The sequence below is a fragment of the Arcanobacterium wilhelmae genome (assembly GCF_029632765.1).
Classification (GTDB): domain Bacteria; phylum Actinomycetota; class Actinomycetes; order Actinomycetales; family Actinomycetaceae; genus Arcanobacterium; species Arcanobacterium wilhelmae.
Window position 1 is genome coordinate 1,263,918 of sequence record NZ_CP121247.1, and the last position, 57,671, is coordinate 1,321,588.

The 57,671-nt window shown below is 60.9% G+C and carries 56 protein-coding genes (2 of these 56 cut by a window edge); 15 read left to right on the top strand and 41 right to left on the bottom strand.

Features of this window, described 5'->3' with window-relative positions; genetic code table 11:
- Positions 1–186 carry the beginning of a DNA polymerase IV gene (dinB, locus tag P8A24_RS05685; RefSeq protein ID WP_278057657.1) on the bottom strand. The gene continues 1,041 nt to the left of window position 1, outside the view, so 186 of the gene's 1,227 nt are visible here — the first part of the coding sequence; the start codon lies at positions 184–186; the stop codon falls past the left edge of the window.
- A 25-nt stretch (positions 187–211) separates the two neighbouring features.
- Here dinB and P8A24_RS05690 point away from each other — a divergent pair, with 25 nt between their 5' ends.
- Positions 212–1,012 carry a spermidine synthase gene (locus P8A24_RS05690; RefSeq protein WP_278057658.1) on the top strand — a complete coding sequence of 267 codons (801 nt, stop codon included), beginning with the start codon at positions 212–214 and terminating at the stop codon, positions 1,010–1,012.
- Here P8A24_RS05690 and P8A24_RS05695 read toward each other — a convergent pair.
- Positions 978–2,399, bottom strand: a complete 1,422-nt coding sequence (locus tag P8A24_RS05695; RefSeq protein WP_278057659.1) for an MFS transporter — start codon at positions 2,397–2,399, stop codon at positions 978–980. The two genes, P8A24_RS05690 and P8A24_RS05695, sit on opposite strands and share 35 nt — an antisense overlap.
- Before the next feature lie 165 nt (positions 2,400–2,564).
- Complete coding sequence (locus tag P8A24_RS05700; RefSeq protein ID WP_278057660.1) at positions 2,565–3,614, bottom strand: PAC2 family protein; 1,050 nt, start codon at positions 3,612–3,614, stop codon at positions 2,565–2,567.
- 129 nt (positions 3,615–3,743) lie between these two features.
- Between P8A24_RS05700 and P8A24_RS05705 the strand changes: the two genes are divergently transcribed.
- Positions 3,744–5,915 (top strand): HelD family protein, encoded by a 2,172-nt coding sequence (locus P8A24_RS05705; RefSeq protein ID WP_278057661.1) that lies wholly within the window; start codon positions 3,744–3,746, stop codon positions 5,913–5,915.
- A 32-nt stretch (positions 5,916–5,947) separates the two neighbouring features.
- Here the strand turns inward: P8A24_RS05705 and nrdR are convergent, their stop codons facing one another.
- Together nrdR and P8A24_RS05715 are read right to left on the bottom strand one after the other, a co-directional pair.
- Complete coding sequence (gene nrdR / locus P8A24_RS05710) at positions 5,948–6,385, bottom strand: transcriptional regulator NrdR (protein ID WP_278057662.1); 438 nt, start codon at positions 6,383–6,385, stop codon at positions 5,948–5,950.
- Positions 6,386–6,569: 184 nt separating this feature from the next.
- Positions 6,570–7,184: a LysM peptidoglycan-binding domain-containing protein gene (locus tag P8A24_RS05715; protein WP_278057663.1), complete on the bottom strand. Its 615-nt coding sequence runs from the start codon at positions 7,182–7,184 to the stop codon at positions 6,570–6,572.
- A gap of 189 nt (positions 7,185–7,373) precedes the next feature.
- On the opposite strand from P8A24_RS05715, the gene lexA reads away from it, so the two are divergent.
- Positions 7,374–8,069 carry a transcriptional repressor LexA gene (gene lexA, locus P8A24_RS05720; RefSeq protein ID WP_278057664.1) on the top strand — a complete coding sequence of 232 codons (696 nt, stop codon included), beginning with the start codon at positions 7,374–7,376 and terminating at the stop codon, positions 8,067–8,069.
- A 77-nt stretch (positions 8,070–8,146) separates the two neighbouring features.
- Here lexA and P8A24_RS05725 read toward each other — a convergent pair whose 3' ends face one another.
- Positions 8,147–10,129 carry an ATP-dependent DNA helicase gene (locus P8A24_RS05725; protein WP_278057665.1) on the bottom strand — a complete coding sequence of 661 codons (1,983 nt, stop codon included), beginning with the start codon at positions 10,127–10,129 and terminating at the stop codon, positions 8,147–8,149.
- Positions 10,122–11,594, bottom strand: a complete 1,473-nt coding sequence (gene hflX / locus P8A24_RS05730; protein WP_370870607.1) for a GTPase HflX — start codon at positions 11,592–11,594, stop codon at positions 10,122–10,124. The genes P8A24_RS05725 and hflX overlap by 8 nt, the downstream gene beginning before the upstream one ends.
- A gap of 93 nt (positions 11,595–11,687) precedes the next feature.
- Here hflX and P8A24_RS05735 point away from each other — a divergent pair, with 93 nt between their 5' ends.
- A complete protein-coding gene (locus tag P8A24_RS05735; RefSeq protein WP_278057666.1) occupies positions 11,688–12,299 on the top strand; it encodes a class I SAM-dependent methyltransferase in 612 nt (203 codons plus the stop codon).
- Positions 12,300–12,358: 59 nt separating this feature from the next.
- Here P8A24_RS05735 and miaA read toward each other — a convergent pair whose 3' ends face one another.
- From miaA to pgsA, 8 genes are all read right to left on the bottom strand, one after another.
- Positions 12,359–13,327: a tRNA (adenosine(37)-N6)-dimethylallyltransferase MiaA gene (gene miaA / locus P8A24_RS05740; RefSeq protein WP_278057667.1), complete on the bottom strand. Its 969-nt coding sequence runs from the start codon at positions 13,325–13,327 to the stop codon at positions 12,359–12,361.
- A complete protein-coding gene (gene miaB / locus P8A24_RS05745) occupies positions 13,327–14,856 on the bottom strand; it encodes a tRNA (N6-isopentenyl adenosine(37)-C2)-methylthiotransferase MiaB (RefSeq protein WP_370870580.1) in 1,530 nt (509 codons plus the stop codon). The genes miaA and miaB overlap by 1 nt, the downstream gene beginning before the upstream one ends.
- A gap of 24 nt (positions 14,857–14,880) precedes the next feature.
- The gene (locus P8A24_RS05750) at positions 14,881–15,471 is read right to left on the bottom strand and encodes a regulatory protein RecX (protein ID WP_278057669.1); all 591 of its coding nucleotides are present in this window, start codon (positions 15,469–15,471) and stop codon (positions 14,881–14,883) included.
- A complete protein-coding gene (recA, locus tag P8A24_RS05755; RefSeq protein ID WP_278057670.1) occupies positions 15,471–16,544 on the bottom strand; it encodes a recombinase RecA in 1,074 nt (357 codons plus the stop codon). The genes P8A24_RS05750 and recA overlap by 1 nt, the downstream gene beginning before the upstream one ends.
- 345 nt (positions 16,545–16,889) lie before the next feature.
- Positions 16,890–17,120, bottom strand: coding sequence for a DUF3046 domain-containing protein (locus tag P8A24_RS05760; protein WP_278057671.1), 231 nt, complete (start codon positions 17,118–17,120; stop codon positions 16,890–16,892).
- Entirely contained in the window at positions 17,117–17,482 is a 366-nt protein-coding gene (locus P8A24_RS05765) for a helix-turn-helix domain-containing protein (RefSeq protein ID WP_278057672.1), read from the bottom strand. Before P8A24_RS05765 ends, P8A24_RS05760 begins: the two co-directional genes overlap by 4 nt.
- 59 nt (positions 17,483–17,541) lie before the next feature.
- Complete coding sequence (locus P8A24_RS05770) at positions 17,542–18,108, bottom strand: CinA family protein (RefSeq protein WP_278060221.1); 567 nt, start codon at positions 18,106–18,108, stop codon at positions 17,542–17,544.
- 35 nt (positions 18,109–18,143) lie between these two features.
- Positions 18,144–18,707, bottom strand: coding sequence for a CDP-diacylglycerol--glycerol-3-phosphate 3-phosphatidyltransferase (pgsA, locus tag P8A24_RS05775; protein ID WP_278057673.1), 564 nt, complete (start codon positions 18,705–18,707; stop codon positions 18,144–18,146).
- Between the two features lie 59 nt (positions 18,708–18,766).
- On the opposite strand from pgsA, the gene P8A24_RS05780 reads away from it, so the two are divergent.
- Together P8A24_RS05780 and P8A24_RS05785 are read left to right on the top strand one after the other, a co-directional pair.
- Positions 18,767–19,834 (top strand): CapA family protein, encoded by a 1,068-nt coding sequence (locus P8A24_RS05780; protein ID WP_278057674.1) that lies wholly within the window; start codon positions 18,767–18,769, stop codon positions 19,832–19,834.
- Positions 19,815–20,084, top strand: a complete 270-nt coding sequence (locus tag P8A24_RS05785; RefSeq protein WP_278057675.1) for a hypothetical protein — start codon at positions 19,815–19,817, stop codon at positions 20,082–20,084. Before P8A24_RS05780 ends, P8A24_RS05785 begins: the two co-directional genes overlap by 20 nt.
- A gap of 83 nt (positions 20,085–20,167) precedes the next feature.
- Here the strand turns inward: P8A24_RS05785 and P8A24_RS05790 are convergent, their stop codons facing one another.
- On the bottom strand, positions 20,168–22,852 hold the full coding sequence (locus tag P8A24_RS05790; RefSeq protein ID WP_278057676.1) for an FtsK/SpoIIIE family DNA translocase: 2,685 nt from the start codon (positions 22,850–22,852) through the stop codon (positions 20,168–20,170).
- Between the two features lie 136 nt (positions 22,853–22,988).
- Here P8A24_RS05790 and P8A24_RS05795 point away from each other — a divergent pair, with 136 nt between their 5' ends.
- From P8A24_RS05795 to P8A24_RS05815, 5 genes are all read left to right on the top strand, one after another.
- Positions 22,989–23,837 carry a sensor histidine kinase gene (locus tag P8A24_RS05795; protein ID WP_278057677.1) on the top strand — a complete coding sequence of 283 codons (849 nt, stop codon included), beginning with the start codon at positions 22,989–22,991 and terminating at the stop codon, positions 23,835–23,837.
- Positions 23,834–24,520, top strand: a complete 687-nt coding sequence (locus P8A24_RS05800; RefSeq protein ID WP_278057678.1) for a response regulator — start codon at positions 23,834–23,836, stop codon at positions 24,518–24,520. Before P8A24_RS05795 ends, P8A24_RS05800 begins: the two co-directional genes overlap by 4 nt.
- A gap of 89 nt (positions 24,521–24,609) precedes the next feature.
- On the top strand, positions 24,610–25,659 hold the full coding sequence (locus P8A24_RS05805; protein ID WP_278057679.1) for an ABC transporter substrate-binding protein: 1,050 nt from the start codon (positions 24,610–24,612) through the stop codon (positions 25,657–25,659).
- 24 nt (positions 25,660–25,683) lie between these two features.
- Positions 25,684–27,456, top strand: a complete 1,773-nt coding sequence (locus P8A24_RS05810) for an ABC transporter permease (RefSeq protein WP_278057680.1) — start codon at positions 25,684–25,686, stop codon at positions 27,454–27,456.
- 28 nt (positions 27,457–27,484) lie between these two features.
- Positions 27,485–28,600: an ABC transporter ATP-binding protein gene (locus P8A24_RS05815; protein ID WP_278057681.1), complete on the top strand. Its 1,116-nt coding sequence runs from the start codon at positions 27,485–27,487 to the stop codon at positions 28,598–28,600.
- 89 nt (positions 28,601–28,689) lie between these two features.
- Here P8A24_RS05815 and P8A24_RS05820 read toward each other — a convergent pair whose 3' ends face one another.
- A complete protein-coding gene (locus P8A24_RS05820; RefSeq protein WP_278057682.1) occupies positions 28,690–30,366 on the bottom strand; it encodes a ribonuclease J in 1,677 nt (558 codons plus the stop codon).
- A 69-nt stretch (positions 30,367–30,435) separates the two neighbouring features.
- Here P8A24_RS05820 and P8A24_RS05825 point away from each other — a divergent pair, with 69 nt between their 5' ends.
- Positions 30,436–31,035 carry a GNAT family N-acetyltransferase gene (locus P8A24_RS05825; RefSeq protein WP_278057683.1) on the top strand — a complete coding sequence of 200 codons (600 nt, stop codon included), beginning with the start codon at positions 30,436–30,438 and terminating at the stop codon, positions 31,033–31,035.
- A gap of 114 nt (positions 31,036–31,149) precedes the next feature.
- Here P8A24_RS05825 and P8A24_RS05830 read toward each other — a convergent pair whose 3' ends face one another.
- The 3 genes from P8A24_RS05830 to rpsO all read right to left on the bottom strand — a co-directional run bounded on the left by P8A24_RS05830 (position 31,150) and on the right by rpsO (position 35,303).
- The gene (locus tag P8A24_RS05830; RefSeq protein WP_278057684.1) at positions 31,150–32,454 is read right to left on the bottom strand and encodes a M16 family metallopeptidase; all 1,305 of its coding nucleotides are present in this window, start codon (positions 32,452–32,454) and stop codon (positions 31,150–31,152) included.
- A gap of 65 nt (positions 32,455–32,519) precedes the next feature.
- Entirely contained in the window at positions 32,520–34,820 is a 2,301-nt protein-coding gene (locus tag P8A24_RS05835) for a polyribonucleotide nucleotidyltransferase (protein ID WP_278057685.1), read from the bottom strand.
- Positions 34,821–35,033: 213 nt separating this feature from the next.
- On the bottom strand, positions 35,034–35,303 hold the full coding sequence (rpsO, locus tag P8A24_RS05840; RefSeq protein WP_278057686.1) for a 30S ribosomal protein S15: 270 nt from the start codon (positions 35,301–35,303) through the stop codon (positions 35,034–35,036).
- Between the two features lie 286 nt (positions 35,304–35,589).
- On the opposite strand from rpsO, the gene P8A24_RS05845 reads away from it, so the two are divergent.
- Together P8A24_RS05845 and P8A24_RS05850 are read left to right on the top strand one after the other, a co-directional pair.
- A complete protein-coding gene (locus P8A24_RS05845) occupies positions 35,590–35,940 on the top strand; it encodes an ArsR/SmtB family transcription factor (RefSeq protein WP_278057687.1) in 351 nt (116 codons plus the stop codon).
- A 10-nt stretch (positions 35,941–35,950) separates the two neighbouring features.
- Complete coding sequence (locus P8A24_RS05850) at positions 35,951–36,250, top strand: hypothetical protein (protein WP_278057688.1); 300 nt, start codon at positions 35,951–35,953, stop codon at positions 36,248–36,250.
- A 145-nt stretch (positions 36,251–36,395) separates the two neighbouring features.
- On the opposite strand, the gene P8A24_RS05855 is transcribed toward P8A24_RS05850, so the two are convergent.
- The 10 genes from P8A24_RS05855 to P8A24_RS05900 form a co-directional block, all read right to left on the bottom strand.
- Entirely contained in the window at positions 36,396–37,382 is a 987-nt protein-coding gene (locus P8A24_RS05855) for a bifunctional riboflavin kinase/FAD synthetase (protein ID WP_278057689.1), read from the bottom strand.
- Complete coding sequence (locus P8A24_RS05860) at positions 37,379–37,606, bottom strand: hypothetical protein (RefSeq protein WP_278057690.1); 228 nt, start codon at positions 37,604–37,606, stop codon at positions 37,379–37,381. Before P8A24_RS05860 ends, P8A24_RS05855 begins: the two co-directional genes overlap by 4 nt.
- 111 nt (positions 37,607–37,717) lie before the next feature.
- Positions 37,718–38,386, bottom strand: a complete 669-nt coding sequence (locus P8A24_RS05865; protein WP_278057691.1) for an HAD family acid phosphatase — start codon at positions 38,384–38,386, stop codon at positions 37,718–37,720.
- Positions 38,374–39,660 (bottom strand): HAD family acid phosphatase, encoded by a 1,287-nt coding sequence (locus tag P8A24_RS05870; protein ID WP_278057692.1) that lies wholly within the window; start codon positions 39,658–39,660, stop codon positions 38,374–38,376. Before P8A24_RS05870 ends, P8A24_RS05865 begins: the two co-directional genes overlap by 13 nt.
- A gap of 252 nt (positions 39,661–39,912) precedes the next feature.
- Positions 39,913–40,890: a tRNA pseudouridine(55) synthase TruB gene (gene truB / locus P8A24_RS05875; protein WP_278057693.1), complete on the bottom strand. Its 978-nt coding sequence runs from the start codon at positions 40,888–40,890 to the stop codon at positions 39,913–39,915.
- Complete coding sequence (rbfA, locus tag P8A24_RS05880) at positions 40,890–41,351, bottom strand: 30S ribosome-binding factor RbfA (protein ID WP_278057694.1); 462 nt, start codon at positions 41,349–41,351, stop codon at positions 40,890–40,892. Before rbfA ends, truB begins: the two co-directional genes overlap by 1 nt.
- Positions 41,352–41,410: 59 nt before the next feature.
- Positions 41,411–44,206, bottom strand: coding sequence for a translation initiation factor IF-2 (infB, locus tag P8A24_RS05885; RefSeq protein ID WP_278057695.1), 2,796 nt, complete (start codon positions 44,204–44,206; stop codon positions 41,411–41,413).
- 84 nt (positions 44,207–44,290) lie between these two features.
- Positions 44,291–44,596 carry a YlxR family protein gene (locus P8A24_RS05890; RefSeq protein ID WP_278057696.1) on the bottom strand — a complete coding sequence of 102 codons (306 nt, stop codon included), beginning with the start codon at positions 44,594–44,596 and terminating at the stop codon, positions 44,291–44,293.
- 90 nt (positions 44,597–44,686) lie between these two features.
- Positions 44,687–45,676 carry a transcription termination factor NusA gene (nusA, locus tag P8A24_RS05895; RefSeq protein WP_278057697.1) on the bottom strand — a complete coding sequence of 330 codons (990 nt, stop codon included), beginning with the start codon at positions 45,674–45,676 and terminating at the stop codon, positions 44,687–44,689.
- A gap of 2 nt (positions 45,677–45,678) precedes the next feature.
- Entirely contained in the window at positions 45,679–46,158 is a 480-nt protein-coding gene (locus tag P8A24_RS05900) for a ribosome maturation factor RimP (RefSeq protein ID WP_278057698.1), read from the bottom strand.
- 56 nt (positions 46,159–46,214) lie between these two features.
- Between P8A24_RS05900 and P8A24_RS05905 the strand changes: the two genes are divergently transcribed.
- Positions 46,215–47,012 carry a hypothetical protein gene (locus tag P8A24_RS05905; RefSeq protein WP_278057699.1) on the top strand — a complete coding sequence of 266 codons (798 nt, stop codon included), beginning with the start codon at positions 46,215–46,217 and terminating at the stop codon, positions 47,010–47,012.
- Between the two features lie 150 nt (positions 47,013–47,162).
- Here P8A24_RS05905 and P8A24_RS05910 read toward each other — a convergent pair whose 3' ends face one another.
- The 11 genes from P8A24_RS05910 to P8A24_RS05960 form a co-directional block, all read right to left on the bottom strand.
- Positions 47,163–48,941: a proline--tRNA ligase gene (locus P8A24_RS05910; RefSeq protein WP_278060223.1), complete on the bottom strand. Its 1,779-nt coding sequence runs from the start codon at positions 48,939–48,941 to the stop codon at positions 47,163–47,165.
- A 40-nt stretch (positions 48,942–48,981) separates the two neighbouring features.
- Entirely contained in the window at positions 48,982–49,818 is an 837-nt protein-coding gene (locus tag P8A24_RS05915) for a GNAT family N-acetyltransferase (protein ID WP_278057700.1), read from the bottom strand.
- Between the two features lies 1 nt (position 49,819).
- Entirely contained in the window at positions 49,820–50,980 is a 1,161-nt protein-coding gene (gene ispG, locus P8A24_RS05920) for a flavodoxin-dependent (E)-4-hydroxy-3-methylbut-2-enyl-diphosphate synthase (RefSeq protein WP_278057701.1), read from the bottom strand.
- A gap of 39 nt (positions 50,981–51,019) precedes the next feature.
- On the bottom strand, positions 51,020–52,246 hold the full coding sequence (locus tag P8A24_RS05925) for a M50 family metallopeptidase (RefSeq protein ID WP_278057702.1): 1,227 nt from the start codon (positions 52,244–52,246) through the stop codon (positions 51,020–51,022).
- Positions 52,243–53,436 carry a 1-deoxy-D-xylulose-5-phosphate reductoisomerase gene (dxr, locus tag P8A24_RS05930; RefSeq protein ID WP_278057703.1) on the bottom strand — a complete coding sequence of 398 codons (1,194 nt, stop codon included), beginning with the start codon at positions 53,434–53,436 and terminating at the stop codon, positions 52,243–52,245. Before dxr ends, P8A24_RS05925 begins: the two co-directional genes overlap by 4 nt.
- A gap of 1 nt (position 53,437) precedes the next feature.
- Positions 53,438–53,986 carry a cell division protein DivIVA gene (locus P8A24_RS05935; RefSeq protein WP_278057704.1) on the bottom strand — a complete coding sequence of 183 codons (549 nt, stop codon included), beginning with the start codon at positions 53,984–53,986 and terminating at the stop codon, positions 53,438–53,440.
- Complete coding sequence (gene rlmN, locus P8A24_RS05940) at positions 53,979–55,235, bottom strand: dual-specificity RNA methyltransferase RlmN (protein ID WP_278060225.1); 1,257 nt, start codon at positions 55,233–55,235, stop codon at positions 53,979–53,981. Before rlmN ends, P8A24_RS05935 begins: the two co-directional genes overlap by 8 nt.
- Before the next feature lie 29 nt (positions 55,236–55,264).
- Positions 55,265–56,134 (bottom strand): phosphatidate cytidylyltransferase, encoded by an 870-nt coding sequence (locus P8A24_RS05945; RefSeq protein WP_278057705.1) that lies wholly within the window; start codon positions 56,132–56,134, stop codon positions 55,265–55,267.
- A 2-nt stretch (positions 56,135–56,136) separates the two neighbouring features.
- Positions 56,137–56,694, bottom strand: coding sequence for a ribosome recycling factor (gene frr, locus P8A24_RS05950; protein WP_278057706.1), 558 nt, complete (start codon positions 56,692–56,694; stop codon positions 56,137–56,139).
- Positions 56,694–57,446: a UMP kinase gene (gene pyrH / locus P8A24_RS05955; RefSeq protein ID WP_278057707.1), complete on the bottom strand. Its 753-nt coding sequence runs from the start codon at positions 57,444–57,446 to the stop codon at positions 56,694–56,696. Before pyrH ends, frr begins: the two co-directional genes overlap by 1 nt.
- 189 nt (positions 57,447–57,635) lie before the next feature.
- On the bottom strand, positions 57,636–57,671 hold the 3' end of the coding sequence (locus P8A24_RS05960) for an RNA-binding S4 domain-containing protein (protein WP_278057708.1). It continues 345 nt past the right edge of the window; only the last 36 of its 381 coding nucleotides appear in the window; its start codon lies off the right edge, out of view — the gene reads right to left on this strand; its stop codon occupies positions 57,636–57,638.

Sequence of the window (57,671 nt, forward strand, 5' to 3'; positions counted from 1 at the left end):
GGATGCCGCCGAGATCACCCCGCGTTCCATACCTCCCACTGCCACCGGTGTCCCGCGTAACTGCGGCCGTTCCAACAGCTCCACCGATACGAAAAACGCGTCCATATCCACGTGCATGATGTTCGTGAGGGAATCATCGCTCCCCCAGTCGCGCTTCGCCGCGCCCGACCTCGGTGCCCGTGACATCCTCACCTCCGATACAATCTGCGCCATGGAAACGATCACCGCTACCACTGCCATGTCCGAGCTGAGAGTGGAGCCTGTACCAGGCACCTCGCTGGTGACCCTCTACATCGATGACGCCGAATCCTCTGCGCTCGACCTCGCAGACCCCACTCACCTCGAGTTCGAGTATATGCAACAGATGCGGGTCGCGATCGATACCACCTTCGACGCCGGCGCCCCGCTTCGTATTCTCCACCTCGGCGGCGCCGGCTGCGCGTTCGCCCGGGCGCTCGACGCGGAGCGCAAAAACTCGCGCCAGCTTGCCATTGAGATCGATCCGCAACTCGCCACGCTCGCTCGCGAATGGTTCGATCTGCCATCCTCGCCCCGCCTGCGCATCCGCAGTGAAGATGCACGCCGCACCCTCGACACCAACAAGGGCTCCTGGCACGTGATCGTGCGCGACGCGTTCCGCCGTGCCCGTGTGCCGATGCAGCTTGCGACCGTCGAATCGTACGCCGCTGCCTCGCGCCTCCTCGCCGACGGCGGGCTCTACCTCGTCAACGTCGCCGGCGGCTCGCTCACCGACGTCTACCGAGAGGTCGCCGCCGCGCTGGAGAGCTTCGAGTACATTGTGGGAATCACCGATCCGGCAATCGCGCGCGGCAAGCGCCACGGAAACGTTGTCCTCGTCACCTCCAACGCTGCGCTCGACGTCGCCGAGATCGACAGGCTCGTGCGCAGGCTGTCGTTGCCTACCACCGTCGTCGGGCAAAAAGTGCTCGAAAAAGCGGCTCGGAGCGCTTCGCCACTCACCGACGGTGCCGTCGGCTGGCCATTTGAGTGAGCCGACGCAACTTGCGCCGCTCCACGCGAGCCTTTCCCGCCAAGTGCCGGCGCCGACGTCGATCCCACCGCTCCTGGTAACGGTGGAAAACGTCTGCAAGAGGCGGAACCTTCGGCCCGCCGGCCGCCTCGCGCTGGGCGCGCACCTTGCGCTTGTAGTACTCAACGGCACCGAGGGAGGCCAGGAGAACGAACTGCGCCGCCATCGCGAGGGAGAAACTGCCGGGAGTGTACTGCCCGGCAGGCGATGTCACATCCAACGTGACACCAATGATCAGCGCCGCAGTGAGCCCCGAAACGAACCCACCCATGTTGATCAGGCCGTTCGCTGTGCCTAGCCGGCGCGGGTGCACACTCGTGCGCGCGAAATCGAACGCCACGTTTGAAGCGACCCCGGACAGCGCCGTCGTCACCAGCAACGCAACGCTCAGCAGGAACGGCGACGGAGACGGCCCCACGATCACCACGGCGAACGCCACGGTGGTGATCGCCGACGTCACGTAAATAATCCACGAGCGGCGCAGCGGATGCGCCGCCACTAGCCGCCCCACGATCGGCCCCAAGACGATCCCGAACACCGTGTTGAAAATCAGCATCGCACTGGCGGCGGCCTTCGGCATTGCATCATGCACCTGGAAAAACGGAACACCCCACAGCAACAGAAACGACATTGAGGGAAAACACGTCGCGAAATGTACCCAGAATCCGAGCAAAGCTCCCGGATTCTTCAGCGTCTCCCACACACCGGGCGCGGCCGAATTCACCTCAACAGCGTTCGTTACCGACGCGAGCCGCTTACGGTCTTTTTCCGCACCGTGGCTGAAGTTCGCCGGAGTGTTACGGATCAGCGCAAGACCGACGACGGCAACGAGCGCCCCGAGGGCCGCAAGCGACGTAAACCCCGTTGTCCACCCTAGCCCCGCGACAACAGCCGCGAACGGCACCGACGAAATCACCTGGCCAAGCTGGCCAATAATCGAGGTGAGCTGTGTCATCACCGGCACCTGCAGTGGAGCGAACCAGGCCGGAATGATACGCAGAACCGCAGTGAAGGCCGTGGCATCACCCATGCCAATCAGTGCGCGCACCGCGAGCGCCGCGGGAACCGACGTCGCGAAAGCGAGCCCCACCTGGCCAACCGCCATCGCCAGGCCGCCGACCACCATCACGCGGCGGGTACCCCAGCGGTCGAGCGCGATCCCCACAGGGATCTGGGCGAGCGCATATACCCCCAGCTGAACCACCGTGAAGAGCGAGAGCACCGATGCAGACATGTGGAAACGTGCCATCGCTTCCAAACCCACCACTCCAAGCGAGGTTCGCCCGGCCATCGCCACGATATAGATCGCCATCGCCGCTAGCCACACGCGCAGAGCTCCGCGTCTCATAATCTCCCCTTGCCGGTTGTTGTGCTTCAACATTTTTACACCGGCTCAACGGCGCGCGCGAACGCGTTCTGGCATGTGAAATGCCCCGCACACGTGCGGGGCATTTCACATATTCAGTTCGTGACGACGGCGAGCGCTACGCGGGGCGTGAACAGGGCTCACCGATTATTCGGTTGCGCCCTCCGACGCCGGCGGCTCGGCGTCCGTATGAGGCTCGGCCGAGCCCGGCTCCGCCGACGACTCTTCCTCGCCCGACGTCGGGGCGCGCCAGGCGTGGCGTCCGCGACGAACTGGCGGGTTCTTCGCTTTCGACTTCTTGACGGCCTCTTCCAGTGGCTTCTCCTCGCGCATCTCCAAAAAGCGCTCCACAGCCTCACCGATCTCGTCCGAGGTAGGGATTTCCGGATCGCCGTTGCGGACAAAACCCACGCCTTCGGGCAGGCGATCGTAATCGGCCTCCAGCTTGGCGACCAGCTCCGCGAGCTCAGGGTTCGATTCGACGGCAGCCGCGAGGAAGCCCATCTGCTCATCCACCCGTTGCTCCAGATCTCCCACAGGGATCACCGGGCCTCCGAGAGAGGCAAGCATTTTCGCCACTGCGAGCGCCGCCGAGAAGAATGGATGATCACCGCGCGCCAGATACCCCGGCACACGGGTCCGGATCGACGTAGCCGCGAGCCCACGCTTTGCGGCTTCGTTCTCCACCATGTCCGCAAGCGTCCCATAGTGCTCCACATACGCATGCAGGATCTCGTTGTCGCGCGGCTGGGTGGAGCGCACCACCATATCTGCCGGACGCGTGTGCGGAACCGGCGCTGGCATACCACCAAATGAATACAGGTGTGAAATGTTGTAGTGGGTCGCGATCTCCACAATATCCTTTGCCAGAACCGGCCAATGGAAATCCGGCTCCTGGCCAGAGATGTACAAGAACGTGTGCCCCTGAACATCGGTGACAAGCTTCAGATCCATCCCCGGAGCAGAGACCTCCGCAAGGCGACCATCCGCATACGTCGCAATCGGCCTTTGGGCACGGAAATCGTAGAGCGGATCGGAATCAAAAGTAGCGATCCCCACATAGTCCAGGTCGGAGATCACCGCTTCCATCGTGGCTGCCACTTCACCGGCGTCCACTAGCCTGTCCACCAAATTCAGTACGAGAGTATCGACCTCAATGTTGGTCAGGCTCGGATCGATATGAATGTACGTGGGCATAGGACCTCCTTCTCACCACATTCTACCTGGGCGGCTTCGGCACCCGGTACGCGAACAGAATAATCATTCGCGTACCTGAACGTTTTCCGGAATAATAATGTTCCTGGTTTTTCATGTTGAGGAGGACACGTGAGCACAAAAGAGGCGATCACCCAGGAGCAGGAGTTCGTTGACCAGGCATACTCCGCCCTCGATTCCGAACGTTCGAGATATGAGACGCAACTCGCTCGTGTCCGTCACCAAGGTGGCGGTGGTACTCCGGGTGCACGCCGCGAACGTGATTCGTTCGCCACGCATTACGAAGACAACCTGATCCGTCTGCGCAACCTGGAAAATCGTCTGGTTCTTGGCCGGCTCGACCTTGCCGACGGCAGCACCCACCATATCGGACGCCTCACCCTACGCGACGACGCCGGTGAAGTACTCCTTGTCGATTGGCGCGCACCTCAGTCGGAGCCGTTCTATCAGGCCACCGCACTCGAACCAGGAAACGTTGTCCGACGTCGACATATCCAAACTCGTTTCCGCAAGGTCACTGGGGTGGAGGACGAACTGCTCACGAACGGGGAGGCGAACGACTTCAACCTCACCGGCGAGGGAGCGTTGTTCGCTGCAATGAACAAGGCCCGCGACGGCAAGATGGGCGACATCGTCGCCACGATCCAGGCAGAGCAAGACCGCATCATTCGCGCTGATTCTCGCGGGATCCTCGTCGTGCAGGGAGGTCCAGGAACCGGAAAAACCGCCGTCGCACTCCACCGCGCAGCTTATCTGTTGTACGCTCAGCGCGAGCGACTTGCTCGATCGGGCGTTCTCATCATCGGCCCCTCGGACGCGTTCTTGCACTACATTGACGCCGTGCTCCCCTCCCTGGGCGAGACCGATGTCGTCTCCTCCACTATCGACCGCCTCCTACCCGGAGTCGTCCCAACGATCACCGAGCCTGAATCCGTGGCGCTTCTCAAGGGTCGTATCGAGTGGGCAGATATCGCCAAGCGCGCAGTGGCCCGCATGCTCGAAAAGCCTGCGACCGCCGACGTCGCCGTCATGGTCGGCTCTCATCGCCTCATGCTGACCCGCAAGCTCGTCGCGCGCGCCCAGGCAAAAGCCCGGGCAACCGAACTCCCCCACAATGAAGCGCGCGAAACGTACGCGAAGTATCTCGTCAAGGAGCTCGCCAAGCAGCTCGCCGAGCTCCAAGAAATTGTCTTCGAGGACAACCAGTGGCTTATGGCCGACGTCGCCGAATCTGCAGACGCCCGTCGCGAGATCAATCGGCACTGGCTCCCCTCCTCACCTCAGCAGTTGCTCGAGCGCCTCCTCGCCTTCCCTGAGCACCTCGCGAATGTGGCCATCGAGTTCACCGACGCCGAACGCGCCTCTCTCCTTCGCCCCAAGGGCTCAGGATTCGCGCCCGCCGACATTGCGATCATGGACGAGATGGCCGAGCACCTCGGAGCGTTCGAATCCGATTCTGCGCGCCACGCACGCAAGGCGAAGGAAGCCGAGGCACGCGAACTTGGCGAATACGCATCCGCCACGATGAAGGCGATGAATCTCGGCGGCGGGATCGTTAACTCGGCGAAACTGGTAGATTTCCTTTCGGAAGAGCACTCCGGGATGACTCTCGCCGAACGCGCCGGGGCTGACCGCACGTGGACGTACGGCCATGTCGTTGTTGACGAAGCGCAAGAGCTCTCGCCCATGCAGTGGCGGATGATCGCACGCCGCAACCCGCAGCGTTCGATGACGGTGGTGGGCGACCTGGACCAATACCCTGCCGGCCCGCCCGCTGGTGGCTGGGCCGAGGTTCTCGGTTCGATGGCGCAGTTTACGCGCGAGGAAGTGCTCACCGTCTCGTATCGCACGCCCGCTGAAATCCTCGATCGGGCACAGCGGGCCATGGCTGACGTCGGCTACCCCGTTCGCCTGGTACTGGCGGCTCGGAGTGTACCGGATTCGTATGACGCGCACGTGGTTTCTCCCGAATCTCTCACCCGCGAGGTCAATGAGCTTGTCGGCAGCGAGTTGGAACTCCTCAACGGGCTGTACGGTGAAGGGTACGGAACCATCGCTGTGATCACACAGATCGGCGTACACCTCGCCGTTGACGCGTCCGATTCTCGTGTGAGTGTGATGAGTGCACGTGAGGCGAAGGGGTTAGAGTTCGATGCGGTGATCGTGGTGGAGCCGTCCGCGATTTTGGCGGATGGGCCGGGAGATCTGTATGTTGCGCTCACCCGTGCCACACAACATTTAACAGTTGTGGCGAGCGAAGGTTTGCCCGGAGCGCTTCAGTAGCACGGTGGGGCCTCAGCCGCCCACCACAAGCGTCATTTCAGAGCAGCGATCGCCTTTTCGAAATCCTCCAGGGAAGAAAAATCGAGGTAGACGGAGGCGAAACGCAGGTAAGCGACCTTGTCCAAATCTTTAAGCGGGCCGAGCACAGCTTTCCCAATATCGTCTGTGGTGATGTGCGAAGACCCCTTGAGACGAACCAGATCCTCAACCTCCTGCGCAAGGACAGCAAGCTGGGCAGCTGTCACAGGGCGCCCCTTGCATGCCTTGCCAACTCCGGCGATGATCTTTTCTCTCGAGAACAGCTCCATCACTCCCGAGTGCTTCGTGACCATGAGGGCAGCAGTTTCCGTGGTGGTGTAGCGCCGGTGGCAGTGGAGGCACTCGCGCCGACGGCGAATCGAGAGCCCATCTTCTGACGGGCGTGTATCAATCACCTTCGAATCGCTGTAACGACAAAATGGGCAGTGCATGCCAACAAACTATATGGTTTGGACGCGGCGCGCCACCGATGTACCAGCTGATTGTCACCAAACGCCACCATGAGTAAAGTAAAGCCCGCGCCACACGGTTTGGTTCAGATGTGTGTGGCGCGGGCGGTTTTGGCAACGACGCATTGGACACGGGAAGCACGATGCCAAAGCTTCAGATGGCTATTCAGCGCGTGGGCAATAGGAGTTCCTGCCCCGCGCGAACCACATCGGATTCCAGGCCGTTCAGTGAACGGATATCAGCAACGACTTCCGCAAGCGGACGATCTGAGGAAACGAGCTGGGCGATCGATGTGAGGTTCTGGCCCGCCTGGACGTGGATCATTTCCGTATCCGTAACCCCCAACCCGAGAGCCGACGTCAACCACATGCCAGCAACCAGCGCAAGACCAATCAGGAAAAGCCCACTCAAGGCTTGGACCACCTGGGACATCGTCAACTCGGTAGGCCGTGGAGCAACTTCGCGCGCCGCTGCTCGAACCATTGCCGATTGGCGCGATGAACGGCGGACCGGGCGACGAACCGGGCGACGGACCGGGTGTTCGGCGAGAACCTCGCCTGCAACACGCCAACCTTGAGCCTCACGCACCGGACGCAAGGGAGCTACGTTATGTGTTTCAAACACCTCATCAGCGCTTGCCGGAGTTGCCACCGCACGAAGCGGTGTGTAGAGAGCGGACGTGGTGGAATCGGGGCGCACGTAACGACCACGAACAGACGACCCACGCTCAGCAGGCTTCTTTGCTGGCTCCGCTAGAACCGGCACTGCAAGTGCACTCATTTTTCCTCCTCGAACTCACATTCTCGAACATCTGTTTGAATTCTATCCCGACCATTCGACGATATGCAAACATTTGTTCGAAACTCGTCCGAACAAATGTTTGAATCGCTTTCCCGCACGGGATATGCTTGTGAAACAAGGAAACCATCGGGGTATGACAACTTTTCGCGATCACTTTGTGGAGGGCGCATGAACACATCACTTTCGAAGCGTCAGCTCGCCATCTTTCAGGCAATCATCGAATACCAAGAAGAGGCCGGGTACTCTCCTACCGTGCGCGAAATTTGTGAACGCACAGGGCTTACTTCACCGTCATCGGTGAAGTATCACCTTGACGTGCTTGAAACTGCCGGAGTCCTCCACAAGGATCCACGCCGGTCCCGCACGATCGAAATTACGCCACTGGGCCAGCGCGTGGATCCGCGCACGGGCGACCTCCTCCCGGAGCCCTTCGATCTTCCCACCGCCGAATCCTCGGTACGTATCACCGATGAGGAAGAGAACATCTCAGCGCCCGTAAACGTCCCTCTCGTCGGCCGCATCGCGGCAGGCGGCCCGATTCTTTCTGAACAGGTCGTTGAGGATGTGTTCCCGCTCCCCCGCCAAATCACCGGCGATGGCGATTTGTTCATGCTTGAGGTTTCCGGAGATTCCATGATCGACGCCGCGATCTGTGATGGCGATTGGGTGGTGGTCCGCCGCCAACCCACCGCTGAGAACGGCGAGATCGTCGCCGCCATGATCGATGGCGAATCTACGGTCAAAGCCCTCTCCCGATCCGGCGGCCATGTGTGGCTCCTGCCAAGAAATTCCGAATATGCGCCTATCCCTGGGGATGAGGCAACGATCCTCGGAAAGGTTGTCACCGTTTTGCGCGCTCTGTAGCGCCGCTGCCCTGTTCAACAACAGGAACTTCCGCTCGCGCCGCAACCGATCGGCGTCGGCCGCGTAGGAAAGCTACGCTACCGCTCGTCGCTTCCTCCACCGGCGTCGTGCGCAGCCTGCGCCAGCCTCCCGAGAACGCCACAAACCACGTCGTGGTCGGCGGTGTACCACATGCGCGGTATCGAAGCCATCAAATATGAGCCGTAGCGCTTCTTCACAAGCCGCGGATCGAGGATCGCCACCACGCCACGGTCCTCAATGCGCCTCAACAAACGCCCCGCTCCCTGCGCCAGCAAGAGCGCAGCGTGCGCTGCCGCAACCTGCATAAACCCGTTGCCGCGATTTGCATCAACATGCTCCTTACGCGCCTGCATCAAGGGGTCGTTCGGACGCGGGAACGGAATACGATCAATAATCACCAGGCGGTTCGTGAGCCCCGGAACGTCAACTCCCTGCCACAGGGAGAGTGTTCCAAAAAGCGACGCCGCGGGATCACCCGCAAACTTCTCCACCAACGTCGAGAGCTGATCCTCACCTTGAACAAACACCGGAAGATCCAGGCGCTCACGCACATATTCGCCGGCACGCTCGCTCGCCGTCCTCGACGTAAACAGCGCGAGCGCCCCGCCGCGCGAAGCACGCACGAGCTCAACGATTTCCTCCAAATGATCTTCGCCGTACCCGTCTTTACCAGGCTCTGCGAGATGCTCGGCAATATACAACACGCCCTGCTTTTCTGGCGTGAACGGACTGCCGACGTCGATTCCCTCCCACGGGCCCTGCGACGGGAAGTTAAACCCGACTTTCGAGGCGACGACGTCAAACTTCCCGCCGATCTTGAGTGTGGCGGACGTGAGCACAACAGGCTTGCCTTCGAACAGTTCGTCCGCGATCGGCGCGGCGACGTCGAGCGGAGCGAGATTGAGGTAGGCAGGGCCGTCGGGAATCTGGCTCACCCACGCAACCGTGCCACCGGCGTCGACTTCCCCCGATAACACAGCCTCACACACCTCAGCAAGATCCCCAAGCCGCGAGCGCAGGATCTGCTTCGAGGTAGCGAGATCTTCGTTTCCCGTGGGAAGCGCGGAAACGTCTTCTCCCACTTCCTGGATCTGTCCGAGAAGCCGGGCCACGACGTCGACGAGCTGAGGAGGGATCGCGGTGAGGCGTTCCTCGCCGAGCGCTTCGAGGACCCCACCCAGATCGTCGGCGATGTCCTCGAGCGGACCGGGAAGGATCTTCGCAGTGCGCAGCATACGGATCACGCCGCCCACATCGCCCTTTGTCAGGGAGCGGGTGAGCTGGTTCGTCACGCGGTCCACGAGATCGTGAGCCTCATCGACGATGTAGGCATCCGTTTCTGGGAGCACCGGAGTTTTTGTGGCGGCCACGCCAAGCATCGCGTGATTGGTCACAACCACGTCCGCTTCATCGGCGGCTGCGCGAGCGAGCACTGGGAAACACGAGGCTCGCAACGGGCATTTCTCGCCAATACACTCCGCCTTGGGAATGGAGACTTGCGCCCACACACGGTCGTGGACTCCGGGAACCAGATCGTCTCGATCTCCCGTCTGTGTGACCATCGCCCAGTCGCGGGCGCGCACCACTTCCTCGCCGGTGGCGGTGGCACCCATCTCACCTTCCGCACGGGAGAGCAATGCGCCTTCCTCGGGATAACCACCGTTCGCTTTTCGCAGGCACACGTAGTTGTTCCAGCCTTTAAGGAGAGCGACCTTCGGATGAACGCCAGTGATTTTCCCAATCGCCTCAACGACCTTCGGCGCGTCGGAGGTCATGATTTGGCGCTGAAGGGCGAGCGTTGCCGTAGAGACAATCACACGATGGCCAGTTTTCGCCGCCCACAACAGGGCCGGAACCAGATAGCCGAACGATTTTCCAGTGCCTGTGCCTGCTTGCACGAGGAGGTGCGCATTGTCGATGAGTGTTTCGTAGACGGCGTGCGCCATGGTTTCTTGGCCTTCGCGCGCGGTTCCGTCCATCGACTCGACAACGGCGTGGAGGGCGCGCACAGACTCTTCAAGATCGACTTTCTCAGGCACGCGGGCTCGATCCACCCATCAGCCCGAGCTCTGCGAGCGCGCCAGCCAATTCCTCAGTTACTCGCCCGCGGATCCGGGTTCCGCTTTCCTCGTACGTCTCGGAATCGATGTCTCCAAACTCATGGATCTTCGACACGAGGGCACCATGCGTGTAGGGGACCATGATATCGACGTCGATGTGAGGACGCGGCAGCAGCTCAGCGATCGTTTCGCGTAGCTCGTCGATGCCCTCTCCTGTAACGGCGGAGACTGTGACGGCGTTTGGGAACCGTGAGACGAGCGCGGCGAGATCCACGGGATCGGCAATATCGGCCTTCGAAAACACGATGAGTTCCGGGATCGATTCGGTTCCGGGAACGTCCGCGAGGACAGTGTGGACTGAATCGATTTGGCCGAGCGGGTCGTGGTGTGAGGCATCGACGACGTGGACCAGCAGGTCCGCTTCCCCGGCTTCTTCCAACGTGGATCGGAACGCTTCAACGAGCTGGGTGGGCAGGTTTCGCACGAAGCCGACCGTGTCTGTGATGGTGTACTCGCGTCCGTCGTCGGTGTGGGCCTGGCGGACTGTTGGATCCAGTGTGGCGAACAGGGCGTTTTCGACGAGGACGCCCGCTCCTGTCAGTACGTTCAGGAGCGAGGATTTCCCTGCGTTCGTGTATCCCACGACGACGACGGAGGGCGCCTTTCGCGCCCGCCGTTGTCCCTTGCGCACGTCGCGCGAGGTTTTCATTTCTCGGATTGCCTTACGGAGCAAGGCCATGCGGTTGCGGATGTGACGGCGATCGAGTTCGATCTTCGTTTCGCCCGGACCGCGCGAGCCGATGCCGGCACCGCCAGCCACGCGGCCACCTGCCTGACGTGACATCGAATCGCCCCAGCCTCGAAGGCGCGGGAGCAGGTATTCGAGCTGTGCGAGTTCAACTTGTGCTTTACCTTCGCGCGACTTTGCGTGCTGGGCGAAAATATCGAGGATGAGCGCGGTGCGGTCGATGACCTTGACCTTGATGATGTCTTCGAGTGCGCGGCGCTGAGAGGGGGCAAGCTCAGAATCCGCAATGACGGTGTCAGCGCCGACAGCGGCAACGAGCTCAGCGAGCTCCTGCGCTTTGCCCGACCCAAGGTAGGTCGCGGCGTCTGGGAGCGCTCGCCGTTGCAGGACGCCGTCGAGAACCGTTGAGCCAGCGGTTTCGGCGAGCGCGGCGAGTTCGCGGAGCGAATCCTCGCCGGCTTCCATCGATCCGTCCGTCACCACGCCAACGAGAACCACACGTTCGAGGCGGAGCTTTCGGTATTCGACCTCGGTGACGTCTTCGAGCTCCGTCGAGAGATTTTCGACGCGTTTAAGCGAGGATCGCGCTTCGCGCTCGAGCTGGTCTCCTGCCCACGCCCCCTGATATGCAGGGTCTTTCTGGAGCGCCGTTCCCTCATGGGAGTGAATATCGATGGCATCGTGGTTTTCGTTAATCGCCTTCTCCTTTTCTTCGCCTTTCTATTGTCTCTCACCCACAACGCTGGCGCCATCTCGCATTCGCCTCTCCCGTGCGTTTACTCTTAGGGCATGAGCGATCATTACTTCTCACACTCTCCCGAGGCCCCCGAGCGGGCCACTACGTTCACAGTGAACATTCGTGGACGCGACGTCGAGGTTCACTCCTCGAGCGGCGTCTTTTCCTCTCACCGTCTTGATAAGGGCACTGCTGTCCTGTTGGACAAGGCGCCCGAGACGGGGGCGGCGCGCGTCGCGCTCGACGTCGGTTGCGGGTGGGGTCCGATCACGATTGCACTGGCCAGCGAGCATCCGGAGGCTGAGGTATGGGGCGTTGACGTGAACGAACGTTCGCTCGAGCTTGCTCGCGTGAATACACAGGCGTACGAGAACGTAACGATTGGCGAAGCGTCTGCCACACTGAAGGAGTTGCGCGCAAAGGGCATCGAGGTGGACCTGCTGTGGTCGAATCCGCCGATCCGGATCGGCAAGGAGGCGCTACATTCTCTCCTCATGGATTGGCTCAGTCTTCTCGCCGCCGACGGCGTGGCCTACCTTGTGGTCCAAAAGAACCTTGGCGCGGATTCACTTTCGAGCTGGCTGAATGCTCAGGGGTTCGTCTCCGTCAAGTACGGCTCTTCGAAGGGTTTTCGTGTGCTCGAGGTGCGCAAGGATGAGCCCTGAGGTAACGCGAACGGCAGAAGCTCACTGAGCGAGCAGCGGGACCGCTCCACAAAACTGTATCACAGCCCTCCCAGCGAGCGAACGCGATTCGCGGTCTCACGGGCAAGCTGGTCGATGACCGCAGCGCCACCAGGCTCACCTGCAGCAGTGAGATCGATCCATTCGATTCGCGGATCCCTCTTGAACCACGTTCGTTGCTTCTTGGCGAGCCTGCGCGTACCTTGGGCAACCGACTCGATCGCTTCTTCGAGGCTCATTTCGCCACGAAGGACCGCGATTGCTTCCGCGTATCCTGTAGCTTTCTTCGCGGTTGTTCCCTCATCGAGCCCCATGGCGAGAAGACGCTCTGTTTCGTCGAGGAGGCCGCTGGCGAACATCTTCCTGGCGCGCTCCTCAATCGCCGCATGCAAAGCCTCCCGCTCGCGCCGAACACCGATGATCAGCGTTGGTTCGAAGTGAGAGGTGTGGGCCGGGAACACCGGTGTATATGACCTGCCCGTCAGGAGCACCACTTCGAGAGCACGGATCACCCTGCGCGGATTACGCGTGTCGATCGTTGCAGCCGAGACGGGATCCTTGTCGGCGAGTTCGGCAACGAGCGTATCGAGGCCGTCCGTTTGGGCGCGCGCTTCAAGCTCGGCGCGCAAGCGTGGGTCCGTACCGGGGAAGTCGAGTTCATCCAAAGCGGCCGAGATGTAAAGCCCTGAACCACCAACGATGAGAGGGAACTTCCCGCGAGACACGATAGAACGAATATCAGCCCGCGCCTGGCGCTGATATGCGGCAACGGATGCTTCCTCACGAACGTCGAGGACATCGATCTGATGGTGGGTGATTCCTCTGCGCTCTGTCTCGGTTGCCTTCGCAGTACCGATGTCCATGCCCGTGTAGAGCTGCATGGCATCCGCAGAGACGATCTCTGCAGCGTCGGGACCGCCGAGAACATGGGCTAACGCAACCGAAAACGATGTTTTTCCTGAGGCCGTCTCCCCCACGACCCCGACGACGGGGCGCGGCAATACCTCCATCAGCGGGGCCGGATCGTGGGCATGCCAAGTCCAACAGGGGCTTTTCCGGCGGCTTCCGCCTCGAGGCGGACCTTCGTGGCTTGTTGCTTTTCCCAAGCATCCCCGGCACGTGTGGCACGAATCTCGAACAGACCGCCGTTGATCCCAGAATCGGCGATCAGATGGTGTGGGGCACCGTGGGTCACGGTGGCACGAACCATGTCGCCCGGACGCGGCCGCTCCAGGCCAACGGGAAGAGCAACATGGACCAGGCGATTGTCCGCAGCGCGGCCAGTGATGCGGTCCGTTTCAGAATCCTTGCGGCCCTCGCCAGTGGACACGAGCACCTCGACATCGGTGCCGACGAGTTTCTCGTTCTCCTCGGTGGAAATTCGTTGCTGGAGAGCGATCAGGCGCTGGTAACGTTCGTTGGCAACTTCAGCAGGAACCTGATCGGCCATGTCCGCTGCTGGAGTGCCCGGGCGCGGCGAGTAGAGGAAGGTGAATGCGGAGGAGAAACGCGACGCCTCGACAACGTCGAGAGTCGCTTGGAAATCTTCTTCCGTTTCGCCTGGGAAGCCGACGATGATATCGGTGGTAATCGCAGCGTTCGGGATCTGCTCACGCACGCGCTCGAGAATGCCGAGGAACTTCTTCGATCGGTAGGACCGACGCATCAGGCGCAAGATACGATCCGAGCCAGACTGCAACGGCATGTGAAGCGAGGGCATCACATTAGGAGTCTCAGCCATGGCATCGATCACGTCGTCGGTGAAGGCCGCTGGGTGAGGCGAGGTGAAACGAACACGCTCAAGGCCTTCAATCTCACCACAGGCGCGCAGAAGCTTCGCAAATGCGCCTTTATCTCCAAATCCCCAGCCGTATGAGTTCACATTCTGGCCGAGCAGAGTAACCTCGATGGCGCCCTGTGCAACGAGGGCCTCGACCTCGGCGAGGATCTCCCCTGGCCGGCGATCGCGTTCCTTTCCTCGAAGGTGCGGAACAATACAGAACGTACAGGTGTTATTGCACCCGACCGAAATCGAGACCCATCCGGCATAAGCGCTTTCGCGATGGGTGGGGAGTGTCGAAGGGAAAACCTTCAGCGACTCTTCGATCTCCACAGCAGCCTTCTTGTTGTGACGTGCCCGCTCCAGCAACGCAGGAAGAACATCCAGATTGTGTGTGCCAAGCACAACATCCACCCACGGGGCCTTTTCCACGATTCCTTCGCGCATCTGCTGGGCCAAGCATCCGCCCACGGCAATCTGCATCCCCGGGCGCTCTTTCTTGACAGCGGCGAGCTGGCCAAGGTTTCCGAAAAGCTTGTTCGCAGCGTTTTCACGTACGGAACAAGTGTTGATCACGAGGACGTCGGCACCCTCATCACCCGCATCGGTGGCCCGCGCGGCTTTCTCGGGCACGAGTTCAACTGGCACATAGCCAGCGGTGTCGAGAAGACCCGCAAGGCGCTCGGAATCGTGGACGTTCATTTGGCACCCAAGGGTGCGCACTGCATAGGTGGTAGGTGTTGCGTTCATCGCGGACATTCTAAAACAGCATCTGTGTTGGTTCTACCGATGGTCAGCTTGGTCACTTCCGAGAGATTCAAACGCTGCCTCAACAGCGCGCATTACCTGCCCGGGCGAAAACCCTCGCCTAGCCAGCGCACCGAAGAGACGGCGTTTGATGACCTCGGGCTCAAAACGCGCCATCGATCGGATCTTTCGCACGGCAAAAGCGTTCGCACGCTCCTGCTCATCCTCGTCCGAGATCTGCCCCAGCGCTTCTTCGGCACGCTCCCCGACGATCCCTTTCTTGTGCAGATCGTGGGCGAGAGCCTTGCGTGAAATCACCTTGGATTCGAAGCGGGCGCGGACGAATCCGTTGGCAAACCGCTCGTCGTCGACCAAATTGGCATCAGCGAATTTTTGAATCGTCTCTGAAATGAATTCTTCGGGAACGAGTTCTTTCTCTAGAGAGGCTCGAAGTTCAGCAACCGACCGATCACGGACCGCAAGGCGCCGGTAAACCACATCCCGCGCGAGAGAACGCCAGTCGGATGCAGATCTCGCGGCCGCGCGGGCAGCCTTCCTCTCCGCGATTTCACGGGGATTCTTGCGTTTGCGCGGCCGAAAATCCGCATCCTCAGCGTAGTTCACCATTATTCGGCATCATCCAGTTCGAAATCGATATCGGTTTCGGTATCGATCTTGGATTCTTCGGTTTCCTCAACCGGGCCTCCGAGGCCGAGTTTGGCTTTGACCTTATTCTCGATCTCTTCTGCGATCTCCGGGTTATCCTTGAGGAAGGCGCGAGCCTTTTCCTTGCCCTGGCCGAGCTGGTCGCCTTCATACGTGAACCAGGAACCCGACTTGCGCACGATGCCTTCATCGACCGCCATATCGATGATCGACCCCTCGCGTGAGATCCCAACGCCATAGAGAATATCGAACTCTGCTTGCTTAAACGGCGGAGCCATCTTGTTCTTCACGACCTTCACGCGAGTGCGATTGCCAACAGGGACTGTGCCTTCCTTTAGCGTTTCAATTCGACGCACATCGAGGCGAACGGACGAGTAGAACTTCAATGCCTTACCGCCGGTCGTGGTTTCCGGATTGCCGAAGAACACGCCAATCTTCTCACGAAGCTGGTTGATGAAGATTGCCGTGGTGCCCGATGCCGAAAGCGCACCGGTGAGCTTGCGCAGGGCCTGCGACATCAGACGCGCCTGCAGACCAACGTGGGAATCACCCATATCACCTTCGATTTCTGCCTTCGGAACCAGAGCAGCCACCGAATCAACGACGATAATATCCAGAGCACCGGAGCGGATGAGCATATCGGCAATTTCGAGAGCCTGCTCTCCAGTATCCGGCTGCGAGACAATCAACGCGTCAGTATCGACTCCGAGCTTTTTTGCATACTCCGGATCGAGCGCATGTTCCGCATCAATGAATGCCGCGATACCGCCATTCTTTTGCGCATTGGCAACAGCGTGGAGCGCCACCGTGGTTTTACCCGAGGATTCCGGGCCGTAGATCTCCACCACGCGGCCACGCGGCAACCCGCCGATACCCAGCGCAATATCCAGCGCAAGAGAACCAGTGGGGATCACTTCCACCTGCCGCGGGGGCTGATCCCCCAGCCGCATTGCTGAGCCTTTACCGAACTGGCGGTCGATCTGACCGAGAGCCAATTCGAGCGCTTTCGAGCGATCATCTTTCTTTCCAGCCATGTGGATCCTCTCTTCTGGCTTGACGCCGATTAATAGAACAGGTCTTTCGTTCAGCTCGGCCTCTCCGACCGATCTGGTGCCACCTTATGCCCGACCTATGACAAAAAATCGCGATCACTTTTTTCTGTGGATACTCAGTGCGCTTGCCGGCACGTGGAAAACTTTAGCCGAACACTTGTTCGAATACCGTTCAACGCGCCGAGATGAGCCTCACAACATCTGCGCTACATCAAGAAAGGAAAAGGCACGCCACACAACACACCACATCCACAACACAAGAGCCACAAGCATGGAGTGTGGGGCAGCCTTGACGCCGCCCCACACTCCATATTCGCGCGATTCAATCTATGCTCGATGCTTCTTCGGATCCTCACGGTGAAGGAAATAGTAACTGGGAGGAAGATCCATGGCGTCACACACTCCCTCCCATACGCGTTGGAGATCATAGCCAGCCTCAGCCGCCTGCCGCGGCGTCAGGTTGCCAAACTCCACAAGAGAAAGATCTTCAGCAAGAGAGGACCCTCTCCCATCGGGAAAAACCCGATCGAAGAGGGCCCAAAATTCGGCATATCTCATGCGCGAATCTTTGCGAGTTCCGCCTTCACCAACTCCGGCGGAAGAGTATCTGGGATCTGCTGAGCCATCCGGCGCTTCATCGCCGGAGTTGGACGGCCTTCAGCAATATCAATGCGATCTGCCACAAGGCGAAGAACGTGGCTAAGCGGCACATTCAACGCGGTAGCAATCGACGCGAGAAGCTCCGACGAAGCTTCCTTCTGCCCACGCTCAACCTCCGAGAGGTAACCGAGCGAGACGCGGGCTTCCGAGGACACATCACGCAGGGTACGCCCCTGGCGCTGACGGTACTCACGCAGAACATCGCCGAGTTCCTGGCGGAAAAGGACGTTCTCGCGGACCTGAGCCTTCGTCATGTTCATTAGATCCTCTTTTCTGTGAAGTTCTTGATCTGGTTACTCCAACGCAACTGCCAGAGTATTTATTCCGGCGTGCATTCCACACACGCAATCGCTATCCCCAGAGCACTTCGAACTGCTTGGTCACGAATTTCGGAGCGAGAGCCAGTGAGCTGCATCCGCACGGCGGAGATGGCTTCTATACCCGAACCTGATTCGTTCTTTACTAAAATTTTACCATTAGCCAAAGTCGGCGACAAGTTGAAATTGAAACGACATGACGGCCAAACACCGATCCACACCGTCCCCGCGGGAAATCCGTCATTGGGCCCAGGACCCGCCACGCCCGTCGTCGCGATCCCGAATTCAGCTCGAAACAAACGTGCCGCTCCAGCAGCCATCTGCTCGGCCACCACGCCGTCGACCGGGCCCGTCAGCGCGAGCCGCTCCTCACTGACCCCCAAAACGCTCACCTTCGTCTCCGTTGCGTACGTCACTGCACCCCCACGGAAAACAACCGAAGCTCCCGGAACGTCCACAATCGCCGAAGCCAGCGCCCCACCCGTCAGCGATTCAGCAACCGCAATCGAGGCAGACCGCTCACGATGACGCTCAACGAGTAGCCGGGCAAGCGCAAGGCGATCCCCCAGCGGAAACCCACACGCCCTCTCCAGCTGCTCGATATTCACAGCGAACGAGCCTCACGAATGTACTCCCACGCGCTGGTCAGAGCGTAGAACAATGCCACCGCAATCAACACATAAGATGCCCACACCATCACCAGGGCCACACTCCCCGGAAGGAAGCTCCCCCACGGAATCAGCAGGCCGGCAATACCAAACGACTGGGCCGCCATCTTGATCTTGCCGGCGTGACCGGCGGCCATCACCTTCTTCTTCACCACCATCATGCGCATCGCCGTGATACCGAGCTCGCGAACGATAAACACGATCGTGACCCACCACCACAGCCAGCCCTGCATCGACAACAGGATCAGCGAGGCAATAATTAACGCCTTATCGGCAATCGAATCAGCGAGTTTTCCGAAGTTCGTGATCAGGCCACGCGAGCGTGCCAAGTGGCCGTCCAGCTTGTCCGTCACAGCCGCCAGCGCGAACACACCCCACGCACACCAGTGCGGGATTCCAAGTCGCAGAGCCACCCACATGAGCACTGGCACGAGGACCAGGCGGAGCACCGTCAGCGCGTTCGCAATATTGACAACAGGAACTTCGTTTTTCTTCGTCACCCTTCAAGAGTAGGCGAAAACTGCCCAACGTGGGCCTTAGGTCGTTAAGATTTTGCGTGATGAAGTACTCCGTTTTGCAAACACTCGTAACAATCGCCACGCTCACAACGCTTGCCGCATGCTCGACTGCCCCTGGCGCACCGGCGTCGGCAGGCCGCTCCGGCACGCCGAGCCAGCCCCCAACATCGCTCACGCGCACCACGCAAACGACACCCCAGCCGTCTCCGTCACATACTCCAAGCCCAGCGGTCACCCCTACGCCCGTGAAACCCGCAGGCAAAGCCTCCACGATGACGATCGTCAACGGAGGCGACATCCTCCTTCACCTCTCCGTCAACGAAGCAGCGAAAACACGCAGCGGATACGACTACACCCCCTACTACACCCCCATTTCGCAGTGGATTAAAGGCGCAGACCTGGCGCTCTGCGCGCTAGAAATCCCGATCGTGCGCAAAGATCAGCAACCCTCCAACTACCCGCAGTTCGGGGCACCGTGGGACCTTGCAAAATCGCTGAAAAACATCGGTTTTGACGGATGCGCGCTCGCAACGAATCACTCGATGGACCGCGGATTTGGTGGAGTTGAATCCACCATTGACGCATTCACCCAGGCTGGCCTCGGCTTCGCCGGAACAGCGACCAGCGAAAAACAGGCGAAAGACATCCAGTTTTACAACTACCGCTCTGGCGGACGCGAGGTGAAGATCGCACACCTGTCTGCCACAACCCTCACGAACGGCATCCCGATTCCGAAGGCGCATCCCTACTCGTGGAATGTTGTAGGTCGGTTAGGCAAACCCGTACAGACGATCATCGACGATGCGAAGCGGGCGCGCGCCCTTGGGGCGGATCTCGTGGTGGTTTCGATGCACTGGGGCACCGAATACGTCTCCGAACCGATCGCAGAACAAAAAGACATCGCCAAGCAACTCGCCGATTCCGGAGGAATTGACCTCGTGCTCGGCAACCACTCACATGTTCCCGAGCCAGTGGCCAAGCTCGACGGCGGTGTGGACGGACGCGGCATGTGGGTGGTGTGGGTCACAAGGCAACCAGATTTCGGGGCAAACTGTGGAATCTCACGGACACCGCGTGACAACGGGTCTCTTGACTACCGCAACGGTTGAGGTACCAGCCGAGGGTCGCGCGCACGTGACCAACCTCGAATGGACCGCCATCACGCAAGACCGCGGCGCTGGAGAGCACCTCTACGTGCTCTCTGATCTCCTCGATGGCAAGGCCCGATCGACGCTGTCCAAAGCCACGCTGAAGGCACGCGCCGACGTCACGTTCCCCGTCATGAAAGGCTCTGGCCCCGAGCGACGCACCCCGCCCACCGCCGTCGCGGGAACGCCCCGCATCGAGCGGGTCCAGTAGCGCTTCAGGCTCGCTCGCCGTCAGTTCCACGACGCCGGTGAGCACAGCGAAGGCCCGCAGCTGAGCCGCGGGCCTTCTTGGCGCTACCGTCCAGTGAGCTGCCAGGCGTCTTCCCCGCCCTCACCGGTGCCGTCGTCTTCGTCGTAATAATTCTTTGCTGCCGCAGCCTGCGCAGCTTGAGCCTGCGCTTCGATTGGATCATCCGCGTAACGCGGATCGACGCCCATGACCACGGTCCGGGGGATCTCCTCCGTTTCCGGATCGTCGTCGGCGTCAAACTCCTCGCTGTCAACTACGGATTCGTCGTAAGCGGTTACTTCGGAAGCCTCGCGCGCTACATTCCCGTCGCCCAGCTCCTCGATATCTACGCTTTCCTCCGCAGGCTCGTCCGGGTGCAGATCCACATCCTCGCCCTTGATCATGGCGAGCACGTCCCCCAGCTGCTCGGGCGTGACGAGTACCTCACGTGCCTTCGAGCCTTCCGACGGGCCAACGATCTCACGCGATTCGAGCAAGTCCATCATGCGACCCGCCTTCGCAAAACCGATGCGGAGCTTGCGCTGAAGCATCGAGGTGGAACCAAACTGGGTGTTCACCACCAGCTCAGCCGCCTGAAGCAGAATCTCGAGATCGTCGCCAATCTCCTCGTCGATCTGCTTCTTTTCCGCCTTCGGGATCACATCCTCACGGTAGACGGCCTGCATCTGAGCCTTGACGTGCTTGACGGTGGCAGCGATCTCGTCCTCATCCACCCAGGCGCCCTGCACACGCATCGGCTTCATCGAGCCCGCCGGAGCAAAGAGGGCATCGCCCATACCGATGAGCTTTTCGGCACCCACGGAATCCAGAATCGTACGCGAATCCGTTGCCGACGACGTCGAGAACGCCAGGCGGGAGGGCACGTTCGCCTTGATCAAACCAGTCACCACGTCCACCGACGGACGCTGGGTGGCGAGCACCAGGTGGATACCGGCCGCACGCGCAAGCTGCGTGATTCGCTGGATCGAGGCTTCCACGTCGCGCGGAGCCACCATCATCAGGTCCGCGAGCTCGTCGACGACCACCAGCAGGTAGGGGTACGGAGTAAGCGTACGTTCGGAGCCCTCGTGCGCCGTGACCTGGCCCGAGCGCACCGCCTTGTTGAAATCGTCGATGTGCTTGTAGCCGTAGGCTGCGAGGTCGTCGTAGCGCTGATCCATTTCCTTCACCACCCATTCGAGGGCATCGGCTGCCTTCTTCGGGTTGGTGATGATCGGCGTGATCAGATGCGGGATGCCTGCGTAAATCGTCAGCTCCACGCGCTTGGGATCCACGAGGATCATGCGCACCTGCTCCGGAGTAGCACGCATCATGATCGAGGTGATCATCGAGTTGATGAAGCTGGACTTACCTGCGCCGGTCGCGCCCGCCACCAGAAGGTGCGGCATCTTGGCAAGGTTCGCCACCACGTACTGGCCGCCGACGTTCTTGCCGACGCCGACTACCAGCGGGTGGGTCTGCTTGCGCGCCACCTGCGAACGCAGGACGTCGCCGAGGAGAACAGTTTCGCGATCCGCGTTCGGGATCTCGATACCGATCGCGCTCTTGCCCGGGATCGGGGAAAGAATACGCACGTCCGAGGACGCCACCGCGTAGGCAATGTTCTTCGACAGAGATTCGATCTTGTCCACTTTCACGCCCGGCCCGAGTTCAACCTCGTATTGGGTGACCGTCGGACCGCGCGAGAAGCCGACCACTTCGGCGTCGATATTGAACTCTGAGAACACGCGGGTCAGCGATTCGACCACGCGGTCGTTCGCCTCTGAACGTTCCAGGTGCGGCGGACCAGCCTTGAGGTCATCGAGGCTCGGGAGCGTATAGGTCACGTTCGAGGCGAGCTCGAGCTGCTCGATACGAGGCGGGATCGGCTCCGAATTCTTCGGGGCTTCGAGCTTGCGCGCGGGCACCTTCGCTGGAGCAGCTTTCTTCCCCGACGACGCAGGCGCGGCGGCCGGGTTCTCTGGCTCGGCTGGCGCTGGTGCGGCTTGCTTCGCCTTCTTCTTCGCGAACGGGTTCGTGAGCTTGTGGGTGAGATCGTCCGGATCGCCTGCCACGATCGTCGGCTCGGGAGCAGGCTGGGCTTTCTTTCGACGAAGGCGCGACGACGTAGTCGGCGCGTCCACCTCCTCCGGGTGGTCGAACGGAACAGACGACGTGTGCTGCGCCTCGGCGTCGGCGGCCTCGAGCCTCGCCTCGCGGCGCGAGATCACCCAGTCGATAACGTCGCGAAGTGACATGTTGGTGACAACGAGAACCGCATACAGTGCAAGCAAAATCAGGAGCGGGACCGCGCCCCACACTGAGACCAGCGCCGCGAGGCCAGAACCTGCCATCCAGCCGATGATACCACCGGCTCCTTCGACGGCCGTGAAACTCTTCGTCGGATCCGGGAGCTGGAAATAAACATGGAGCATCCCGGTGAGTGCAACGATGAAAATCCCCAGCCCCACCACGAAGTTCCGGTGGGTACCCGGTTCGCTGCGCTTGAGTAACCGCACCGCCGTTACAAGGGCCAAAAAGGGCGCAAAAACGCTCAGCAGACCCACCGGACCCGCGGTCACATGGTGAATCACGCTACCCAAGATCCCAGACAGCCCAAACCATTCGCGAAGCGCCACGACGATCGCGAGCGCAATCAGGAAGATTGCAAGCCCATCGTGGTGTTCGCGCGCATCGCCTTCGGTGTTTGGTGCCGGTTTGCGTGTTGTGCCTTTCTTTGCCGCGGCCACACATTCTCCTTCTCAAAACAACAGTCTTCTTTAATTTAGTTGCCCGCACCCCAAAATACGATGACGCGCGCCGCACACCGGCATGTGAGCTCGCCTATCGGCGACGGTTACCGCGAGAATTCAGTATTCTGGAAAGGTGAACGTGCCCGGATCAGCGTGGATTGTCATGGCGAGCCTCCTCCTCGCCGCCCTCGGCACGCTCACGTACGTGTGGTTGGCGTGGCGCAACGAACGCATGGCCAGCGCCCGCCTTCGGCGCCAGATCATTGAAAGCTCCCTCTCGCCGGCCTATCTTTCCCATGAAATCCGCACTCCTCTGACGATCATTCGGGCATCGGCAGAGATCCTCGCAACGACGGAGGCGGACGGGCTCACCGCTGCGCAACTGAGATTTGCGCAGACGATCGCGGACAATGCGACGGCCGCGTGCACGTTGGCCGACGAGTTCCTCGTCCTGTTCAACATGGAAAAATCGCTCGCACACCTGGAGTTACGCAAAGTTGAGCTCCGGGCCATGATGCGGCAAGCAATCTCGGATTTCCGGATCATGTACCCTGCCGATATCCGGCTCGATAACCACGGAGCCCCGATCTTTATTCAGGCGGACGAGCGCATGATGAAACAAGTGATCTGGAACCTCTTAACGAACGCCGTCCGACACGGCGGCGAGGACCCGCGGATTACGGTGCGAGTGACATCCAACGACGGCGTGGCACTCGTCGTCGTCGGCGATTCTGGCACCGGTTTTGCGCACTCGCCTAGCGAGCAGCTTCCCCTGCCCGACGTCGGGACTCCGCTCGCCGACAACGTGGACGGACTTCCCAAGTCTGGTTCCGGAATCGGTGTCACCGTAGTGAGACGAACCGTCGAAGCCCACGGAGGAACCTTGACGATCGATACATCACAGAAGGTCGGCGCCCAGATCTATATCCAACTTCCCATCCATGGGAATTCGCTTCAACGCTCAGATGAGGTGACAGCATGACCTCACGGAAAGTTCTCATCGTCGACGACGAACCACAAATCCGCTCGATCCTCGGATACATCGTGGAAACGACTGGCCGCGAATGGGTCGAGGCGCCAAGCGCCGAGGCAGCCGAGGAGCTCCTATCGTCCCAAGAGTTCGCACTGATCATGCTCGACGTCATGCTCCCTGGCACGAGCGGGGTCGAGTGGTGCCGCCAGGTGCGGGCCCGCTCACAAATCCCAATCATTCTCCTCTCGGCACTCTCGGAAGAAGACGACCGGATCCGCGGGCTCGAAGCCGGAGCCGACGATTACGTCACCAAGCCCTTCTCCCCACGAGAAGTCGCGCTACGCATCGAAGTATTGCTCAAGCGAACGAACCCCACGAACCCGTTCATCTCACTCGGCCGTCTCAAGCTCGACCCTGCCAGCGGCAAGGTGACCACACCGACGTCGTCGATCACGCTCCCCGCTACAGAAGCCCGGGTTCTCGAAACGCTCCTCGCCAACATCGACGCCACTGTCTCCTCGGCCACACTCCTCGCCGCCGTGTGGCAAACCACGGAAACCGTGGGCGGAAGAGAAATGGTCCGCATCACCATCCATCGCCTCCGCGCACATTTGAAGCAGGCAGGCTTGGGGGCAGACATCATCGAAACAGTACGAGGAATCGGGTACCGGGTTCGGAACATTAATCTGTAACACTCTGTAACAATCTTTGGCCCACGGAACTTTCGATTGTGTGGCACCGTGGAGGTGTCCACAATGATGTGTTCGACAAGGAGTCAACGATGTCTGTCCTGAAAAAATCCCTCGGTGCCCTCGGCGCCCTCACCCTCGGAATGTCAACCCTCGCCGCATGTGCGGTCGATGATTCGAAACAAGCCTCCGGTAGCGGTTCACTGACCGTCGCCTGCGGAGCGATGGATCAGCTCTGCCAAACGTGGACCTCCAACTTCCAGAAGAAGACGGGGATCCCCACCAAGTTCGTCCGGCTTTCCTCCGGTGAAACGGTCGCACGTCTGACCGCCACGAAGGGCAACCCCGAGTTCGACATCTGGCACGGCGGCCCAGCCGACGGCTTCGGCGCAGCTTCCAGCGCCGGATTACTCGAAAACTACGTCTCCCCCGAGGCGTCGAAGATCGACGCGAAGTACAAGAACGCGGACGGCTCATGGACCGGCGTGTATATCGGCATTCTCGGATTCTGCTCCAACCAGAAGATGCTCGAAAAGCTCGGCGTTGAACAGCCCACCTCGTGGGATGATCTTCTCAACCCGAAGCTCAAGAGCCAGGTCGAATCGGCCCACCCCTCCACCTCGGGAACGGCCTACACCACACTGTGGAGCCAACGCGTTCGTCTCGGTAGCGACGACGCCGCAATCGACTACATGAAGAAACTCTCCGGAAACATCCTTCAGTACACCAAGTCCGGGACCGCACCGGGGCAGGCCGCAGGACGCGGCGAGATCGCCGTCGGAATCTCCTTCCTCCACGACTGCGCCCTCTACAAGGAGCAAGGAATGAAGGACATCATCCTCTCCACCCCGAAGGAAGGCACCGGATACGAAGTCGGTGGCGTGGGCATCATCAAGGGGACGAAGAATCTCGACCTCGCGAAAAAGTACGTCGACTGGGCAATCTCCGCCGAGGCTCAAAACCTCGGCCCCGAAGCCGGCTCCTACCAAGCCCACACCAACCCCGAAGCCAAGGACGATCCTCGCATCCTCAAGCTCGACAATGTCAAGCTCCTTGACTGGAACTTCGACGAGGCCGGCGCGAAGCGCGCCGAACTCACCAAGCGATTCGACAACGAGGTTGTCGCACCGCCGTCGAAGTAACCCCACAAACCAAGGAGAAGAACAATGACAACGATAACCGGCGGTGTGCCAGGTGGCGCGCCAATGCCGCCCTCACCTGATCTCAAAGCTCTCCGCCGGCGCGCGAAGAAAAATTCCAAAGGAAGCAGGGACGTTCCGACCCTCATTCTGACCGCGATCGTGATCGTGCTTCTCCTTGCACTCACGGTGTTCCCGCTGATCCGAGTCTTCACGGAAGCGCTCGGCGAACGCGGATGGGGTGTCCTGACCTCGATGGTCTCCGATTCATACCCGCGGCAAATCATCATGAACACACTCGTCCTCGGCGTCGTCGTCGGGTTGGCGGGAACACTCGTGGGTTTCCTTCTCGCGTTCGCACAAGTCCGCCTGGAATTCCGGGGCAAACGCTTACTCAACATTCTCGCGTTGATCCCGATCGTCGCTCCCCCGTTCGCTGTTGCCACGGCCGTGATCACATTGCTGGGGAGAAACGGCATCATCACCAACGGCCTGCTGGGCCTCACGGATTTCAACATCTACGGACTGAAGGGAATGACACTCGTGCTCGTGCTGTCGTTCTTCCCTGTGTCCTACATGAACTTCCGCGGACTGCTTTCCACTCTCGATCCCTCGCTCGAAGAAGCTGCAGCCGATCTGGGAGCCAGCAAGTGGAACATCTTCACCCGGATCACGCTGCCTCTCATGCTTCCCGGTTTCGCCGCATCGTTCCTGTTGTTGTTCGTCGAGGCCATCGCGGATCTCGCTAACCCCCTCGTGATCGGCGGAAACTACACAGTGCTCTCCTCGCGCGCCTACATCGCATTCACGGGCGAGTACGACATCCCCGCAGGCGCAGCCTACTCGTTGATCCTGCTCGTCCCGTCCATCCTGGTGTTCATCGTGCAACAATACTGGGTGGGCCGGAAGAACACCGTCACAGTTACGGGCAAGCCCGCAGGAAAGACGAAGCTCATCACCGCAAACTCGTGGAGGATCCCGATCCTCACCCTCGTCGGACTAGTGATGGCCGTGATCATCACGCTCTACGCAACCGTCGTGATCGGCTCCTTCGTGAATATCCTCGGAGTGGACAACACGTGGACGCTCAACAATTACCGCTACGTCTTCTCCGGCATCGGCAACGAAGCAATCATCGACACCACACTCATGGCGTTGATCGCCACCCCGATCGCAGCTTTCCTCTCGATGCTCATTGCGTGGCTCGTGGTTCGTAAGCTCAAGCGAGGCAAGGGGATCCTGGATTTCATTGGCATGCTCGGTCTGGCGGTTCCCGGAACGGTTGTCGGCATCGGCTACGCCATCACGTTTAACAATCCCGTGATCTTCGGCGGCCGCATGTGGCTCCCAACCCTCGGCGGCGGAGCGGCGATCTTCGGCGGCGCCATCGCGATCATCATGGTCTACGTGATCCGTTCGATCCCCTCCGGCCAGCGCACCGCCATCGCGACCCTCCAGCAGATCTCGCCGTCGATCGAAGAAGCTTCCGCTTCCTTGGGAGCGAACTCGTTCAAAACGTTCGTCAAAGTCACGTTGCCGCTCATCCGGCCAGCGCTCGCTGCCGGGTTAATCTACGCGTTCGCGCGAGCAATGACCACCCTCTCCCCCGTGATCTTCCTCGCCACGCCAGACGTGCAGATCATGACGAAGATGATCCTGGCAGAAGTCGACGCCGGACGCTTCGGCAATGCCTTCGCGTTCTCGATGGTCCTGCTCCTCATCGTCATTACTGTGATCGGCCTGATCGAGCTAATACTCGGCAACGGCTGGACAAAGCTCAAAAAGAAGCTCGCAAAGTAGCGGCACCCCACAACGTAAAGGCAGAAAAATGAAAGATACCCACACCGAGACCAACGGACACGTGGTCCTGAGCAACATTGTCAAAGAGTTCCCCACAGATCGCGGCATCTTCCGCGCCGTTGATAACGTCAATATCGATATCCAGCCCGGAGAGTTCCTCACGCTCCTCGGCCCCTCCGGGTGCGGAAAAACCACAACGCTTCGCATGGTCGCCGGTTTCGAAACCCCGACGTCGGGCGAAATCACGCTGGATGGCAAAAACATCGTCAGCGTGCCCCCGGAGAATCGCCCGATGACCATGGTGTTCCAGTCCTACGCCCTGTTCCCGCACCTCACAGTGCGGCAGAACATCGAATACGGTCTCAAGATCAAGAAGATGAAGAAAGCCGAGATGGCCACCGCCGTCGACGCCGCCCTCGCCTCGATGAGCCTCACGAACCTGCAGGACCGCGCCCCCTCGCAGCTCTCGGGCGGCCAGCAACAGCGCGTCGCGCTCGCGCGCGCGATTGTAATGCAACCAAAGGTACTCCTCTTCGACGAGCCGCTGTCTAACCTCGATGCAAAGCTCCGCGAGCGCATGCGCCTCGAACTTCGCCAAATGCAACGCAGGCTTGGGATCACCTCGCTGTACGTGACCCACGATCAGTCCGAGGCGATGACGCTCTCCGATCGTGTCCTCGTGATGAACAATGGCATGATCGAGCAGATCGCCACGCCTGAGGAAATCTACCGCCACCCCGCCTCCGTGTTCGTCGCCGATTTCATCGGACGCGCCAATTTCCTGCCAGCGGACGTCCTGAGCAAGGGCGAGGGAGTAGTGACGGCGAACGTTTTGCACCAGCAGGTCACGGTACCGGCTCACGATTCCGTTGCGGACGCCGATGAGGTCGTGGTGCTCCTGCGTCCCGAGTCGCTTCGGCTCTCGCCGCTTGCGCCCGGCTCCGAGGAGGCAATCTCCGGGACCACCGTGCGCGTGCTCGCCACCGTGTTCTATGGCGACCACGTCGAATACCAGGTCGAATCTGAGGCGGGCACCGTCGTCGTGATCGAATCCGACCCCGACGTCGGCGCCATCAGCCACGAAGGTGAGTGGGCCACGCTCTCGTACAACACGTCAAAGGCGTGGGCTCTGCCCGCGGCCTAGCGCACCTCACCATGGTTGTGGGGGCGAGGTGGAAACCTCGCCCCCACAACCATTTCTGCGCGGAAACGCTCACGCAAGTGAACGCGCCGTCAGACCTCGATGACCGTTGGAAGAATCATCGGCGAGCGGCGCAACTTGCGCGCCGCCCAACGGCCGATCACACGGCGCATCGCCTGTTGCATCTGATACGGAGTATTCGACTCGTTGAGTACCGCTTTCTGGAGTGCGTCGGTAACGTCCGCTTGAATATCCTCGAATACCGAATCGTCCTCTGCCATGCCACGCGCCTGAATATGCGGGCCGGTAAGGATTGTGCGCTCCTGGCCATCGACCACCGCGAAGATCGAGATAAAGCCCTCCGCACCAAGCGTGAGACGATCCGTGAGATCCGCCTCCGAGATCTCGCCAACCGATGAACCGTCCACGAACACCAGGCCAACATCGACCTTGCCCACGATCTTTGCCATGCCGTCGTGAAGATCCACCACGGTGCCATCTTCAGCCAGGATCACGTTCTCCGGCGGGACGCCCGTCTTCACGGCGAGCTTGCCGTTAGCAACCAGATGGCGAGGCTCGCCGTGAATCGGCATCACGTTCACCGGCTCGACAATGTTGTAGGCATACAGGAGCTCACCCTCCGCACAGTGGCCGGAAACGTGCACGCGCGCATTACCCTTGTGCACCACGTTCGTCCCGAGCTTCGTGAGACGGTTAATCAGGCCGAACACCGAGTTCTCATTACCCGGGATCAGCGAGGATGCGAGAATCACCGTATCGCCAGGGCCCACCGTGATCGACTTGTGGGTGCCGGAAGCGATACGCGAAAGCACAGCCATCGGTTCGCCTTGCGAACCTGTGGACATGTAGCAGATCTCCTGGGGCGGAACCGAATCCGATTTCTTCAAATCGATCAGCGTGTTTTCCGGAACGTCAAGGTAGCCGAGATCCGCCGCGATCCCCATATTCTTCACCATGGACCGGCCAACGAAGCAGACCTTGCGACCATACTTATGCGCTGCGTTTAAGACCTGCTGCACGCGATGCACGTGCGAAGCGAACGACGCCACCACAACCTTGCCGGTGGCCTGCGCAAACACCGACTCGATCACTGGGCCGATCTCGGCCTCCGAGCGAATGAACCCCGGAATCTCAGCGTTCGTGGAATCCACCATGAACAGGTCCACACCGTCGTCGCCGGCTCGGGCGAACGCACGAAGATCCGTCACCCGCCCGTCCAACGGAAGCTGATCCATCTTGAAATCGCCGGTATGGAGGATCGTCCCACCCTTCGACTTCATCAGCACGGCAAGCGCATCAGGGATCGAATGGTTCACCGCGATGAACTCACACTCGAACGCGCCAAGCTGCTCGACGTCGCCTTCTTTCACCACCAGCGTGTACGGCTGGATCCGATGCTCGGCGAGCTTCGACTCCACCAATGCGATAGTGAGCTCGGAGCCAACGAGCGGGATGTCCTTGCGCATACGCAACAGGTAGGGAACACCACCGATGTGATCCTCATGCCCGTGGGTAAGCACGATCGCATCAATATCATCCAGGCGATCCTTGATATAGGTGAAATCGGGCAGAATCAGATCGATGCCTGGCTGGTTCTCTTCCGGGAAGAGCACGCCACAATCGACCACGAGCAGGCGCCCGTTGCATTCGAAAACGGTCATGTTGCGGCCAATTTCCCCAATGCCGCCGAGGGGAACAATTCTTACAGTATCCGGCGCAAGCGGTGCCGGCAGTTTTTCTTTAGTCACGCCTCCATTCTCTCACGAATTGGCCACGACTCACTGGCGAAGGCGTGAGAGAATAGCCAAGTGTTAGAGATGAAGCAGTCAGTACGTCCAGCCCTCCCGTCCGACGCCGGCGCGATCGGCGCGATCCAAGCCGTCACCTTGCCGGCCGCGGTACGCGCCGGAACCGACCAGCACATCCCCGACGAGGCTTTCCCGTTTACCGCTGATGTGCTGGCACAATCGTGGAGTCAGACGCTGGAGAACCTGCCGTCGCTTGAGCACTTTGTGGTCGTTGCGATCGAGAACCAGCAGGTGGAGGGTTTCGCCGCGATGGCTCCCGCGGAGCCGATTATTCTCGACGGCGATCCCGACGGCGGCTTGGATCCGGAGACGGGTGCGGCGCGGGTTGCGTTCGAGATCACGAACTTCGAGGTGGATCCGCGCTTCGCGAGCCACGAGCATGACGCGCGCTTGATGGCCGCGCTCACCGATATCGCACGAGGCGAAGGCGCCACCGAGCTCCACATTTGGGCGATCGCGGGGAACGACGCCGTCACCTCAATCCTTTCACGCACCGGTTTCGCTCCACGCCCGTTCCGCCGTGTTGCGCAGATCGCGGGCGCGAATATCGCGGAGCACCTGTGGTGGGTCACGCTCGGAGAGGATCCGCACGCTTCCCACGAGCACTGAGCCCCGACGTTGAAGGCAGACGTTCCTGATGCGGTAAACGTTTCCCTGTAAGCGACGAAACGGCGGGTTTTCGCGTTTTCGCGAAAACCCGCCGTTGGCATGAATCCTCCAGAGCTATTTTTCTCCCGCGATCACGAGGGAACGCGGGCCAGACGCCAGGCGCTGCGCGAGGCGTTGCACGTCCTCGCGGGTCACGCCTCGGGCGGCTCGAAGATTCTCCTCGATCGACCAGATTTCGCCGCGAATGAGTTCTGCGAAGCCGAGGCGCGAGCGGCGGAAACCGTTCGTCTCAGATGAGAACACGAGCTGGGCACGGCGCTGATTAAATGCCGTGAGCAACTCCTGTTCGGTGATCCCGTTGGCAGCGATCTCGTCGAGGCACTCCCCCATCACGGTGGCGACCTCGCGAGCAACTTCCGGTTGGCACTGCGCTTCGAGCGCGAACAGCCCGCCCTCAGGATTGGACATCATCCACGAGTACGTGGAGTACGCGAGCCCCCGCTTTTCGCGCACTTCCTGGAACATACGCGACGACTGCCCACCACCGAGCACCGTATCGAGGACGATCGCGGCTTGCTCGTCGGCATCCGATAGCGCGAGGCCTGGCATTCCGACGACGACGGCGGTCTGACGGCCGGGGTGCTCGATGAACTTCTCCGAGCCTGCCGTGTACGCGATGTCACCCGTCCGACGTCGGGGCGCAGGCTCAGCTCCCTCTGTCAGATCCCAGCCCGAGTGGCGCAGCAACGCCAGAACCATCGCACACAACTCGTCGTGGTCGACGTCGCCGGCGGCGGTGACCACCAGCTCACTGGAGCGGTAGTTCTCGCGATAGTGCGAACGCATCGCCTCAGGAGCGAGCGAGCGCACCTCGTCGCGTGAGCCGCCTACCGGGCGCGCCAGCGGGTGGCTCCCCCACACGAGCGGCAGAATCCCCTGCTCGGCAACTTCCGAGACGTCGTCTTCCGAGGCTGCGAGTTCTTCAAGAATCACTCCACGCTCGAGTTCCATATCCGCCTCATCGAGGCGCGAAGCAGTGACCATATCGATCAACAGTTCGAGAAGCTGCGGCATGTCGTCGGCAAACACGCGTCCGTAATAGTTCGTGTAGGCGCGCGCGGTGGCAGCATTCATCGCTCCGCCGAGGAAATCACCCAGCTCCGAGATCTCCTTCGCCGTCCGGTTGTGCGTGCCCTTGAACAGTAAGTGCTCGAGGAAATGGGTTGAGCCCTCGTGGCCGGGTGCTTCGTCACGGCTGCCCGCGCCGATCCACAACGCGAGCGAGACCGAACGCTGGCCCGGTACCTTTTCCGTGAGCACACGGATGCCACCGGGCAAGATCGAACGGCGGCCGATCACGCCGTTCTCTTCGAAACGGATGTCGCCCTGATCAGCAGTAAACGGAATTCGTGAAAACATCTCTCCCCTAAGAATGCGCGTTGAGGGCCTGGGAAAACCCAGGCCCTCAACATTTAAGCTATCGCTCAGTCCTCATCGTTCGAGCGAGTGCGGGTGCGACGGCGGGGGCGGCGCTCACGCTTCTCGCCCTTCTCCTCGCTACCAGACTTTCGCTCTGATTCGGCGGCCTTCTCTGCCTCGAGCTGCTCCTCGGTGAGAACAGCGTGGAGGGAAAGCTTGCCACGAGCGTCGATCTCGGCCAGCTCGACCTCGACCTTGTCGCCAACGTTGAGTACGTCTTCCACGTTTTCCACGCGCTTGCCGCCCACGAGGCGACGAATCTGCGAGATGTGGAGCAGGCCGTCCTTGCCCGGCGAGAGCGAGACGAACGCGCCGAACGTCGTGGTCTTGACCACGGTACCGACGAAGCGCTCGCCAACCTCCGGCATCTGCGGGTTAGCGATCTGGTTGATCGTTGCGCGCGCAGCCTCTGCCGAGGAGCCGTTGGTGGCGCCGATGAACACGGTGCCGTCTTCTTCGATGGTGATCTCCGCGCCAGTATCGTCCTGGATCTGGTTGATCATCTTGCCCTTCGGGCCGATGACTTCGCCGATCTTGTCCACCGGGATCTTCACGGTGATGATGCGCGGAGCGGTCTCAGCCATCTCCTCGACCTCCGGCACTGCCTGCTCGATCAGATCGAGGATGGCGAGGCGGGCGTCGCGAGCCTGCGAAAGCGCAGCCGCGAGAACCTCAGCCGGGATGCCATCGAGCTTGGTATCAAGCTGGAGAGCCGTCACGAAGTCGCGCGGGCCTGCGACCTTGAAGTCCATATCGCCCAGGGCATCTTCTGCGCCGAGGATGTCGGTCAGAGCAACGTAGCGCTGCTCGCCCTCGATCTCGCCCGAGATCAGGCCCATTGCAATACCCGCAACCGGAGCCTTGAGCGGCACGCCAGCGTTGAGCAACGAAATGGTGGACGCACACACGGAACCCATTGACGTTGAACCGTTCGAGCCGAGAGCTTCAGACACCTGGCGGATCGCGTACGGGAAATCCTCACGCGACGGAAGAACCGGAACCAGGGCGCGCTCGGCGAGCATGCCGTGGCCGATCTCGCGGCGCTTCGGGGAGCCAACGCGGCCGGTCTCACCCGTCGAATACGGCGGGAAGTTGTAGTGGTGCATGTAACGCTTGTGGGTCACAGGAGTGAGGTTGTCGATCTGCTGCTCCATCTTGAGCATGTTCAGGGTGGTCACTCCCATGATCTGGGTCTCGCCACGCTGGAACAGTGCCGAGCCGTGGACGCGCGGAAGCACGCCAGCCTGGGCAGTGATGGTACGGATCTCAACCGGGCTACGGCCATCCATACGCTCACCAGTGGTGAGCACGCGAGCGCGCATCTCCTGCTTCCAGTGAGAGTTCACGGCGAGCTTGAGCGCCTGCTCACGCTCCGGGAACTCCTCGGAAAGCGCCTCGACGATCTCGTTGGTGACTTCACCCAGGCGGTCGTCGCGCTCGTGCTTATCCTTGATACCCCACAGGCTCTCGAAGTGACCCTTGAGCTTCTCGCCCGTGGCCTCGAACTCTTCCGGCGTGTAATCCGGGAAGAGCGGGAACTCACGGGTCTCCTTGCCGGCCTGGGCAACAAGCTCAGACTGGGCCTCGCACAGGACGCGGATGAACTTCTTTGCAGCCTCGAGGCCGCCAGCAACGACTTCCTCGGTGGGCTTGGTACCGCCAGCGGCGATGTTCTCGAGAGCGTTCTCGCCGCCCTCGGCCTCCACCATCATGATGGCCACATCATCGCCAACCACGCGGCCGGCCACCACCATGATGAAGGTGGCGCGCGGCAGATCGCTGAAGCGCGGGAACGCCACCCACTGGCCGTCGATGAGGGCCAGGCGGGTACCACCGACCGGGCCGGAGAACGGCAGGCCGGAGAGCTGGGTGGAAGCGGACGCGGCGTTGATCGCCAGCACGTCGTAAGCATCGTCCGGGTGAACCGAAAGAACGGTTTCAATTACCTGGACCTCGTTGCGCAGGCCCTTGACGAAGCCCGGGCGAAGCGGGCGATCGATCAGGCGAGCAGCGAGGATCGCATCGGTGCTCGGGCGGCCTTCACGGCGGAAGAACGAGCCCGGGATACGGCCAGCTGCGTAGGAGCGCTCTTCCACGTCAACGGTGAGCGGGAAGAAGTCGAAGTGCTCCTTCGGCTGGCTGGACACAGCGGTGGTGGAGAGAACAACAGTCTCGCCATCCAGGTAGGCCATCACTGCGCCGGCTGCCTGCTGGGCAAGCAGACCGGTCTCGAAGCGGATGGTGCGGGTGCCGAACGAGCCGTTATCGATCACGGCTTCGGCAAACTTGATTTCAGGACCCTCCATGGGACCTCCTTCTTTTCTTTCAATCCTTCGGCCATCGTTTGTCATGCTCGCTTCCGTGCGCACACCACAACCGACAACCGAGGGGATTTTTCTTCATGTGGGCTTATCGCCCTGGCTCCGGCAGGAGCGGATCGAGTTTCCTCGAGATACACACCGTTTTGTGCGGTGCGTGGAAAGACGGCCCGAATTTTACTTCGGGCCGTCTTTCTTACCTCAGCGGCGAATGCCGAGGCGCGAGATCAGCGAACGGTAACGCTCGATGTCCTCTTCCGCGAGGTAGCGGAGAAGGCGCTTACGCTTACCGATGAGCAGCATGAGGCCGCGGCGCGAATGGTGATCGTGCTTGTGCGACTTGAAGTGCTCGGTGAGGCCCTTGATGCGCTCAGTCAGGATCGCAACCTGGACCTCCGGGGAGCCGGTATCGCCCTCGTGGGTTGCGTATTCCTTGATGATGGCATCCTTGCGCTCTTTTTCGAGAGCCATACGTTTCTCCTTATATCGTTGCACGGAGCCCGGGGCATGTTCACCCGAGCATGACGCTCCGTGGCCGGCAGACGGCCTTCCTAGCCTACCACAGCCGTTCCACCACTCACGACGCGGTGCGCAACTTACACAGGTGACGTCACCCACGCCCCGACGTCGGGAATCTCAGGTGCACTGTCCCGACATATTCAACACTTACCGAGAACGTTAATGAGAACTCTAGTGAGAACAATACCCACCTTATTAGCATCTTGCAATATCCTAATAAGGCTGGCAGACTGGAGCCATGAGCAAGACGAACGAGAATGAAGAACGCGAGCAGTGCGATGCACTTGCTGAGACAGCCGCGCTCTTCAAGGCACTCGGCTCCCCCAAGCGCCTCGCGCTCGTCTCGCTGATGACAAAAAAGGCAATGACCGTGTCGGAACTCGCGCAAGCAGCCAACATGGCCCAACCTCTCGCATCACAGCACCTCAAAGTGCTCCGCGAAGCCGGAATCGTCACCTCGATCCGAGAAGGAATGAGCGTGCGATACGAACTCGCGGATCACCACGTGGCTCACATCGTGGAAGATGCCCTCCTCCACACTGCCGAACCACACACTCACACTTCGGGCACACAGCCCACCAACAATTAAGGAGAATCCCATGTCGGTACACGAGCACGCCGAGCACACCCTCGCTGAGCATACCCACGGCGAAGGCTGCGGCCACGATATGATCAACCACGGCGACCACGTGGATTACATCCACGACGGCCACCTCCACCACGTGGACGGCGATCACTACGACGAGCACATCGCAGAGCACACCATGGAAGAGCACACCCATGGCGAAGGCTGCGGCCACGACGCCGTCAAGCACGGCGATCACACCGATTACGTGCACGATGGCCACCTGCACCACGCAGACGGCGATCACTACGACGAGCACGCAATCGTTGCCTGAATAAACTAATACGGTGACGCGGCGAGGATTTCCTCGCCGCGTCACCGTATTTTTGGCCAAAAACTGCGCAGACCCGCATTCCCTGTCAGATGCGCCAAGGCCACACCCGACGCTGCACCTCGCGGTGTCCCGAGATTGCGGCTCGTTACTGGGCAGTCACCTTCGCGGGATCCACACGCGTCGACACCGGCACGCCGAGCACATCTGCGCTCACCCGCAAATCCTCGTCCATTCGTTCCAGCAATCCCTCGAGTGAATCGAAGGTCATCATCGGGCGTACGTATTCGATGAACTCCACCGCCACGCGCTCGCCATAGAGGTTCAAGTCAGAACGGCCAAGCACGTGAGCTTCAACCGTGCGGATCTCCCCATTGAACTGAGGATTCGTTCCCACCGAAATCGCCGCAGGCAGATAGACGCGCGTATTTTCCGGGCCGCGCTGAATCAGCCAGCCCGCATACACGCCATCCGCCGGGATCTCCCCCAGCCCATCACCGTGCAAATTCGCCGTCGGGAAGCCGAGCTCGCGCCCACGCTGGAACCCGTGGCTCACTTCGCCAACGATGCGGTGTGGACGCCCGAGCACCTTCGCAGCACCTGCGACGTCGCCGGCTGCCAGAAGCTCACGGATCCACGACGACGAAAACCTCCGGCCGTTGTCCGCAACGAGATCGTCAACCAAAGTCACGTCAAAACCGAACTGCTCGCCGAGCGCAACCAGGACATCGCCGTCGGCGCAGTTTCCCGCGCCGAAGCGCACGTCGTGGCCCACAACCACAGCCTGCGCTCCAAGGACACCCAGGAGCTGATCACGCACGAACCCCTCGGGGCTCGCAGCCGCGTACTCGAGCGTATAGTGCTGCACCAGAACGCCGTCAATGCCGGCTGCCTCAAGACGATCCAAGCGGTCCTCGAGCGATGTAATCATCGCTACCGGTCGATCCGGCAGATGAACTGCTACCGGATGCGGGTCGAACGTCAGCACGACCGCAGGCACTCCGCGCTCACGGGCCTGGCGAATCGTTTCGTTCAAAATCGCCTGGTGGCCACGATGAACACCGTCGTACACGCCGATCGTTACCACCGACTCGAGATCGGCGGGAACCTCGGCGGCATCACACCATCGCTTCACTTGGAACGAAGGCCAAGCTGCATGCGGCCGCCCGAAATATCCTCAGGGGCTTCGGCCGGAGTATTCTCGGTGCGCACACCATGGTGACGGCCCTTACCGCCGCAACCACAGCCACCGTGGCCATGCCCGTGGCCCGCGCCGTGTGCGTGCCCGTGGCCGTGGCCCTTACCTCCGCAGCCGCAACCCGAGGTCGCCGGCTGGGTCTCAATCATATTTTCACTCATGCGCATCAGTTTAATGTTTTACAAATCACCATGCCAGACGACATATCTCACGGAAACGAGTTGAGGGTGGCACGGACACACCGGCCACCCTCAACTCGCCAATCGCCGTGCTTACGGCAGGTAGTACGTGGGGTTTGGAAGCTTGTAAGCAGTATCCGAGTGCCCACCGATCAGATCCGAATACTGATCGCCGAAGTTCCCAACGATCGTGTAGCCAAGATCCTTCTCAATATGGGCGCGCGTGCCAGCCTTGAACTCCACCGTGGTGCACTTCGCACCGGCACACTTAATGTACGACGGCATTTTCGCCGGATCCGACGACGGCTTCGTGAAGTACAAGCCATCGGTGAACTCGGTGTAGCCAACGGCACGGAGGTTACGCAGCGTCCACGCCTTCTGCGACGTCGAACGCCCGGTCAGTCCGATAATCTCACACCCCGCATCCTTGGCAACCTTGACGAGTTTCACCATGCCAGGGGTTGCCGGCATATCGTTCTTCTCCAGGTATGCCTGCTGGAACTGCGGCGTGAAGCTGAACTCCATCGCCTCCTCCATGTCGTATGTCCATACCGTCGTGTCGTCCGCATCGAGCGTGATGGCAGGCTTCTTCCCTTCCGCGACAGCTGCACGGCACGCTTGCGCGACCTTCGCGCTCGCGTCCTGCGTCACCTTCGCCATCTCCGTCAAATATGGAGACTTTTCCTTGTCCGCAACGTACGCACCGGCGTCGTTCTTGTGAGCATTGTAGTAAGCGCGAATCGTGGCCTTCACAACGTCCATGTTCGGAAATCTGTATCTTTCACGCCAGCCTTCGCACCGCTCGAGCCATCAGGAAGGAGCGTGTAAGTTCCTTCGCTCGGCGCCATTCCGGCGGCAGCATCCTTTGCTTCCCATTCCTTGTTCAGGTTCGGGCTCGGCAGATAGTATGTGGCGTTCGGAAGCTTCACCCAGTGGAGTGCCGCGCCTCCCTGGAGATCCGACCACTGATCGCCGAAGTTACCTGCGATCACATAGCCGAGGTCGTCTTGGATGTGGCGGCGCGTTCCTGCCTTGAAGGCTGCCGTGGAGCACTTGCCCTTGGCCACGTCGCAGAAGCCCTGCTTCACGAGGTACTCGGGCATCTTGGCCCCGTTATCGAACTTGGTGAAGTACTTATCCGAGGTGAAGATCGGCGAGCCATCTGCATCCACGTAACCAACATTCAACAGATTCGCCAGGGTGGCGTCCTTCTGGGAATCCTTGCGTCCGGTGAGGCCGATGATCTCGCAGCCCGCAGCCTTCACTTCCTTGACAAGCTTCACCATTCCCGGGGTGGCTGGGAGATCGTGCTTCGCGAACCAGGCGTTCTGCTTATCGACGCTGAAGTTGAAGTTCATGAACGAATCTTCCATGTCATATGTCCACAGCGTGGTGTCATCAGCGTCGAACACAGCTGCTGGCTTCTTCCCTGCCGCGACCTGCGCGCGGCACTCCGCCGCGATCTGTGCCGAGGCGCGCTCCGTGATCGCAGTGACGTCGCGAATGTAGGGCGAATCGTTCTTGTCTGCGATCCCCTTGGGTGCATTCATGTAGGCGCGGATCGTCTTCTTCGCAATATCCCAGTTCACCAGCTTTTCGCCAGACGCGGTGAGCCCTGTCGAGCCGTCCATTTTCAGCGTGAAGGTTGTGGCCGGAGCCATCCAGCTCTCGTCCGCGTCCGATCGGGGCGACGACGGCGCTGGCGCGGGTTTGGTTGGATCCGCTGGTTGTGTCGTTGCCGACGGCTTAGGAGGCGTGCTCTGATCGGCTTTCTTCCCCTGATGGGTATCCTTCGACGCGTCGTAGTGGTAGCCCGCCGGGCACGCCTTCTCCCCCGCCGACGCCGATGCGCCAGGGACGTTGGCCACCAGCCCGACCCCTACAAAAGCCAGCACCATGACGGCGGCGATCGCGCCCCGGCGTCGGCGGACCACGGCCACAATGCCAACCGCAACCAGTAACAATGCAATCAACGCGGCGACAGCCGCGGCGGAGCCGGTTCTCGCAAGATCCGGCACACAATACTCTGGAATCACTTCATCTCCTCATCGAAATCACAGTGATGCCCGGGAGATCCCCGGAGAATTTGATGCTACGCCCCTCTCGCCGCTGTGTTCGCGCGAAACTGCCATTCCGCAAAGTATCCGCAACAGCTGAAAGCACTTGCGCAAATAGCGCACAATCGTGCACATATCGAGATTCTTGCGCTAGCAAACGTGCGGGAGGGGCGGTCCACACCGCCCCTCCCGCACGTCTTCAGTACTGCACAATCTGCTTCCAGGAAATCCTTACGCCGAAGGCACCATGATCTGAAGATCGGGTTTGAGTTTGCCCGCACGAGGCGAAACCAGCGCGATTGCTTTCCCATCGCAGAATGCTGCGGCTGGCCACGAATCGGACGGGCGTTTGTCAATAAACTGCCCGCGTCCGAGGAGCTGAGCTTCTGCGTCGCTCACCTCGATCACGGGGAACACATCGCGGCACACGGCGTCGATTCCGCGCACCGGGATCGCCTCCCCCGAATGGACTGCGCCGGCAAGCTGTTCGATCGTTACCGCGTCGGACACGTTCCAGGCGCCCACTCGCGTTCGCCGAAGCATCCGCAGATGCGCGCCAACGCCGAGCGCCTCGCCCAGATCGCGGCCGAGCGCACGGATATACGTGCCCGTGCTGACCGACGCGGTTGCGTCCATCAGCACGACGTCGTACTCGCCGCTACCGTCCGAGAACCATGCTTTTCCGAGCTCCGAGGTGCGTCGGAACTCGGCGACGTGCACCTCCCGCGCCGGGATCTGCACGTCCACACCCTCGCGCATCAGCTCGTGGGCACGCTTGCCATCGATCTTAATCGCGGACACCGACGACGGACGCTGCATGATATCTCCCGTGAGCGTCGCCATCGCGGCGTCCACAGCCTGCGGCGTCAGGCCATCAGCGCTGCGCACCTCGAGCACGTCGCCGTCGGCATCCTCGCTCGAGGTGGTCACGCCGAACGCGATGCGCGTCTCGTACGTTTTATCGTGCCCCGTGATGTACGTGAGGAGCTTCGTGGCGCGCCCGATGCCGATCACCAACAATCCGGTGGCCATCGGATCGAGCGTGCCCGCGTGCCCCACTTTCCGAGTACCAGCAAGGCGGCGAACGGCGCCGACGACGTCGTGAGACGTGACGCCCTGTGGCTTATCGACGAGGACGATGCCATCGGGTGCCGTGTTCACCGCCCGCGGGAGATCACCCCACGGCATCTGCCGGCGCTCACCTGCCATCAGGCCAGTTCCTCAGCTGATTCTGCCGATTCTGCAGCCTCCACCTCACGCGGCTTCTTGTACGGATCGGCGTCGCCCGCGTAGGTTGCGCCTTCAGCCGCCTGGCGGATCTTCTCGTCGCGGAAACGCGCCGCAGTAAGCACGTCTTCGAGCGAACGAGCCGTTTCGGGAAGAGCGTCGAGAACGAACTCGAGGCTTGGCGTGAGGCGCAACCCCAGCTGCTTGCCCACGTTCGAGCGCAACATGCCCTTGGCAGATTCGAGAGCCTTCGCGCTCTGCCGGGCCTGCTCCTCGCCACCGAACACCGTGTAGAAGACCGTAGCGTGCTGGAGATCGCCCGTCACGCGGACGTCGGTCACTGTGACCATACCGAGGCGCGGATCCTTCACGCCGGAATCGAGCAGACGCGCGACCACTTCGCGGATGCGCTCTGCTACCTTTGCTGCACGTGGATTGGTCATGAATTCCTCCTTAGGGAAAACGTGGGCGGCCGCAGCCGCCCACGTTCATCGTCCATCGATCAGTCGCGCGGAATCTCGCGCATCTCCCACGTTTCGATGATGTCGCCTTCCTTAATGTCCTTGTAGCCCAGAGTGATACCACACTCGTAGCCCTCGCGGACCTCGGTCACATCGTCCTTCTCGCGGCGCAGCGACTGGATCTCCAGATCTGCTGCGATCACAGCTCCGTCGCGAACCAGGCGAGCCTTCGTGCCACGCTTGATCGAGCCCTTGCGGATGATCGAACCAGCGATGTTGCCGAACTTGCCCGAACGGAACACCTGGCGGATTTCCGCGGTGCCCAGCTGGTGCTCTTCGTAGATCGGCTTGAGCTTGCCCTTCATGGCGGACTCGACTTCGTCGATCGCGTCGTAGATGACGTTGTAGAACTTCATCTCCACGCCCTCAGAATCAGCGAGCTCCTGCACGCGCTCAGCAGGGCGCACGTTGAAACCGATGATCACAGCGTTATCAACGGTCGCCAGATCGACGTCGGACTGCGTAATCGCGCCAACGCCACGGTGGATTACGTTGAGCTGAACCTCGCCGTCGCCAACCTCGATCTCGTAGAGCGAGGATTCGAGCGCTTCGACTGAACCGGACGAATCGCCCTTGATGATGAGGTTGAGGTGCTCGATCTTGCCCTCTTCGATTGCGGCAGTGAGATCCTCGAGCGAGATGCGCTTGCGGCGCTTCGCCAGGGTTGCCGCACGCTTGGCCGCCTCGCGTCGCTCGGCAATCTGGCGAGCCGTGCGATCATCTTCAGCCACGATCAGCTGATCGCCAGCGCCTGGCACCGACGTCAAGCCCAGCATCTGCACCGGACGCGACGGACCGGCTTCCTCGATGCGGTGGCCCCACTCGTCGGCCATTGCACGGACACGGCCGTACGCAGTGCCCACCACAACGGAATCACCAATGCGAAGCGTACCGTTTTGGACGAGCGCAGTAATCACCGAACCGCGGCCCTGATCGAGCTTGGCCTCAATCGCCACGCCGCGCGCCGGACCTTCCGGATCGGCCTGCGGAGTCACCAAAATATCGGACGTGGTAATGACCTGCGCGAGCAGCTCCTCGATACCGATCTTCTTCTTCGCCGAAATATCGACGAACGGAATATCGCCGCCGTACTCCTCGGCCACCAGCTCGTACTCAGTGAGCTGTGCGCGCACCTTACCCGGGTTGGCTTCCGGAAGATCGATCTTGTTCACTGCCACGATGATCGGCACTTCAGCCGCCTTGGCGTGGTTAATTGCCTCGACCGTTTGCGGCATCACGCCGTCGTTCGCGGCCACGACGATGATCGCGACATCGGTGACATCTGCACCGCGGGCACGCATCTGCGTGAACGCCTCGTGGCCCGGGGTATCGATGAACGTGATCGTGCGGCGCTCGCCCTCAACATCCACGTGCGTCTGGTACGCACCGATGGACTGGGTGATACCGCCCGCCTCACCTTCGACGACGTCGGCGTGGCGGATCGCATCCAGAAGCTTCGTCTTACCGTGATCGACGTGGCCCATCACCGTCACAACCGGAGGACGCGGCTTCAAGCGATCCGGATCCTGCTCGGCCTCTTCGGCCTGTAGATCGATATCGAAGGCCTCGAGGATCTCGCGATCCTCGTCCTCAACCGACATGATCTTGATGTCGTAACCGAGCTCGGCACCGAGCAACTGGAACGTATCCTCATCGAGGGACTGGTTCGCGGTTGCCATTTCGCCCATGCGGAACAGGACTGTCACCAGTGCTGCCGGATCCGCCTGAATCTTCTCAGCGAAATCGGCCAGCGAAGCGCCCTGTCGAACGCGCACCACTGTGGAACCATCGCCACGGGGCACCTGGACGCCCTGGAGCATCGGCGAGCTCTGCTCTTCATACTCACGCTTGTTGTTCTGCTTCTTTCGGCCGCGCGACTTCCCGCCGCGACCGAACGCGCCGGCAGTGGAGCCGCCGCGAGCCTTACCACCGGAGCGGGTGAAACCGCCGCCCGGACGATTTCCGCCGGGGCCACCGTGACCACCACGGCCGCCACGACCACCGCGGCCACCGCGCGAATCTGCGGTCGGCTGAGGCATCTGATCTGGCATCAGGGCCGGCGAGGGACGACGTGCGCCAGGCTTCGGAGCGCCGCCACGGCGCTGACCACCCTGGCCGTTGCCGCCCTGGCCATGGCTACCTCCCGCATTTGCGCCAGCCGCAGGCTTACCTGCGCCCGGCTTACCGCGGGTCCCCATGCCCTGGTTGGAACCGAATGGCGAGTTGCCCGGACGTGGGCCCTTGCGGCCCGAGTTCATGCCCTGGTGCGAGGCGAAGGGCGAGTTACCCGGGCGTGGGCCACGACGCTGCGGGCGCGGCGCGACGGCGTCGCGAGCCGCTTCAGCACTGCGATGCGCTTCACCTGGGGTTGCCACCGAGCGCTTCGGCTTAGGAGCCTCATGCTTCTCTTCTGCCACGGGTTGGGCCGGGACCGGCTTGTTCGCGCCCGGCTTCGGGGCGCTCTTCGCACCCGGCTTGGGCGCGAACTTCTTCACGTCCGCCGACGCCGGGGCTTCAGACTTCTTTTCGGCGGGCTTTGCTTCGGTAGCCTTGGGAGCCTTTGCCGGAGCCTTCGCCTCTTCCTTCTTCGCAGCCGGAGCGGAATCGAGCTCCTCCGGGTGCTTCTCATAGTATTCGCGTGCGATACGCACAACGGGCGCCTCGATCGACGAGGACGCACTCTTAACGAATTCGCCGTTTGCCTTCAGCGTTTCAAGCAGCTTCTTGCTGGTAACGCCGATTTCTTTGGCGAGTTCATGTACGCGGACCTTTGCCACATTTCTCCTTATGTTGCGGCCCGCGCATGCGGGCCTATTCCTGGTAGCTCATCGCTGGATACTCATCGGGTTTCCATAGCTTTCCTACCCGCCTTCGTGTGAAGTTGAGGCCATGTGGCCTCGCTCGATTAACCAGTGCCCAAGAGCCTCAGCATTCGCCTTTTGGGTTTTGAACGCTCGGGCGAACGCGTGACGCTTTTGGGCGTTGTCATAGCAGGACGAGGTGGGATGAATCCACGCTCCTCGCCCAGGAAGCGAGCCCTTATCGTCCACGACCACCGTTCCGGCAGCCAGTTTGAGACGACACAGCGCCCGCTGGGTACTCTTCTCCCGACAACCGACGCAGGTCCGGAGCGGTTCGCGCACAGGCGCGTTCTGAGAAGAGCACATACGCGGCCTAGTCTACCGCACGATGCCCCCGAAAAGACAATGAGTGTGCTCACCCCAGGGTGAACACACTCACGTCACAAGCACATCAGGCTAGGCGGCAGAATCCTCGCTTGCCTTGCGGATGTCGATCGACCATCCTGTCAGCTTGGCGGCAAGGCGCACGTTTTGTGCCTCCTTGCCGATCGCGAGCGATGCCTGGTCATCAGGGACAATCGCACGAGCCTGGCGCATGTCCTTATTCAGAATGTCCACTCGAATGACCTTCGCCGGCGAGAGCGCGGCCGCGATGAAGAGCGCGGGATCGTCGTCGTAATCGACAACGTCGATTTTTTCGCCACTCAGTTCAGCCGTGACTGCACGGACACGCTGACCGTTATGGCCGATCGAGGCACCCTTAGCACCAACCGACGGATCGTTCGACCAGACAGCGATCTTTGAACGATGACCCGCCTCGCGGGCCAGAGCAACGATCTCCACAATGCCGTCGGCGATTTCAGGGACTTCGGTTTCAAACAGGCGGCGGACAAAATCAGGATGCGAACGCGACAGGCGAATCGACGCACCCCGCTGGCCAACCGAAATATCGAGAATCAGCGCGCGAATGAGATCACCGTGGCGGTAGTGCTCGGACGCCACCTGCTCCTCGCCGCGCAGGATTCCACGGTTTTCACCAAGCTCGATGAAAAGATCACGCGACTCGGGATGATTGTTCGCCGGACCATCAACTACTCCGGAAACGATTTGCCCTTCCTTGCCAGCGAAATCGCCGAGGATCCGCTTGGATTCAGCATCGCGAAGGCGCTGAGCGATGATGGAACGCGCGGTCGCTGTCGCGATGCGGCCGAAATCGTTCGGAGTATCGTCGAACTCGCCGATCTTCTCACCGTTTTCATCGAGCTCGGGCGCCCACACCGTGACCTTACCGGTGGTCCGATTGAGCTCGACTCGCGCCCCTCGCACAGCGCCAGGCACGCGAAGGTATGCGTGAATGAGAGCATCCTCGATTGCGCCGAGGAGAAGATCCAAGCTCACTCCGAGTTCAGATTCCACGACCTTTAGTTCGTTGAGCGAAATGTCCACGATTACTCTCCTTCAGGCTTCTTCAGCTCGAGCACCACTTTTGCGCTTCGGACCTGTGAGAGTGGGATCTCACGCTCCTGGGCGCCCTTCGATTCAATCCGAAGAACCATTTTATCATCGCCGACGCTCAAAACCCGCCCCTGCACGTGCTCAGATTCGAGATTGACGTTCGAAAGATGTCCGATCGCGCGGGAGAAATGACGAGGTTCGGTGAGCTTGCGCTCCGCCCCCGGAGTCGACACTTCGAGGGTATAGGCGCCGTTGACCGGATCAGCCTCATCGAGCGCCACCGAAATAGCGCGGGTGACATCGCCAAGCACATCCGTGCCCACTCCCCCTGGCCCCGACTCGAGATCCACGATCACGCGCACAGAAGTATGCTTGCCCGCTCGGACAACCTTCACTGCTTCAAGATAAAGTCCCGCATCCGCAACAACTGGTGAAAGCAGATCAAAAATTTCCTGGTTTTGAACATTCGCCATGCCCCAAGCCTACCGCCACGGCGGGCATGGACGCCCTTTGTGGCAAAATTGCCCGTATGGGATCACGCATTCGTTTCGTTGGAGCGCTCGTTGTGGCGCTCGCACTGTTCGCTCTCGTCATGGTCGTTATGGGCACTCGGCTCGACAATCAGCAACTCGATCCCCCACCGGCGAGCGACGGCGAGAAGGCGCGTCAAGAGCTCGCACTCACGGCACACGCGCTCACGTCGTCGAAAACCGCGGGCGCCGATGCACGCGAGTGGGAGACGGTGCTGGGTGGGGTGTGGCGCGCATGGCCCGCAGGCACCGAACCATCTGGGCATGCGAACCCTTCCCCTGTTGTCCCCACCGGCTCCGAAAAACAGCTCCTCGACGACGTCGTGAAACTCGCAGCGTCGTTCACTCCCGACCGCGAGATCGGCATGTCAATCGCCTTTTCTGCCGCGTCGCACCTCGCGTCCACTCCCAGCACTCCCGACGTCGGTGAGCTGGCTCGCCTCGCAGCCTCGGCAGACGCCGTCGCAGATATCGACGCAGCACGCCAGTGGCTCACCGTGTGGACTGCGCGAACCCGAGGCGAGGGCGAGGATGCGAAGCGAGCCCTCACGGCAACCCTCAACGACATCGTCCAAGGAGCGATCGAGCTCGGGGCGAAAGACACTCGAACAACCTACGAACCAATCGCAAAAAAGATCCCCGACGACGCCTACCAGCTGCTCTACTCACGCCTGGTCCAGATGGCGAAAGGTGCTCACACCAAGGGCGCTCAGGCTCTGCTCGCACTCGCTTCCCAGATGCAGGCGGTTCCCGGAGCACCCACGCCTGGCCCCTTGCCCGGCCTCACACGAAAGTAAGACTCAAGCGCCTCGAGCCAGTCTGTGCAGCGTAGCTCTAGTTCCTGCACCGCAACGATTACGGCTCGCACAGATGTGCACCCCGATACACAGCACAAATGGTGGCGGGTTCCTCACGGAACCCGCCACCATTACTGTCGCGCTCGGAAATTACTTCAGGAGGTCGAGGACTGTCGCCACTGCCTCGTCAACCGAGACTTCGGTGGACGTGACTTCGCGGCGGTCGCGGACCTCTACAATTCCATCCTTCAAACCACGGCCAACGACCACGCCGTAGGGCATGCCGAGAAGCTCGAAATCGGCGAACTTCACACCGGCAGAGACCTTACGACGATCATCCACGATGGCTTCGAAGCCCGCAGCCTCGATCTCTGCCGCGATGCGCTCAGCAGCCTCAAACACCTCATCGCCCTTGCCTGTGGCGAGGACGTGCACCTGGGCCGGAGCGATATGAGTGGGCCACACGAGGCCCTTCTCGTCGCAGTTCAACTCTGCGAGTGACGCCATCACACGAGAGACGCCAATGCCGTAGGAACCCATTGTGACTACCTGGGCCTTGCCATTCTGATCGAGAACCTTCAGATCCAGAGCCTTCGCATACTTGCGGCCGAGCTGGAAGATGTGGCCAACCTCGATACCACGCTCGATGGAAAGCGGGCCGGATCCATCCGGCGCCTCGTCGCCTGCACGAACCTCGGCAGCTTCGATCATGCCGTCAGCCTTGAAATCGCGGCCGTACACCATATTCACCAGGTGAGCCTCGAATTCATCTGCACCAGTAATCCAGGCACTGCCCTTTGCAACATGCGGATCGAGCAGGTAACGGACCGAACCAGAGACTGCACCATCCTCATCAACCGTGCGCGCCGGCGAATTCGGACCAATCACGCGCGGGCCGATGTAGCCCGCCACCAGCTCCGGATGCTTCGCAAGATCCTCAGGTGTGGCAAGCTCAACCTCGGCAGGAGAAACGTTCGCTTCCACGCGCTTGAGATCCACTTCGCGATCGCCAGGAACGCCGATCACCACGAGCTCGCGCTCGCCATCCGGGTGCGTGAGCACAACAACCACGTTCTTCAACGTATCGCCAGCTTCCCACGCACGATCCTCGCGCGGAGCCACCTCGTTGAGCACACCAACGAGATCCTCGATCGTCTTCGCGTTCGGCGTGGCCACCTGGGTAGGCTCCGCAACACCGGAGTAATCCTGCTCCGGAACCGGCGGCGTGGTAACAGCCTCAGTGTTCGCAGCATAACCGCCCGGGGAACGCACGAACGTATCTTCGCCGATCGCACACGGGAAGAGGAACTCCTCCGAACGCGAGCCACCCATGGCTCCCGACGTCGCAGAGCAGATCGCAACAGGCAGGCCAAGGCGAGCAAACACCTTCTGGTACGCCTGGCGCATGTTCTCGTAGGAGGCAGCCAAGCCTTCATCTTCCAGATCGAAGGAGTAGGCATCCTTCATGATGAACTCACGCGTACGGATGATGCCTGCGCGCGGGCGAGCCTCATCGCGGTACTTCGTCTGAATCTGGTAGAGCGTAACCGGCAGATCCTTGTACGAGGAGTACATATCCTTCACGGCAACCGTGAACATCTCCTCGTGGGTGGGAGCCAGAAGGTAATCGTTCTCGCGGCGATCCTTCAGACGGAACAGGTTCGGGCCGTACTCTTCCCAGCGGTTCGTGGCCTCATACGGCTCACGCGGCAACAGCGCCGGGAACAGCATCTCCTGGGCGCCAGCGGCGTCCATCTCTTCTCGCACGATGTTCTCTACCTTGCGCAACACCTTCAAGCCAAGGGGTAACCAGGTGTAGATACCGGGGGCGACGCGGCGAACGTAGCCGCCACGAACCAGCAACTTATGGGAATTCACTTCGGCGTCGGCAGGATCCTCACGGAGCGTGCGGACGAACAGATTAGACATTTTCAGCACACGCCCAGTTTACCGCGTGCCCACGCCTAACTTACAAAAGAACGGTAGAGAAATGGCCAACCGTCACAAATCCCGACTTTTCATACACCCGAACAGCCGCCAGATTGTAATCGTTGACATACAGGCTCACTGTCGGAGCGATCTGTCGGGCCACGATCTGCGCCACACGACTCATGCATGCGCTCGCGATCCCTTGCCCGCGTAGTTCGGGCGCTACCCACACCCCCTGGATTTGGGCAACTCCCCCAGCCAATGCCCCGACGTCGGCCTTGAACTCCACTTTCGGCTCCCCATTAAAGCCGCGGCCCATCCGCACGAACGTTCGCCCCTCGCCGATGAGGTTTTCGACGCGCGAACGGTAGTAACGTCCCGACGGGTCGTAACCGACTTCCTCAGTGAACATTGCGACCGCCGCCGGATAGACCAAGGGAGCCTCCGCGGGTGTCGCTCGGCGCACGAGCGGATCGCCACCCACCTGCGGCTCGCGGGCGAAGACCATCGAGTACTGTTCGACGCGCACGTCGCGAGGCTCGGGCATGTGCGATTCGAGCCTCTTCCATAAGCCCATCACCTGGTCCTGTGGCCCGACAATCGACGACGCCGATGGGGAGGTTTTCACGATGTGCGCGGCAAGCTGATCCAGCCCATCGTCGTCGAAACCGTACGGAACTAGTGTCCCACCAGCCCACGCGACGCTACGCAAGCCGTCGGAATCGAACAGGCCGATCGCCGACGTCAGGCTCCGGCGTTGCTCGACAGGGACGCGAGCGAGCACCGTCGCAACAGGATCTGTATCGAGCAAGCGTATGAGCGCCGGCCGGTCGAAGGCGGTGAGCCTTCGAACCGACCGGCGTGAAAAGAAAAACATCTTAAACGAGAACCTCAGGAGAAGCCGACGGATCCTCGTTCAGACCAAGTTCCTCTGCCACAGCGCGAGCGCGGCGGATCAGAGTCTCAACGATCTCCTCCTCCGGCACCGTCTCAACAACCTTGCCCTTGACGAAAATCTGGCCCTTGCCATTACCAGACGCCACACCGAGATCAGCCTCGCGTGCCTCGCCCGGACCGTTCACCACGCACCCCATGACGGCAACGCGCAACGGGAAACTCACGTCCTTCAAGCCCTCCGTAACCTTGTCCGCAAGCGAATACACATCCACCTGGGCGCGCCCACACGACGGACACGAAACGATCTCAAGCTTCTTCGGGCGCAGGTTCAAGCTGCGCAGGATCTGCTCGCCCACCTTCACCTCTTCCACCGGATCAGCAGAAAGCGAGACCCGGATCGTATCGCCGATCCCCTCGGCGAGAAGAACGCCGAACGCGGTCGCCGACTTCACCGTGCCCTGAAGCATCGGGCCCGCCTCCGTCACGCCAAGGTGAAGCGGCCAATCGCCCTTCTCGGACAGCAGACGGTACGCCTGGATCATCGTGACCGGATCATGATGCTTGACAGAGATGGCGAAATCGTAGAACCCGGCATCTTCAAAAAGGCGCGCCTCGTTCACTGCCGATTCCACGAGGGCCTCCGGCGTGGCCTTTCCATACTTTTTCAGCAAGCGCGGATCGAGCGAACCGGCGTTCACTCCGATGCGCATCGCAGTGCCATTAGCCTTCGCCGCTGCAGCGATCTCGGGAATCTTGTTATCAAACTTCTTGATGTTGCCCGGATTCACACGCACGCCCGCGCCGGCCTCGATCGCGGTAAAAACGTAGGACGGCTGGAAATGCACGTCGACGACCACCGGGATCTGGCTCTTGTCCACAATCACCGGGATCGCTTCGGCATCTTTATCCGTCGGACACGCAATACGCACGATATCGCAACCCGCGGCGGTCAGCGCCGCGATCTGCTGGAGAGTGGCGCCAATATCCCAGGTCTTCGTGTTGGTCATGGACTGCACCGAGATCGGGGCATCTCCGCCAACCGATACTCCGCCCACGGTAATCTTGCGGGTCGGCTTACGCGGGGAAAGCGGTTCTTCCACCTCGCGCACGCTCGGAATTCCAAGTCCAATCGGGTTACTCATCTCTTCTCCTTTAAGGTCGCGCCACTACTGTAGTCGCTTTTAGAGCACAGGGTGAAGGATATCCGCCACAATGAGTGCAAGAGTCATGACAATAAAGAACGCTACCACCGCCTGCGAGAGCGGCCACAGCCTCGCCGTGTCCACCGGCCCCGGATCGGGGCGCCCGCGAAGGCTCGCCCACCGGCGTCGGGCAATCTCCCACAGCGCGCCGGCCATGTGCCCGCCGTCGAGGGGCAACAACGGCAACAGATTGAACACGAAGAGCGACATGTTCAGCGATGCAAGGAGCATGAGCATGTCGCCTGTGCGCTGGGCGAGCGTGTACTCGCTGGTTCCGGCCGACGCGATCTGCCCGGCAGCGTCGGCGACTCCGACGAGCCCGACGATCCCGCCCGGATCTCGCGGCGCGCCCGTCACGGTTGCGGCGAGCACGTCCCATAGTGCGACGGGGAGTTTCACGATCACCGACGCCGTTGCGGTGGCAAGTTTGCCAGTGGCGGCGAGCGCCTCAGAAACGCTCGCACGCGCCGTGACGAAGCGCGGTGCGATCCCGACGACGGGGCCCGGGCGCCCCTCGAGTAGCGTCGGCGCGACCTCCAGGCTCACTTCGGAACCCCCGCGTTCGACGACCACCGGCACCGCCGACGTCGGGCTGGCAGCGATCGACTTCTGTACAGCCTCCCACGTGGGCGTCGGGGTGCCGTTCCATGTGAGCACACGATCGCCTGCGCGCAAACCGCCAGCCTTCGCTGGCGCGACTTGTGCACAGGACTCGGTGAGGCACTCGCTGACCTGACCGATTGTCGTCGACGGCTGTGGCACACCGATCGCCGTCATCGAAATCAGGACAAAAACGGTAGCCAACATAAAGTTCGTCAGCGGGCCGCCGAACATTACCACGAGCCGCTTCGGCGCGCTCAGGCGCCAAAAGGCGCGGTGCTCCTGCCCGTCAGGGACCTCTTTCTGGCTCTCGCGGCGCGCTTCCTCGGCCATTGTGAGACGGCCGTCAGCGTCGCGAATCGCGGTGCCCTCACGAGCCGGCGCCAGCATACCCGCAAGCGACACAAACCCGCCCAGCGGGATCGCCTTCACACCCCACTCCGTGCCACGCCACTTACGCGACCACAAGGTAGGCCCGAAACCGATGAAATACCGCGGCACAAGCACGCCGAACAGCTTCGCAGGGATCAAATGCCCAAACTCGTGCAACCCCACGCTCAGCAAAATGCCGAGCACGAAGATCACCACGCCAAGCGTGAAACTCACGCCATCACCTCATGGGCACAGGCACGCGCCCACTCTTCAACGCCCAAAACACTCTCGAACGTCACCTCACCCGGATGCTCGAAGCGATCCAGCACCTGAGCCACCGTGGCCACAATATCGAGGTAGCCAATCCGGCCATCGAGGAACGCCTCCACAGCTTCCTCGTTTGCGGCATTCATTACGGCCGGGTGCAACGGCGACGTCGCCACCGCCTCGCGGGCCATCGATACAGCCGGGAACAACTCGTTGTTCAGTGGCTCGAAATCCCAGCTCGTCGGCGAATCCCACGCGTTCGGAGCGGCCACATTATCCAAACGAACCGGCGCCGACAACCCCAATGCGATTGGTAGGCGCATATCCGGAGGCGAGGCCTGAGCGATCGACGAGCCGTCAACAAACTCCACCATCGAATGAACGATCGACTGCGGGTGAACCACCGGAACAATGCGCTGCGGCGCGATATCGAACAAGTAGGACGCCTCGATCAGCTCGAGCCCCTTATTCATCAACGTAGACGAATTGATCGTCACCACCGGCCCCATGCTCCACGTCGGATGATGCAGAGCATCCTGCGCGGAAACGTTTGCCATCTGCTCGCGAGTAAATGTGCGGAACGGGCCGCCCGACGCCGTGAGGATCAGGCGCGACACCTCACTCACGCCATCCTGATTCACGCTCGTGAGCCCCCGATGGTGGCGACCACTACGAAGCGCCTGGTAGATCGCCGAATGCTCAGAATCAACCGGCACAATCTGCCCCGGGCGCGTACACGCATCGGCAATCAAGCCGCCACCCACGACCAGCGATTCCTTGTTTGCCAGGGCAAGCGTGGCGCCTGATTTCAACGCCGCCAACGTGGGGCGCAAACCTACTGAGCCCGTAATACCGTTGAGCACAACGCCGTCGGGAGCCAACGCTGCCACAGCGCTCGCCGCATCTTTCCCAACAAAAAGCTGCGGCAACGCGCTACTTGTCAGAGACTCAAACGCGTCGCGAAAGGCAGAAACGGAACGTGAATCTGCAAGCGCGACAGCGCGCACTCCAAACTCATGGGCCTGCTTCGCCAGCAGACGCACATGCGAACCACCAGCCGCGAGTGCGGTCACCTCGAACAAATCCGAATGATGCGAAATGACGTCGAGAGCCTGGGTACCGATCGAGCCCGTCGACCCAAGAATCACAACCTTCATGTCACTCCACCGCGAGAAGAACGCTCACCACACGATCAAGGAACACATCCACGACCGCCTCGTCGTATGCCTTCGCACGCTTCGCGCTGGCGAACGTAGCCATCCGAACCTCACCCGACGTCAGAGATGCCTTACCGTCGAAATAGGCCGAAACACGCGCCAGAAGGGCGTCGACGTCGGATTTCTTGTAGCCCTGACCCGCCGCATTCGCGAAACGCTCACCCTCCGGGCGCAACAGCCGCGGGTAGAGGGTCTGCGCCTGCTCGTAGGCCTTCGCCAACCAGGCGTCCTCCCCCTCGGCAGCGATCACATTCGCACGGCGACGCTGAATAAACGCAGCCTCCATGCGATCGAGTGCGGCATCGACAATCGCGGGATCGTACCCGCCACGTACCCAGTCGAAGTGGACCGCACGGATCGCATCCTCGTTCAGCTGTGCCGAATCGTCCGGAGCAGAATACGCTTCCTTGGCTTCAGCCAAAAACGTATCTACCTGATCGGGGTTGTAGCCGTAATCCTTCTCGGAAACGCGAACAAAAGTCTCACTCATGGACTTCATTCCCTTCATTCGTACTCAGACGATCTCTAAGATTGTCCGGTGCTTGTTGGTGTGCTGCGAGACGCGCCTCGACGCGGGCCTGGGCCTTCGCCGCACGACGAGCCACGTGCTCACGGTCAATCACTTCCGCCGCGAGCTGCCCGCACGCGCCGTCAATATCCGAGCCGCGCGTATCACGGATCGTTGTCGAAATCCCCGCACGCTGAAGCGTATGTACAAACGTGCGGGTGGCGTCCTTCGTCGACGCAGTCCAAATCGAACCCGGAGTAGGGTTGAGCGGAATCGGATTCACATGCACCCATCCGTGACCACGCTTGTTCAACTCCGCCGCGAGCAATTCCGCACGCCACTCGTGATCGTTCATATCCTTGATCAGCGCATACTCAATCGAGACGCGACGGCGGGTCTTCACGAAATACCGGCGGGCCGCATCGAGAAGCTCGCCCGTCTTATAACGCTCGTTGATCGGAATCAGATCGTCACGCAGGCCGTCGTCGGGAGCATGAAGCGAGACCGCAAGGGTGACCGGAATTCCGCTCTCGGCAAGCTGATCGATCATCGGAACAAGCCCAACCGTCGACACCGTCACGTTACGCGCCGACATGCCAAAACCCTCTGGAGCGGGATCCGTCATTCGGTGCAAGGCGCCCATCACCGCCTTGAAGTTCGCCAGAGGCTCACCCATCCCCATGAACACCACGTTGGTGATGCGCGTCGGCTCTCCAAGCACGCCTGCCTCAGCAGACACCATATTCAAGCGAAGCTGCTCGATAATCTCGGCGGTCGAGAGATTGCGTGTCAGGCCGCCTTGGCCCGTTGCACAGAACGGGCAAGCCATACCGCAACCTGCCTGCGAGGAAATGCACAGTGTGGCGCGATCGGGATACTTCATCAGCACCGACTCCACCACGGCGCCGTCGAAAAGCTTCCACAATGTCTTCACGGTGGCGCCGCCGTCGGCAACGAGATCACGGACTCGGGTGACGAGCGGCGGGAACACCTTAGCCACAACGTCCTTCCGGATCGACGCCGGAAGATCCGTCATTTCCTCCGGATCCACCGTACGGTGCTCGAAATAGTGCACCGAGAGCTGATCCGCGCGAAATGCTGGAAACCCCAGATCCTTGGCAAGTGCACGGCGGCCCTCGCGGTCAAGATCCGCAAGGTGGCTCGGGGCCTTCCCCTTGCGCAGTTCCGAAAACGACAAAAGCGGCCTGGGGCCACTCTCGACGCGAGGCATCACCTGCTTGTTCTTTTTCACCTCAGGTCCTAACCCACCATCGTGAAGACGACGTAACACAACGGTGCACAAAACAGAATGGAATCGAGCCGATCGAGCATACCGCCGTGACCGGGGAAAATCGAGCCCATATCCTTCACACCAAGATCACGCTTGAGCAACGACTCTGCGAAATCGCCCATGGTCGCAAACACCGGAGCGAGCATGCCCAGCCCGATCACATACGGCCAGCTCATTCCAAGTACCAGGCCGCCGAGCAGGAAGGCAATAAAAAGCGACAGAAGCTGCGAGCCGGCGAACCCTTCCCACGACTTCTTCGGAGAGATACTTGGCGCGATCGGATGTTTACCGAACAAGACGCCAGCACACCAGCCGCCGACGTCGTTCGCCACGGGAAGCAGAATAAACGTGAGTACCGCGAACGGGGCCTTATCCATCTGCGCGATCGCGATCGCGAACATGCCGAACAGGCCGATCCAGGATAGGACGAGAACACCGGCAACGGCGTCGGTCAGCGACTGCTGCCGACGCGCAAACGCGCCGGATGCCATACACGCGGCAACGCCCAGGAAGTAGACAAGGAAACCAGCCCCGATACCCTCAAGCCACGTGGCAAGCACGATCAGCGCCACCGTGCCCATCACAACCGGGTATGTGATCCGGATCGAACGGCTCAGAAATGCCCCGGCAGCCTCCCACACCGCGATCACGAGGAATACCACCGCCAGAGCGACGAAGATCTCGATGCGCGTAAACAGCGACACCCCGAGCAATGCCAGGAGTGCGACGCCGGTAGAGATTGCCGCAGGCAAGTTACGGCCTGCCCGCGATGTGGTTTCCTCCGGAGGGCGCGGCGGGTGTGGTTCCAGCCGCGCCCTCAGAGTTGCAAGTTGAGCCACGCTCAGACCTCCATGAGGTCCTTCTCCTTGACAGCAAGAAGGGCATCAACCTGGTCGGTGAACTTCTTGGTCAAGGTTTCGAGTTCCTTCTCTGCGCGATCGACCTCGTCCTCGCCAGCCTCGCCGTCTTTCTTAATGCGGTCGAGTTCTTCCTTCGCCTTGCGGCGCACGCCGCGCACGGAAACGCGAGCATCCTCAGCCTTGCCCTTCGCGAGCTTCACATACTCCTTGCGGCGCTCCTCAGTGAGGGCCGGCAGGTTCACACGAAGAACCTGGCCATCATCGGTGGGGTTCACGCCGAGATCCGATTCCTGGATCGCGCGCTCAATATCCTTCATCGCGGAGCGATCAAAAGGCGAGATCACCACAGTACGAGCTTCCGGCACCGACACGGTGGCGAGCTGCTGAAGCGGTGTGGGCGCGCCGTAGTATTCCACGATCAGCGAGGTGAACATCTCCGGGTTTGCACGGCCGGAGCGAATCTTGCCGAACTCGTTGCGGGCAACGTCAATCGCCTTGCCCATCTTCTCTTCGGCTTCGAGCATTACGTCGTCAATCATCAGTTTTCCTTGAGAGTAGTAGAAACGAGTGTTCCGATTTTGTCACCACGCAGGGCGCGGGTAACGTTGCCCGGCTCGGCCATACCGAACACGCGCATTGTCATGCCGTTCTCGCGGCACATGGAGAACGCAGCGGCATCCACAACCTTGAGGTTGTCGCGAAGCGCGTCCTCATATGTGAGGGAATCGAGTTTGACCGCGGCGGGATCCTTCTTCGGATCAGCGGTGTAGACGCCGTCGACGCCGTTCTTCCCCACCAGCAGCTCGTCGCAGTGGAGCTCGAGCGCACGCTGAGCAGAGACCGTATCCGTAGAGAAGTAGGGCATACCCGCACCCGCGCCGAAGATCACCACGCGTCCCTTCTCAAGGTGGCGAATGGCGCGGAGTGGAATGTATGCCTCTGCGATCTGAGCCATGTTGATGGCAGTCTGAACACGGGCATTCACGCCAGCACGCTCGAGGAAATCCTGAAGCGCCACGGCGTTGATCACGGTTCCGAGCATACCCATGTAGTCCGCGCGTGCGCGGTCCATGCCAGTTTCCTGGAGCTGCGAACCGCGGAAGAAGTTTCCGCCACCCACAACGATCGCGACCTGCACACCGTCGTCGACGGCCTGCTTGATTTCCTGCGAAACTCGCGTCAGAACATCGGTATCCAGGCCGACGCTCCCTCCGCCAAACATTTCACCGGAAAGCTTGAGAAGAACTCGACGCTGATTGTCTTCGTTCCAATCACCTGGGGTTGCGCTCATTTTCGTCCTTTCGCACGCGACTTCCCCACTATCTTAGCGTAGGGAGCGAAAACCGGCGCGCAGGCGTGGGGTGGGACGGGTTACGAACAGACCTGGGATTGATCAGCCCGGCGCCGGCGCCCAGGTTTGCGCAGCGTCACAGCTTCTCGCCGACGTCGGGGCACGAGTTTGCGCGTGGCACAGGCCGAGCTACCGGCGTCGGCCCGCGTTTGGATCTCTGCCGAA

Coding starts and splice junctions, on each gene's coding strand:
- P8A24_RS05695 (WP_278057659.1), bottom strand. CDS start 2,399: ATGAGACGCGGAGCTCTGCGCGTGTGGCTAGCGGCGATGGCGATCTAT.
- P8A24_RS05760 (WP_278057671.1), bottom strand. CDS start 17,120: ATGAGATATGCCGAATTTTGGGCCCTCTTCGATCGGGTTTTTCCCGAT.
- P8A24_RS05900 (WP_278057698.1), bottom strand. CDS start 46,158: ATGGCGAATGTTCAAAACCAGGAAATTTTTGATCTGCTTTCACCAGTT.
- ispG (WP_278057701.1), bottom strand. CDS start 50,980: ATGAGTAACCCGATTGGACTTGGAATTCCGAGCGTGCGCGAGGTGGAA.
- P8A24_RS05910 (WP_278060223.1), bottom strand. CDS start 48,941: ATGTCTAATCTGTTCGTCCGCACGCTCCGTGAGGATCCTGCCGACGCC.
- rpsO (WP_278057686.1), bottom strand. CDS start 35,303: ATGGCTCTCGAAAAAGAGCGCAAGGATGCCATCATCAAGGAATACGCA.
- miaA (WP_278057667.1), bottom strand. CDS start 13,327: ATGGAGGTATTGCCGCGCCCCGTCGTCGGGGTCGTGGGGGAGACGGCC.
- P8A24_RS05865 (WP_278057691.1), bottom strand. CDS start 38,386: ATGGACGTTGTGAAGGCCACGATTCGCGCTTACTACAATGCTCACAAG.
- P8A24_RS05830 (WP_278057684.1), bottom strand. CDS start 32,454: ATGTTTTCACGAATTCCGTTTACTGCTGATCAGGGCGACATCCGTTTC.
- dxr (WP_278057703.1), bottom strand. CDS start 53,436: ATGAAGGTTGTGATTCTTGGGTCGACGGGCTCGATCGGTACCCAGGCT.
- P8A24_RS05805 (WP_278057679.1), top strand. CDS start 24,610: ATGTCTGTCCTGAAAAAATCCCTCGGTGCCCTCGGCGCCCTCACCCTC.
- P8A24_RS05810 (WP_278057680.1), top strand. CDS start 25,684: ATGACAACGATAACCGGCGGTGTGCCAGGTGGCGCGCCAATGCCGCCC.
- P8A24_RS05765 (WP_278057672.1), bottom strand. CDS start 17,482: ATGAACATGACGAAGGCTCAGGTCCGCGAGAACGTCCTTTTCCGCCAG.
- P8A24_RS05750 (WP_278057669.1), bottom strand. CDS start 15,471: ATGGTGAACTACGCTGAGGATGCGGATTTTCGGCCGCGCAAACGCAAG.
- lexA (WP_278057664.1), top strand. CDS start 7,374: ATGAACACATCACTTTCGAAGCGTCAGCTCGCCATCTTTCAGGCAATC.
- truB (WP_278057693.1), bottom strand. CDS start 40,890: ATGGCAGGTGAGCGCCGGCAGATGCCGTGGGGTGATCTCCCGCGGGCG.
- miaB (WP_370870580.1), bottom strand. CDS start 14,856: ATGTCCGCGATGAACGCAACACCTACCACCTATGCAGTGCGCACCCTT.
- nrdR (WP_278057662.1), bottom strand. CDS start 6,385: ATGCACTGCCCATTTTGTCGTTACAGCGATTCGAAGGTGATTGATACA.
- P8A24_RS05690 (WP_278057658.1), top strand. CDS start 212: ATGGAAACGATCACCGCTACCACTGCCATGTCCGAGCTGAGAGTGGAG.
- P8A24_RS05715 (WP_278057663.1), bottom strand. CDS start 7,184: ATGAGTGCACTTGCAGTGCCGGTTCTAGCGGAGCCAGCAAAGAAGCCT.
- P8A24_RS05890 (WP_278057696.1), bottom strand. CDS start 44,596: ATGTGCTCTTCTCAGAACGCGCCTGTGCGCGAACCGCTCCGGACCTGC.
- P8A24_RS05905 (WP_278057699.1), top strand. CDS start 46,215: ATGGGATCACGCATTCGTTTCGTTGGAGCGCTCGTTGTGGCGCTCGCA.
- P8A24_RS05935 (WP_278057704.1), bottom strand. CDS start 53,986: ATGAGTGAGACTTTTGTTCGCGTTTCCGAGAAGGATTACGGCTACAAC.
- P8A24_RS05835 (WP_278057685.1), bottom strand. CDS start 34,820: ATGGAGGGTCCTGAAATCAAGTTTGCCGAAGCCGTGATCGATAACGGC.
- P8A24_RS05825 (WP_278057683.1), top strand. CDS start 30,436: ATGAAGCAGTCAGTACGTCCAGCCCTCCCGTCCGACGCCGGCGCGATC.
- P8A24_RS05850 (WP_278057688.1), top strand. CDS start 35,951: ATGTCGGTACACGAGCACGCCGAGCACACCCTCGCTGAGCATACCCAC.
- frr (WP_278057706.1), bottom strand. CDS start 56,694: ATGATTGACGACGTAATGCTCGAAGCCGAAGAGAAGATGGGCAAGGCG.
- P8A24_RS05815 (WP_278057681.1), top strand. CDS start 27,485: ATGAAAGATACCCACACCGAGACCAACGGACACGTGGTCCTGAGCAAC.
- P8A24_RS05735 (WP_278057666.1), top strand. CDS start 11,688: ATGAGCGATCATTACTTCTCACACTCTCCCGAGGCCCCCGAGCGGGCC.
- rbfA (WP_278057694.1), bottom strand. CDS start 41,351: ATGACCAATCCACGTGCAGCAAAGGTAGCAGAGCGCATCCGCGAAGTG.
- P8A24_RS05860 (WP_278057690.1), bottom strand. CDS start 37,606: ATGAGTGAAAATATGATTGAGACCCAGCCGGCGACCTCGGGTTGCGGC.
- P8A24_RS05845 (WP_278057687.1), top strand. CDS start 35,590: ATGAGCAAGACGAACGAGAATGAAGAACGCGAGCAGTGCGATGCACTT.
- P8A24_RS05700 (WP_278057660.1), bottom strand. CDS start 3,614: ATGCCCACGTACATTCATATCGATCCGAGCCTGACCAACATTGAGGTC.
- pyrH (WP_278057707.1), bottom strand. CDS start 57,446: ATGAGCGCAACCCCAGGTGATTGGAACGAAGACAATCAGCGTCGAGTT.
- P8A24_RS05800 (WP_278057678.1), top strand. CDS start 23,834: ATGACCTCACGGAAAGTTCTCATCGTCGACGACGAACCACAAATCCGC.
- P8A24_RS05780 (WP_278057674.1), top strand. CDS start 18,767: ATGAAGTACTCCGTTTTGCAAACACTCGTAACAATCGCCACGCTCACA.
- P8A24_RS05915 (WP_278057700.1), bottom strand. CDS start 49,818: ATGTTTTTCTTTTCACGCCGGTCGGTTCGAAGGCTCACCGCCTTCGAC.
- rlmN (WP_278060225.1), bottom strand. CDS start 55,235: ATGCCTCGCGTCGAGAGTGGCCCCAGGCCGCTTTTGTCGTTTTCGGAA.
- recA (WP_278057670.1), bottom strand. CDS start 16,544: ATGGCTGGAAAGAAAGATGATCGCTCGAAAGCGCTCGAATTGGCTCTC.